Source organism: Paenirhodobacter populi (assembly GCF_004022215.1).
GTDB lineage: Bacteria > Pseudomonadota > Alphaproteobacteria > Rhodobacterales > Rhodobacteraceae > Rhodobacter > Rhodobacter populi.
Genome location: NZ_SAUZ01000022.1, coordinates 1 through 57671 on the forward strand (window position 1 = coordinate 1; position 57671 = coordinate 57671).

Below are 57671 nucleotides of genomic sequence, written 5' to 3' on the forward strand. Positions count from 1 at the left end.
TGTCATGGGCCGGGTCCTGCCCCAGCACCTTGGCCAGCGCCGGACGCCGCAGGTCGAAGTCGAAGACCATCGTGCGATAGGCCGGCATCCGGCTGAAGGCGAGCGACAGGTTCGCAAGCGTCGTCGTCTTGCCCGCCTGCGGCCGGGTCGAGGTGATGGCGATGCGCCGGATGCTGCGCCGCTTTGCCTCGTCGCGCAGGCGGGTGCGCAGGATGTCGTAATAGGTCGAACTCGGCCCGGTGTTGTAGGCCACCACGCGGTTGCGCCCGAGCACCGCGGGATCGAGCGTCATCTCGGGGATCGCCGACCAGCTGCTGGCATGTTCGGCATGGATGACGGCCGGGGCCTGCGGGTCGGCACCGGCGGTGGCCGGAACGCGGTGCGCAAGCCGACTGGCGCGGGCCTTTTCGATGGCGATCTGCAGCTTTTCCATGGCAGGCTCCGCTTAGAGATTGAGACCGATCCGACCCGCAACCTTGCGGGCAAGTTCGTCGAAAGGCATGTAATAGGTGTGGATGCCCCACAAAAGCAGCGGCACCACCACCCCGATCAGCAGCGACAGCAGCACCCGGCGCTGCCATACGGCGCGGATCTCGGCCTCGCTGCGCATCAGCGGGATGGTCACCATCGGCGTGATTCCAAGACCGCTGATCAGATCCTTGGACCGCTGGATCTTGCCCGACAGCAGATCGAGCACCAGAAGAACCCCCATCGCGACGGCAAGTCCCGCGAGGATGCCGAGCGCCACCAGTTGCTTGCGGTTCGGCTTGATCGGGGCCGAAGGCTCCGAGGCGCGCTCGACCACGCTGACCCGCTGGCCGCGCGACAGCGTTTCGATCCGTTCCCCGGTCGAGGCCCGCGACAGGCTGTCCGCCGCCCGGTTGTACTGGTTCTGGATGTTTTCGTAGTCGCGTTGCAGGGACTCGAGCGCCACCGCATTGCCCGGCGTGCGGTCGACCCGGGCCTGCACCTCGGTGATCTGGTCCTGCAGCCGGGTGCGGTCCTCGGCCAGCTGCGCGAGCTTTGCATCGATGTCGGCGGTCTGGACATCCAGAAGCGCCTTGCCCGGGTCCTGTGCCTCGGTCGGGTTCTGCTGACCGCTCGAGGCCGCGAAGGAGGCTTCGAGCTGCTCGATGCGGCGCTTGAGCGTGGTGACGCGCGGGCTGTCCGGGGAATAGATGCTTTCGACCTCGGCAAGCTGGTTGCGCAATTGCTGGATGCGCTGTTCCTGCGGGCTGAGCTGGGCCCCCGTGCCCGTCACCCGGCCCGTCAGTTCATAGGCCTGCTGAAGGCGCTGCTTCTGTTCCTCAAGGCTGGCCCGGTCGCGGTCGTTCTGCGTCACCCGGTCCTGCATGCTGATCAGCAGGTCGCGGTGATACTGCAGGCTGTCGGGCAGGGAATCGGCGTTCTGGTTCTTGAAGGCGATGATCTTGGCGCCCTGCTCGCTGAGCGCGGTGCTGAGGCGGTCGACCTCCTGCTGGAAGAATTCCTGGGTCTGGCCGGCGCGCTGGCTGCGATACTGGGCATCCTCGTTCAGGATGAAGGTCAGATAGGCGTCGAGCACCCGCACCGTCATCGCCGGATACTGGGAATCGAAGCCGACGGTCATCAGCGTCGCCTGCCCCCGCCCGGAGGTGGACCGGATCGTCGTCGCCGCCCGCATCGCCTGCACGATCTGGTCGCCCGACATGCTGGACTGGTCGCGGAACGGCCGCAGCCGGGTGGCGATGTCGAGCAGGTTGTCGCGCGTCATCAGCCGGGTCTGGAACATCTGGAGCTGTTCCTCGGCCGGGGTGTCGACGGTGGACTGCGCCAGATTGCCCGGGATCTGCGAGCTTTCGACCACGAGCCGCATCTGCGCGCGATAGACCGGAGGCAGGCTGATCGCCAGCAGGACCGACACCGCCACGATGGGCACGAAGATCAGCAGGAACAACGGCAACCGCCGCCAGAACAGGGTCAGGTAAAAGCGGATTTCCGAGATCATGCGCTGGCTCCGGTGGTAATGTCGCCAAAGAAGACGCCGTCATCCAGCACGGATTGCACCTCTTTGGGTGTCACCACGCGCTGTTCGCCGCTCCAGGCATAGATCATGGCGAAATCGGCAAGCTGGTTGACCAGCCGCGGGACCCCGCCGGTATGTTCGAAGATCAGATCCACCGCTTCGGGTTGGATCTCGTCCCCGGTGCCGCCCACCGCCTGCAGGCGGTGGCGGATGTAGTTGCGCACCCGTTCGAGGTCGAGCCGTTCCAGATGGAAGCTCGCCGCCACGCGCTGCGCGAGCTGACGCATGTTTGGCGCGCGCACGATGTCGCGCAATTCGGGCTGGCCTACGAGGATCAACTGGATCAGTTCGTCCTTGTTCGAGTTGATGTTGGTCAGCATGCGCACCTCTTCGAGCCCTTCCGAGGAGAGGTTCTGCGCCTCGTCGATCACAAGAACGACACGTCGTCCTTCTGCATATTCCTTGAGCAGAAAATCCTGGAAACGCTGAAAAAGCCGGACGTAATCCTCATCCTTGCCGGCCTCGATGCCGAAGGCGTTGAGGATCCAGCGCAGCAGTTCGCCCCGCCCGCCCTGGGCGTTCGAGATCAGTCCGACGGTCAGGTCTTCGTCGATATCCTTCAGCAGAGCTTGCACAAGGGTGGTCTTGCCCGCGCCGATCTCGCCCGAGATCAGGGTCACGGGGGCGCGGGACATCAGCCCGAAGCGCAGCACCGTGATCGCCCGGCTGTGCTGCGGCGACCAGTAGATCATCGACGGATCGGGCAGCAGGTTGAAGGGGCGCTCCTGCAATCCGAAGAATTCCGCATAGAGCCCCTCAGTCGTCATGTTCCATCCAAAACCATTTCCGGACGGGTGGGGACCGTCCTGTCCGCGAGGCCATTGCCGGACAGCTCCTGTCGCGGGACAGAGTGTCGCGTGAGCGCAATTAACAATTTGCGCCCCTGCAATTCAATGTCTTTTCCGGGTTAACTGTCGAGGTTGTGAGAACCGTCGCGCGATGGGGGGATTTCCGCCCACCGCGGGACATGGTGCAAGAGGCCCCCGGTTCGGGACATTTTCCCGGACCCGTCACGGGGTGTCCTCGATAAGTTGCCGCAACGTCGGGGCCAGGAACTTCGCGCCCGCCTCGGTCAGGTGGCCGCCATCGATCGTGACGATCGACCCGTCGTCGGTGAAAAGCCGGCAGGCGGTGTGATCGCCCTGGCAGAAGGGGTCGAGCAGCTCCGTCAGATAGGGGGCGGGCACCACGCGGCGCATATGTTCGTTGATATCGACGAAATAGGGATCGGCCGGCTGCCGGTAGCCGGGACGTTCGTCGATCGGGATATCCAGCGCATCGCTGAGACTGGTGTTGCCGAAATGCTTGGGCCCGAAAACCCGCACCTTCACGCCATAGGTCTTTTCCAGGTTCACGATGGTTTCGGGCAGCAGATCCACCACCCAGTCGAACCAGCGCGCGTCGAGCCAGACCTCGTCCGCCTGTTCGAGGATGGCCTGCATCTGCGGATTGTCGAGCCGGCCCATCACCCGGCAGCGTTCCTCCCTGAGGGCGGAGATATACTGGCTCAGGTCACGATTCACGAAGAGGTTGCCGCATTCGGCATTGATGCGCTTGGTCGAGAACTGGTAGCGGTCGTCGAGCCCGGCCTCGAGCAGCATGTTGTAGAAGTCGCGGGCATGGCTGTCGCCCGCGATCACCACCTTGCGCCGGCCGGATGCGTCGAAGGGGCGGAACTGCGCGGCGTTGTAGCGGGTCTCGCTGTAGGCGGAGATCGTGCTGAACTGGCGCATGATCGCGATGTCGCGCGGATCGTAGCGGTTCTCGAAGCCGCGGTTCAGCACGATCACCGCGCCGATCGCCATGAAGGCCGCGCTGCCGAGCGCCGCGGCGGTGAAGATGCGCTTGCGGCTGATCGCGCGGTTGCGCCGGATCGGGGTTTCGACGAAACGGTAGCTGAGCCAGCTCATCAGGAAGACGAGCGGCAGGCTGGCGAGGGGTGCCGCATATCCCTCGTAGCCCATGTGGCGCAGCCAGGCGAAGATCGGCTGGTGCCACAGATAGAGCGAATAGCTGATCAGGCCGATGGCGACGAAGGCTTTCGTCGACAGCAGCCGGTGCACCAGATTGCCCTCGGCCCGCGACAGGATGATCATCGCGGTGCCCATCACCGGCACCAGCGCGGCGACGCCGGGGAAAACGGTGGAATTGCTGAAGGCGAGGATCGCATAGACGATCAGCGCCAGACCCAGCCCCGAAAGCGCCGTCCCCGCCGTTCCGGCAAAGCCCGGATTGCGCGCGAGGAACAGCGCGCAGAACGCTCCGGTCAGCAGTTCCCAGATCCGCGAGAAGGGCAGATAGAAGCCGGTCTCGAAATGCAGCCGCGTCAGATACCAGCTCGCCGCCAGCGAGATGAGGAAAAGCACCACCAGAACGGCGCGCAAAAGCCCCCTGCCCCGCGCCGCCAGAAAGGCGAGGAGCGGCGGGAAGAAGATGTAGAACTGTTCCTCGACCGCGAGGCTCCAGGTATGCACGAGCGGTTTCAGCTCGGCCGCCGCGCCGAAATAGCCCCGCTCGCTCCAGAACAGGAAGTTCGAGACGAAGGCCGGAACCGCGATCAGGCTCTTGCCATAGGCGGTAAGTTCGTTGGGCAGCAGCAGCAGGAAGGCCGGGGGAACGGTTGCCGCCATCATCACGAAAAGCGCGGGCAGCACGCGCCGGATCCGCCGTTCGTAGAAGCGCAGGATGGAGAAATCGTTCTTGCCGATTTCCCGCAGCAGGATCGAGGTGATCAGGTAACCCGAGATCACGAAGAAGATGTCGACGCCCACATAGCCGCCCTGAAAGACCGACAGGCCGGCGTGGAAGAGGATGACGGGAAGAATGGCGATGGTGCGCAGACCGTCGATCTCGGCACGGTATTTCAAGGTCGGTTCTCTTTTGCGGGCAGGACGGCGGGGAGGAATCGGAACGGCAGGCACCGGCCGGCCGTCAGGGGCCAGGGTGTCCGGTCCGCGAGGCGCGGTCTTGCGGCAATGCTCTCGCTCGGCACGGACGGGTCTCTACGATGCGGGTTGTTCCGGGATTGCGGAAGGCGACGAGGGGGAGGCGCCGCCTCGCGCCAGACTGCCCCAAGCCCGGGCGAACCGCAATGCCCGCCGTGCCGCATCCGGCCGGAATGCCGGTCGGCGTTGCGGATGGTACCAGCGCGCGCTGCCCCAGCGGGCTGGAAAGGATCTTGCGGCAAAGTCCCCGCCATTCCCTCCGGACGGGCGTTCGACACGGGTCCTGCGGCCGGTTTCCCGCCCGTCCGGCCCCGTTCGCTTCCCCCGGCCGATTTCACAGTGCAGGAGCCCCCCATGTCCGGACCGACGCAGATCACCTTCACCCTCAGGACGCCCAATGGGGATCCCCTTATGGGCGGAAAGATCGCCTTCGCCCTGTCCGGCTTCGACCTCGACGAAGCCGTGGTGATCCCCGAAACCATCGAGGCGCAGATCGCCGCGGACGGGACCGGCACGGTCGTCCTGTGGCCGAATGTCGCGGGGCTGCGCGATACGTCCTACAGGATCACCATCACCACCGCGGGCGGATCGCGCATCGAACTGGGCGCGATCAGCGTGCCCGAAAGCGATGCGGCGGTGGCGATGCATACGCTGGTGCCGGTCGGAACCCTGGGCGGGCTGAAGACCATCGTGCTGACCCAGGCGGAATATGACGGGCTCGACGTCCGGGATGGCCAGACGCTCTACCTGATCCGGGCGGAGGTCTGAACCATGGGTCTGAGGGACTACACGCGCATCTATCTGGGCGGGCAGGAGATCGGCACGGCCTATCGCGGGGCGGTGCAGATCCTGGGCGGTGCGCCCACCGTGCCGGGGCAGATCCCCGACGCGGCCTGGGCGGCGCTGACCGGGACCGCGCCGGGCGAGGTGATCGTCACCCTGTCGGCGCAGCCCGCGTCGGGCGGCACGCCGGTCACCGGTTTCGTGTACCGTATCGACGACGGAGAGGTCCGGCCGCTGGGGCCGGGTCTGGGCCTGCATGGGCTGAGCGGGCTGGCGCCCGGGGCGGAGATCTCGATCCGGATCGCGGCGGTCAACGGCGTCGGTCAGGGACCGTGGAGCGCGGCGAAAACGGTAACGGTGAAGGCCGAGACCATCGCCCCGCCGGTCGCGCTCACCGATCCCGCCGTCACCGGCGCGCTGAGCCAGGGCGCGACGCTCACCGCCTCGGAAGGGGTGTGGAGCGGGTCGCCCGCGCTGACGGTGCAATGGCTGCGGAACGGCGTGGCGATCGCCGGAGCGACCGGGGCGAGCCATGTCCTGACGGCGGCCGACAGCGGCGCGATGCTGTCGGTGATGGTGACCGCGACCAATGCGGGCGGCACGGTGGCCGCGCTGTCGCCCGCCGTGGGGCCGGTCGAGGCTGCGGTGACCTACGAATTCGAGACCGACATCGTCATTCTGGCCTATGGCCAGTCGAACGAGCAGGCGCAGAACAATTCGGGCGGCCAGCCCTATCTGTCCGGCGATCAGGACAGCACCGGGCGCATCTGCCGGTGGGATGCCACGAGCGGCGCCGCCGTCGCGACCGGACAGCCGATGACGGGATGGCCGCAGTTCACCCAGATGGGGCCCGCGCGGTCCTACAGGCTGGCGCAGGAACTGCTCGCGCGGCAAAACCCCGAGAAGAAGATCATCATCGTCAACTGCGCGGTCGCGGGGGCGCGGCTCTCTGGTGCGACGCTCGGGGTTGGCGGGACGCATTACAACACCATGATTTCGCGGATGACGGCCTGTCTTGCGGCATATCCCGAAGCGCAGGTGTTCATGTCCTTCACGCAGGGCGAGGCCGATGGCGTTGCCGGAGTGTCCGAGGCCACCTACACGACCGCTGTCACGAATGTCGTCAACAACATCAAGGCACTGTCGCCCAATGCCGCGCAGATGCGGTCCTTCATTCACCAGATGGTGCCCGAACGCCTGTTCGGCCCCACTGCCGACCAGCCGACCTGGCTGGCCCAAGACCTGTCGCACAAGAAATTCGCGCTCTCGATCCCGGACACGATCTTTGTGGGCGCGAGCTTCGGCACCCAGATCGCGGGGGACCTTTCGCATTTCACCGCCGCGGGGCATCGCAATGCGGGCAACCGCGCGGCCGCGTGGCTGACCCGCATCGCGATGTGGCAGACCAGCGTTCCGGCCGTGCCCGCCGCACCCGTGGTGGTGTCGGACGACACGATCCGCATCACGGTCAGCGATCCGCAACCGCCGGCCTATGTGATCGAATATCGGGCGGCAGGTTCGAGCGCTGCCTGGACCGAACAGATCGCGTTCCCCGAGATCTGGATCGACGCGCCCGGAACCTTCGACGTGACGGTTGCGGGCAGCGGCAACCGCGAGGTGCGGCTGAAGGCGCGGTCCCGCGCCGGCACCAGCGCGGCGGGCGCCAGTGTCACCGTGGCCGAAGTGCCCGCGGACGGGGGCTGGTCGATCACCGCAGGCGATGCCTCGGCGGTGATCACGTCCGCGCCCGCGTCCCCCACCACCCCGGTCATCGCCTCGGTGGGCGACACGACCGCAACCATTGCAGCCTGAGGAACAGAACGAATGGCAAAATATCTCACGATCCCGGTTGCGGATGGCGACAGTCTTGCGAACGCGAAAATCCACAACAGCGAGGCGCTGAGCGGGCTGACCAATGGCACCAGCTATCAGTGCTTCAGGCTGTCCGAGGCAAGCACCGCCTTTACTCCGGCGTCCGCGGGCACTGACTGGTGGACGACGGGCGCGCTGGTTGACATCGACTATGAGAACGACCGGGCCTATGTGAACGGCACGGCCTATGCCTCGGTCGCGGCGGCGCGCACGGCAGGGGCGATCGTCGTGAACGGCGCCGGTGTTGATACCGTGCCCATCACGCCCGGCGCGTCATATTCGATGGCGTTCACCGGCAACGTCATCAGCGCCTCTGCCACCCAATGCGCCGTGGGGGTCGATGATGGCACTGCCGCAAACTGGGCTTTCCTTGGTGCAACCAATTCGCGGGGTCCCTCGGCCGGCTCTTTCGTGGCTGGGTCCACCGTCATCAACGCCTACTCGTCGTCGCTTGCTAACGGGACGGCAATCCGGTCTGTGATGCGCCTCAAGGCTTCCGGTTATTTCGGGCAGACCAACGGCGCGGCCTTCGGCAGCGGTGGTGCGATGTCCGGGGCCACGATTCCTGCCGTGACGGCCTTTGTCATCAAGAACCGGAGCGACGGTGCCCGCCCATGGGCCGGCACGCTGCGCCGCGTGTGCCTCGTGAACGCCGATCTTGATGATGCGGCGGTGGCCGCCCTGCTGGCGGGGTGATTCAGAGGATCGTGCCGGCTCAGACGGTCATTGCGCGGTGCGAGAATGGCGCACGCCCCTTTGCCCGCACGACCCGGCGCATCATTCCCGTCCATGCCGGCACCGGCGGGGCCGGGCGGGCCGCCTTGTCGGCCTGAATGGACTTCAGGCAGTTTCCCCTCCCCCCGCGATGCGGAATGCCTCGCGGGTGCTTTTCTTTGCCGATACCGGTTGATAGGTTGCGGCGACCAGCGGGCTCCCTCCCCCCGGATACCCATCAGGAATACGCATGTCTTCCCACCGACAGAACCGGCCCTCCATGACCGAGCATGAATATGCCATGGCCATGGCGGACAGCGGGATACCCACTTTCGATCCAGACTTCAGGGGCAGAGATGTTGCGATCCCGCGTTGAACACGCCTTGTCGGCGGTAAAAGGCGACGGCGTGAAGGCGAAGGCGCTGCGCTCGACCTTCTGGTCCGTGGTCGGCGTATTCGGCCAGAACGGCATCCGGCTGCTGTCGAACATCGTGCTCACGCGGCTGCTGTTCCCCGAGGCCTTCGGCCTGATGGCGCTGGTGCAGGTCTTCATCGTGGCGTTGCAGACCTTTTCCGACATCGGCATCCAGACCTCGATCATGCAAAGCAAGCGCGGCGATGATCCGAATTTCCTGAACACCGCCTGGACATTGCAGATCATCCGCGGCTTCGGGCTGTGGCTCGGGGCCTGTGCGCTCGCCTGGCCCGCCGCGCAGATCTACGGCCAGCCCGAACTGCTGCTGCTGCTGCCCGCCACCGCCCTGTCGATCATCGGGCTGGGCTTCCGCCCGACCCGCGCGGTGCAGGTCAACCGCAATCTCATGCTTGGACGGTTGACGCTGATCCAGCTGGCGGCGCAGTTCATCATGCTGGTCCTGACGACCGTTCTGGCCTGGTGGTGGCATTCGGTCTGGGCGCTGGCCGTGGCCCAGGTTCTCGGCACGGTGATCGGCAACGTGATGATCCGCGCCTTCCTGCCCGGCAGGCCCAATCGTCTGCAAATGGAACGCGAAAGCCTGCGCGAGATCATCGGCTTCGGCAGCTTCATCTTTCTGTCGACCATCGCCACCTTCCTGATCTCGATGGGCGACCGGGCGATTCTGGGCGCATATATCGATGTCACGTCCTTCGGGATCTACACCGTCGCCCTGACCTTCGGCACGTTGCCCGCGCTCGTCGTGCAGGCGATCGGCTCCAAGGTCCTGTTCCCGCTCTACCGGATCAAATCCCCGATGGAGAGCGACGAGACCCGGCGCAAGGTCTTCCGCGCCGCCCGGACGGTGTCCGCTCTGGGGATCGGCATCGCGGTGGTGCTCGCCTTCACCGGGGACTGGCTGATCAGGCTGCTTTACGACAGCCGCTATGCGCTGGCCGGCCCGATGCTGGTTCTGTTCGCGCTCGGCTCCATCCCCTCGAACGTCCTGATCGGTTCGCAATCCGTACTGCTGTCGCATGGCGACAGCAGACGACATTTCTACCTGACTTTGGCACAGGCTGTCGTGCAGACCGCCCTGCTCTTTGTCCTGATCCATTTCTATGGCGTCGTCGGCGCCATCCTGTCGCCGGGACTCACGCTGCTGCTGACCTATCCACTGCGGGCACGACTGATCGCGCGGTACCGTGGCTGGGATCCCCTGCATGATGCCCTGGGGCTGGGGTTGGGCTTCGCGCTGACCGGCCTGGCCTGCGCGCTGCACTGGCAGGAGATCGGGAAACTCTTCTAGGCCGAGGTTGCATCGGCCCTTGAACAAGCGGCATTCCAGCGCCGCAACAAGATTGTCGGATCAGCCCTGTTCCCGTCCCCGCCGCGTCCGCACGAAGCCAAGGAAGGCCGCATCGCGCGACCTGAGCCGGGGGCGGCCCGTCGCCGCCCACCAGGCTTTCCATTCGGCTTCGAGCGCATAGACATCGGCGCCCGGAAAGATCGTGCGCGCCGCCGCGAAGGTCTCGGGCGCAAGCGGTCCCGGCCCCTCGCCCACGTTTTCGATCACCCGATCGCGCAAGCTGAACCGGATCAGGTCGCCCGGCTCCTCGGCGATATCGTAATCGGGCAGCGACTGCGCCGCGATCATCTCGCGCAGCATGGCGCGGAACACCCGGCGCGGCGAGGCCGAGCCGGATTTCTTCAGCAGCGTATCGACCGAGATGCGCCAGCTTTCCTGCCGCCCGCAATGCTTGCGGGCGAGCTCATAGATCCGCCGCTCCAGCGGTTTGCGCAGCCGGAAGTAATCGCGCGACAGCGTCAGCACCGATTTCGACAGCACCGCCCTGAACAGCCATTCCGACAGCGTGACGGCGACCGAGACCATCCGCCCGCCCCGCGTCCTGCGCTCGATCTCCCAGCTCTCGATCAGGCCGAAGCCCGAGGTGACCTCGACATCGCCGGTGACGATATTCGTCCGGATGCGGGTGCCCGCCAGCCGCTCGAAGGCCTCGACCAGCCGGCGGTAGGCATCGCCCGAGGTTTCCCGGTTCGTCGCCGTCAGCAGGTCATGCGCCTTCAGCACGATCCGGCGGCTGACCGCGCGCCCGGCATTCAGCGCCGCCATCAGCTGGCTGATGCAATAGATCAGGATGTCCTTGTCGTGGATCGTGGCCAGCCCCTTGACCGAGGGCGTCACCTCGATCCCGGCGCCGTTGTGTTCATAGCGCAGGATCCGGCGGTCGGGCCGGGTCGAGAGCGAAAAGATCGGATGCTCCATCGTCGCGATGTCGTCCTTGGGGATCGCATCGAAGATGTCGCACAGGAAAAATCCCTGGCCCGAAGCGGGCATCCGCCCGCCCCCCGCGGCCGCAAGGGTGCCTGTCATATGTCACTGCCCGCCCGATTTTTATCGTGGTTTCATTGACGCCCAGCCTAAGCGGAGCCCCGGCTCCGGTCCAGCCTTTCCATCGGGGGATCAGAGTCACCCGAGCGGGGGATCAGAGTCGCCCGGACGTGGTTTCAGAGTCGCATCGGTTTCCCGGCATGCGGCTTTCCGGTTGTCTTTCAATGGATTGGCGGAAAGCCGAAAATCCCGTAACACTATAAATAACTCAAATCTAACAGGACGATTTTTTCCGCATCCCGCGCCACCGCCCTGCCGGAACGCCGCGAAATGCAATGAAAACAACCCCGTTGACGATGTTCCGATTCGCCCTGAGACGTTTTTTCTTCCACATGCCGTCTTTTGTGGTATCTTTCTAAAAAAGCAGAACATGAGGCGGAAAATGGCACATGAAGCGGTCGAGCTGCCGCCCTATTTCAACATCGATCCCGATCAGGCGCTGCGCGAGCTGGACGGACCGGTGACGACGCAGGGCTTCGAGAAAATTGCCCAGGCCTGCGCGCGCGGGCGCGACGATCTGGCCTCGCGGGGCATGAACGAGACCGGCCACAAGGAACTGCGGCTGTTCTCGACCTGGGAAATCACCCGCTATCTGATCCCGGTGGCGCAGCCGCATTTCCGCCGCGTGCTGCGCGCCAATCCCGACCTGCCGCAGGGCCGTTCGGAAAGCGAGGCGGGGGCGCGCTGGTTCACCTTGGACGAGGTGCTGCGGCTGCGCGCGCATTTCGCCGCCGAGGGTGCGCGGAACAAGGAATACCGCCCCTACCGTCCCGCCGGGCTGCCCGCCAAGCTGGTGGCGGTGGCGAATTTCAAGGGCGGCGTCGGCAAGACCTCGACCGCCGCGCATCTGGCGATGTCGGCGGCGCTCGACGGTTACCGGGTGCTGGTGATCGACCTCGACAGCCAGGGCTCGATGACCTCGATCTTCGGCGGCCGGGTGAAGGATGAATGGGAAACGGTCTTCCCCCTGCTCGCCCGCCATTACGCCGCTTATCAGCAAAAGGCGAACCAGGGCCGGCTCGACCGGGGCGAGGCGCCGGTGCCGCTCGACGAAACCCTGACCGAGGCGCTGGAGATCCGCGCGGGCGACGTGATCCAGAAGACCCACTGGCCCAACATCGACCTGATCGGGGCGCAGCTGAACCTCTACTGGTCCGAGTTCCAGATCCCCGTGTGGCGGATGCAGGCGCGCGGCTGGAAGCTGTGGGACGCGCTGACCGATACGCTGGCTGCGGACGGGGTGCTGGACCAGTATGACGTGATCGTCCTCGATACGCCCCCTGCCCTCGGTTACCTGACCATCAACGGGCTCGCGGCGGCGGATATCCTGCTGGTGCCGCTTGGCGCCTCGTTCCTCGAATTCGATTCCACGGGGCGGTTCTTCGACATGCTGCATTCGACCTTCCGCTCGATCGAGGAGGGCGAGAACATGGCCGCCCGCGCGCTTGGCCGCGATCTGATGGCCTTCCAGTGGGATGCGGTGCGCGCCGTGGTGACGCGGTTCGACGCGACGCAGCAGGGCGAGCTTGCGGCGCTGATGCAGGCCTACCTCGGCCGGACGCTGTCGCCGCACCGGCAGGATTTCACCGCGCTGATCGGTCAGGCGGGCGAGCAGGTGAACGGCATCTACGAGGCCGATTACCGCGACTTCAACCGCGAGACCTATGTGCGCGGCCGCCAGACCTTCGATGCGACCTATGCCGCCTTCAAGCGGCTTTTGCTGGGCAGCTGGCGGCGCGACGAACTGGCCGCGCAGGCCGCCCAATAGGAGGGAATGACATGGCCCGACGTCGGCTGACGCCCCCGAACCCTGCCCCTCTGACCGAGGAAAAAGACACGATTCCCGCCGGGATAGAGACGAAATCCATGTTCCCGATGGGCGTCGCGCGCACCGTTTCCCGCCCGCCGATCGCGCAGGTGGCGGGCGAGGCCTCGGCGCTTTCGGCGCTTGAGGATCTGACCGCCGAGATGGCCCGCGCCCGCGCCGAGGGGCGGATCGTGCAGCGGATCGCGCTCGATGACATCGCGGTCGACCATCTGATGCGCGACCGGATGACGGTCGACGGCGAGGAGATGGAGGGGCTTGTCGCCTCGATCCGGGCCCGCGGCCAGCAGGTGCCGGTCGAGGTGCTGGACCGCGGCGAAGGGGCCGTGCCGCGCTACGGGCTGATCTCGGGCTGGCGGCGGGTGTTCGCCTTGCGCGAGACCGGGGCGGAAACGGCGCTGGCCATCCTGCGCGCCCCCGCCACGGCGGCCGAGGCCTATGTGGCCATGGTCGAGGAAAACGAGATCCGCGCCGACATTTCCTTTTACGAACGCGCGCGAGTGGTGGTGAAGGCGCTGGAGCAGGGCGTCTATCCGGACCCGAAATCGGCGTTGCAGGGGCTTTTCGGAAATGTTTCGCGTGCGAAACGTTCGAAGATCAAAAGCTTCATGACAATCGTTTCCGCGCTGGACGGGGCGCTGCGTTTTCCGGCGGCGATCAGCGAGAAGGCCGGGCTCGATCTGGTGCGCCGGATCGAGGCGGAGCCGGATCTGACCGCCCGCCTGACCGCCCGCCTGACCGAGGAGGCGCCGCACACGCCCGGCGCGGAACTGGCGATCCTCGCGGCGCGCCCGGAACCGGCGACCCCTGCCCCGGCGCGGATCGAGGCCGAGGCGCATTACGACCCCGCGACCCGCACGATCCGGATTTCCGGCGCGGGCGTGGACGAGGCGCTGCTGGCCGCGCTGCGTCGTTGGCTCGCGGCGCGGTAGGGTGCGGGGGCTGGCCTTGCGCGGCGGTTTATGCCACGTTGCTGCCGTCTTCCCTCCGGACTTCAAGGACACTTCATGCGCGATCAGAATATCGTGGCCGCCCTGCGCCTCATGCGACGCTTCATCAAGGTTGACCCCAAGAAAATCGTGATCCTGCCGCCATCGAGCGGTGGCAGCCTGGGCGATCAGGCGATGCTGGATTCCACCGCTGCCTCGATCAGCCGCTTCGGCGATGTCGTGCTCGTGGCCGTGCCGGAACCGAATACCACCTTGCGGACCAAACTGACCTATGCGCCCCTGAACGGCGGCTCAAAGCTCGACAAGCTCCGCGCGGTGAAGGAAATCCTGTCGGCGGGCACCATCCTTTTCCTCGGGGCCGATGTGATCGACGGCGCCTATGGGGGCGATTGCCGCCGGTTGGGCGTGTTCGACCTGTTCGTGCGGGCCGGACTGCGCGGTGCCTGTCTGGGCTTTTCCGTTTCGGCCAAACCGGGGGCGCGGGCGGTCGAGCGGCTGCTGAACCTGCCGCCGGTGCCGATGCATGTGCGCGACCGGCTTTCGCTCGAACGGTTCGACAAGCTGACCGGGCGCAAGGGCATTCTGGTGGCGGATACCGCCTTCCAGCTGCGCCCCGAGGTCACCACGCCGGTGATGGGGCAGGCGATCGACTGGGCGCGCGCGCAGCGTGCCGAGGGGCGCAAGGTGCTGGTGGTCAATCTGGGCGGCTGGACGCTTGAACGGATGAAGGGCGACGGGGTCGCGGCGGTGAACACCTGTCTTGAACGCTGGCTCGGCGCCAGCCCGGACCGGGCGGTGCTGCTGCTGCCGCATGACTTCAAGCCCGCGCCGGTGGGCGACATCGAGCCGCTGCGCCGTCTGAACGGGATGCTGGCGCCGCAATTCCCCGACCGGGTGCATTTCGTCGAGCCGCCCTTCAACACCTGGGACGTCAAGGCGCTGGCGGGCGAGATCGACTTTTCCATGACCGGGCGGATGCATTTCTCGATCGCCTGCCTCGGCATGGGCACGCCGACGATCGGCATCGTCTATCAGGGCAAGTTCGAGGGGCTGATGGACCATTTCGGTCTCGACAACATGCTGATCACGCCGGACGAGGCCTCGGATCCCGATGTGCTTCTGGCGCGGCTGAACGAGACCGAGGCGCAGCTGCCCGAATTGCGCGAGCGGATCGCGGGGAAGCTGCCGACGGTCAAGGAACTGTCGTGGAAGAACTTCGCCTGGCTGGAACAGGGCCGCACCTGATCACGGTGGCCGGCTGATATGCCTGTCCTGATATGCCTGTCCTGATATGATCGTGTTCGCCCCGGATTTGCTTTCCGGGACGAAGGCGGGCATCCTGCCCCCCGGGTCATTTTCGGGGCCGGATCCTGCAACCGGGCTCCGGAGTGGGACCACCTGGACCGGATCGAACAATCAGGGATTGCAGAATGATGAATATTCGCCGCTTCGTCGGAGCTTGTCTGGCGGGGCTGATCGCCGCGCAGGGCGCTACCGAAGCCAGCGCGCAGGATGCGCAGTTCACGGTGCAGACCCAGGTGGTGAATCCGGATCTGCCTGCCTTCACCGCGACGCTGGGGGGGCTTGGCAACGGGGCCGAGTTCATGCGCGGCGGCGGCGGGTTCGAACCCACGGTGTTCCGCAACAGGCTGACGGCGGCGGCGGATGCGCCGAATACGATCATTGCGGACAGGCAGCAGATCTCGAATTACGACAGCTGGCCCGAAGGCGCTTTCGACGGTGCGGATATCGAGGTGTTGCGGATCGTCAATGGCGTCATGCAGACGGTGCGCCGCGACCGGGTGGCGCAGGGCGGCTACCATGCCAGCGGGTGGAACATGGCGACGCCTTCCGGTCGGATGATTCCGGCGGGAACGACCCGATGGAATTTTTCCTGGGACACGTTCAACCGGATGGATGCCCCCTATTATTACACGGTGCGCGCGGTCGATGCCTCGGGCAATCTTTCGCAGCCCGCCGCAGCGGTTTCCATCACGCCACCCGGCAAGCCGGGCAATGTCGCGGAAAAGGCGACGTTCCAGAAGGTGAAGCTGTCCGGGGGGACGGCATCGCTGCCCGCACCGCAGAATCTGTCCGTGCGATTGGCGGTATCCAGGACAGCGATGCTGAGCTGGGACCCGGTTCCGGGCGCGGCGGGCTATGTGGTCTATCGCTCGGATCTGCCGCCGGAACGGCATCGCGGTTATTCGATCGATCTTGAAGGGACGGGCGAGCCGATCCGCAAGGGGGACATGATCCTGCTGCGCAAGACATTCACCACGCCGACGCGCGCCGAGATCTCGACGAACCGGGTCTGGGGCGCGGCGACACCGACATCCACTTTCGGCATATCGTTCCTGCCGGGCCTTGCCGGGGATCCGGGCCTGCCTGATTTCCGGCTGGTGCCGCACGATCCAGATACGCCGGTGCCCGATCCGGGGGAGACCTATCTGCAGGTCGATCTGAAGAATGGCGGGGATATCCAGCTGGGGAAATTCAATTTCGCCGGTCCCGCCAACGGTTATTACCCGACGCTGAAGCCGGACGAGACCTATCGTTTCGAGATCTGGCTGCGCGGCCAGGGCAGGATCACCGGCCGGTTCGGCGCGGGCGGGGTCTACAAGTCGATACCGGGATTGCCGGTCGAATTCCGGGTCGGGCCGGAATGGCAGAAATATGTCGTCGATTTCCGCGTGCCGCCGGCGCCGCCCGAAAGCCGGAGCGTGGGGAAGATGGGGATCCGGCTGTTCGGTCACGGACAGGTCGATGTCGACAACCTGCGCATCTATCAGCTGGGAACGGATTTCATGGACATCCGGCCCGAGGACCGCGCGGCGCTGATGGACTCGGGGATGTCGGCGCTGCGGACGCATATGTTCATCAAGACCAAGTTCAGCTCCTACGATCTGTCGCAACTGACGGCTCCGGCGGGGGTTGCGCCGCGGTCGGGCGGGCACAGCCTGCCGCAGATGCTGGGGATCACGCGATCGCTCGGCATGGATCCCTGGGTGCAGGTCGAGCCGCATTTCAGCGCCGAGGAATGGCTCGGCCTTGTCGAATATCTGGCGGCGCCCTTCGATCCGGCAAAGGACGATCCGAAGGCGCTGCCCTGGGCGGCGCGGCGTGCGGCCCAGGGCCATTCCGCCCCCTGGACCGAGGATTTCAACAAGATCTGGTTCGAGATCGGAAACGAGACATGGAACCGGCTTTTTGCGCCCTGGACTTTCCAGCCGATGGCGGATGCGGGACGGCTCAACTGGACGAAATACACCGCGGGGGAGGTTTACGGCCTGTATCAGGAACATGTCCTGTCGATCATGCGCCAGAGCCCCTGGTGGGACCGGCTGGAACCGAAGCTTGAGCCGGTGATCGGCGGCTGGGGGATCAACGATTATGGTGTGGATGCGCTGAAACGGTCTCCCGGCAGCCGGGTTCTGACCAATGCCGCCTATATCGGCGGCTGGGATTCCGGCGAGGGGGCGGTGCAGCAGACGCCGGAGGGATATGCCTCGGTCATGGCCTATGCGCCGCAGGTGATGGCGGCTGCGGCAAAGCGCTATCACGATGCGGTGGCCAAGGCCGCGCCCGACCGCGACGTGATCCTGGGCACCTATGAATCCGGTCCGGGATATGAGCTGAACGGCCTCAACGGCGCCAAGGTCACGCCCGAGGCCGCGCTGGCGCAGGAAAAGGTGATGAAGGGCGCCGGGGCAGGGGCGGCGACGCTCGACAGTTTCCTGATCCGGGCGATGGCGGGGGACCGGATCCAGAATTTCTTCACCTACGGGCGGGGGGACAAGTTCCGTTCGCATGCACGGCTGGATGAGGGCGGGCAGCCCTATCCGTCCTGGGCATGGCTTGCGCTGTTCAACCATCTGGGGGCAGGGGGCGATCTGCTCGCGGTCGAGACGGAGGCTGTGCCGAAGCGTGACCTGCCCGCGATTTCCCGGCGCAAGGAGATACCCGATGCGCCGATGGCGGCGGTCTATGCCTCGCGCAAGGGCGACCGGCTGACGGTGGTGGTGGTCTCGCGCGCGGTGCCGGACGTGCCGCCGGGGACGGACGGGCACATGTCCGTTGCAGTGGATCTGCCGATCGTCGGTGCGAAGAGCCTGACCCGCTACCACGAAAGCGGCGATTACCGGGCCGAGAACTTCACCGGCCCCGGCACCGAGATCGTTTCGGATACGCTGCCGGTGCCGTCCGATCCGGGGCGGCTGGAGATCCCGGACCTGGCCCCGGCCTCGGCCGAGGTCTATGTGTTCGAAGGAGCCGAATTCCCCGGCTGAGCGGGTGGGCGGCGCCCGGATTTCTGATGTATGCGTGCCCCGGGCGAGCGGATGCGTTCGTTCTGGGCACGCTTTGCGCCCTGTTTGATACTGGCCTCCGCCGATGGGACGCTGGCCTGTTCGAGCCGCCCCCACATCATGCCCGCCATCAGCCACAGGAGCGGCAAAAGCGACGAATTCGGGATCAGGTCGATCAGATTCGCGCACAGGACGATGGTGATGCCCCCCTCGATGGCGCCGAATTCATAGCGCCTGTAGCGCAGCGCGGTGAAGATGACCGGCAGGCACAGCAGGCCGAAGATCCCCAAGTATCCGATCCAGCCCTTTTCCCCGATGATGATGATCCAGCTGCCATCGGGGATGCTGTCCCGTTTCCCGGTCTCGGCGTCGAAGGTCAGCTGGCGCCCCCAGCCGCCCCAGCCGGAAACGGGTTTCAGGTTCGCCCGTCCGAGGAGCACATCTTCCTGCTCCAGCCGGAAGCCGAGCGAACCCGCGCGTGCCGGGTTGAAGGAATAGACCGCCGTGACAACCCTGTCGGCCGGGATCAGCCCGCTGCCGCGGGCCAGCGGATAAACCAGCACCATCGCCGCAATGACCAGGCCGAGCAGGAACTGCAGCCGGACAGGGAAGAACAGGACGACCGGCAGCAGGCCGAAAGCGATCATCGTGGCGCCCAGATTGCGCGAGACGGCCAGGCAGAAGGTGATCCACAGCGCCATGGCGAGCCACATCCACCGCTTGCCGCCGACATTGTTCCGCGCCAGCGCCGCCGCCGCCAGCGCCGCCATCGCGAGGAAGATCCCCACCCGCAACCCGTGGGCGAGGAAGACGATCGGGCGATAGCCGTCCCGCAGGTGCTGCATCCAGTCATGGGCGAAGAAGCCGTAGAGCATGATGTTCAGCTTCGGGCTGATCCGCGTTTCCAGCAACACGAGACACGCATAGACGGCACCGGACCAGGCCAGGACTTTCAGCATCTCGACCTGCGCCTCGCGCGAGCGCAGATAGTGCCGCCCTATGAAAAGGGGCAGGAGCATGACGAGCAGCGCTTTCCACAGCATGCCGACGTCGTAAGCGCTGAGACCCGGCACAATGCGCGCGGCGAAATAGAGCGGATCGCGATTGGTCAGCCAGCCCACGACCGAGTTGAGCATCAGAACACCGACGGCCAGCGGGATGATCAGGGCGATGCGCGAACCGTGGCGCCGGGCCATGGCCCGGCGACCGCCCGGACGGCCGTGTGCGGGCGCAGGACGGCCGTCGCCCTGTCCGGCCGTGGCCTGTCCGGCGGCGAGGGCGGCACGCCGGGCCTCCCTCGCCGCCTTCTCGGCCTCGCGGCGGTGCAGCAGCCATATTGCCGTCAGGGCGCAGAAGGCGGGCAGGGTATGTTTGTTGATCGCCGGCAGAGCCGGCAGACTGAAACCGACCCGCTCCGGGATGAACAGGTATCCCAGCACGATCGTCGCGATCAGGGCCGTTTCCGGGCGCAGCTTGCGAAACAGCACCCAGGTGACCAGTGGCCATGAATAAAGCACGATCTGGGCAAGAGCATACATCCGGTTCGTCCGAAGCTGGCCCCGGGGGGCGGTCGCAGTTGGCCCCGGGGGGCGGCTCCCCCAGAAATTTCACGATCGGCCGGTTTTTGCGAGCCTAAAAACGGCTTCGTGAAACCGATGTCGAAACAGTGCTGGTATAAATCTTTCATGCAGGTTTCTTATGCTATCGCTTTGTGCGATATGGCTCTTGCCGACGGAAGCGGCGCAGCGGCCGGGCAAGGGATTCTGGAGGATTGACTTGAGGAAGATCATTCTGGCGATCATCGCCGTGCTGGTCGTCGGCGGGGGTGTCCTGCTGGCAACGGCGGACAGCAAGGGACAGAAGGCGGTCAAGGCTTTCGCTTCCGCACAGGCTTTCGTCGAAAAAGGGGATACGCCGCGCGCGCTGATCGAGCTGCGCAACGCCTTGCGGAACGATCCCGACATGCGCGAGGCGCGGCTGATGTTCGCGGATCTGCTGTTTCAGTCCGGGCGTCGGGCGGATGCCTTCGGCCAGTATCGCCAGCTCTATCTGAAGAACCCCGAGGATATCGACGCGGCCCGCAAGCTCGCGCTGATCGCCTTTGACGGCATGGCCTGGGACGATGCGCGGGAATATGGCGATGCGGTCCTGGCCAAGGACCCCGATGACGCGGAAATCCAGGCGGTCGTCGCCGGGCTCGATTACCGCGACGCGGTCAACGCCAAGGACGAAGACGCGATCGCCCGGGCCGTCGAGACCGAAAAATCCCTGCTGGCACAGAATCCCGGCCTGCTTCAGGCGCGCCGCCTGGTGATTGCCGATGCGATCCGCTCCGGCGACACGGACCGCGCGCTGGCGCTGACCGACGAGGGGCTGGCCGGCCATCCGGACGACCGGGATCTGAACAACACGCGGCTTTTCGTGCTCGAGAAGCTCGGGCGGATGGGCGAGCTGGAACAGCAGCTTCTGGCGATGGTGGCGCGCTATCCGGATGACGAGGAACTCGGCCGCACGCTGGTGCGGTTCTACGTCAAGGAAGGGCGGATCGACGACGCGGAAAAGATCCTGCGCGCGACGATCGACCCGGACAGCGACAGGATCGAGCCGCGGATGGTGCTGATGCGCTTTCTCGCCGAGGTGCGCTCGCCCGAGGCGATGCGCGACGAATTGACGAAGATCCTGGCCGAGGATCCGTTGCCCAGGGATGTGGCGGCCGATCCGGTGGCGTTCCGCGCGCTCAAGGCGCAGGCGGATTTCACCCTGGGCGGGCGCGATCAGGGGATGGCCGAGCTTGAGGGGCTGATCAAGGGCGCCGAACCCTCGGCCGAGATCGACGGGGTGAAGGTGCAGCTTGCCCGGATGCGGCAGGCGACGGGCAATTCCGTCGGTGCCCGCGCGCTGGTCGAGGAGGTTCTGGCCCGCGATCCGAGCCAGGTCGACGCGATGAAGCTCAAGGCGAACTGGCTGGTCGAGGAGGACAAGACCGAGGCGGCGATCACGCTGCTGCGCGATGCGCTGTCCGACCGGCCGAACGATGCGCAGATCATGATGCTGCTGTCGCGGGCCTATGAACGCGAGGGGCGGCCGGAACTGATGGCGGACATGATGTCGCGGGCGGTGGATGTGTCGAACCAGGCGCCGGGGGAATCGCTGACCTATGCGCGCTGGCTGTTCCAGCAGGGGCAATATGCCTCGGCCGAGACCATCCTTGTCAACGCGCTGCGCCGGCAGCCGGTGAACCTGCCGCTGCTGGAGACGCTCGGCCGGACCCATGTGGCGATGAAGGACTGGGCGCGGGCGCAGCAGGATGTCGATGCGATCGAATCGCGCTTCGACACCGATCAGGCCCGCAAGGTCGCGCAGGAACTGCGGGCGCAGGTCCTGTCGGGGCAGGGGCGCAACGACGAATTGTCGCAGCTTCTGGACCAGATGTCGCGCGATCCGGACAGCGAGCTGGCGGCGCGGCTGGCGATGATCCGCACCACGGTGTCGGGCGGGCGGCTGGACCAGGCGCTGAGCGAGGCGCAGGCGCTGGCCGCGGACAAGCCCGATGCGCCGGCGGCGGCGCTGCTGGTGGCGCAGATCCGGCTGGCGCAGGGCGATACCGCGGGGGCGATGGATGGGGTTCGCGCCATTCTGGCCGCGCATGGGGATTTCCTGCCCGGCTGGCTGGCGCTGCAGGCCATGCAGACACGGGCCGGCGCGTTCGACGACGCGCTGGCGACCGTGAATGCGGGGCTGGAAAAGCTGCCGGATAATCGCAGCCTGGTGCTGAGCAAGGCCTTCCTGCTTGAAAAGAAGGGCGACATCGACGGCGCCATCGCGATCTACGAGGCGGGTTATGCCGCCAATTCGGACGATCTTCTGGTGGCGAACAATCTGGCCAGCCTGCTCGCCTCGACGCGGGATGATCAGGAAAGCCTCGATCGCGCCTGGACGGTGGCGCGGCGTCTGAACGGCACGCAGGTTCCGGCCTTCCTGGATACCTATGGCTGGATCTCCTTCCGGCGGGGGGATACGGCGGGCGCGCTTTCGGCGCTGGAAAAGGCGGCCAAGGGGTTGCCCGACGATCCGGCGGTGGCCTATCACCTTGGCCGGGCCTATGCCGCGCAGGGCAGGAAAGAGGCCGCGGCCGAGGAATATGACCGTGCCGACGCCCTGCTGTCGAAAGGCGCGGTCGGCTATCCGAACCTGGCGCAGGATCTGGTGCGGGCGCGGGCGCAGATCAACTGAGCCCGCCGGAGGTGTGACTTTCTGTGCGGGTGGCGCGTAAAAAAGCCGCCCGTGCCGGAAAACGGGTTTTGACCGGGGCATGTCTTCCTGTAGGCTGCCCAAAAACCAATAAGGCAGAACGAGGCATGTCCAGAATCAAGTCCCTTATCATCGCGGTCGCGATGCTTCTTGCGCCGCAGCTGGCCACCGCTTACGTGATCACGCCCGGCGACACGCTGCAGGTCGATGTGCTCGAGGATCCGAGCCTCAGCCGCGCCGTTCTGGTGCTGCCCGACGGATCGGTCAACTTCCCCGGCGCCGGTTCGATCAGCGTCGGCGGGAAAAGCCCCGTCGCGGCGCAGGATCTGATCGCCAACCGGCTGGCCTCGGAATTCGCGGCCAAGCCGTCCGTCTATGTCAGCGTCGCGGGTCTGTCGCCCAGCTCGCAGAAAGACCTGCTGGAAAAGCCCAAGAACATCTACATCATGGGCGAAATCAACAAGCCGGGCATCGTCGAGGCCGAACAGGGGATCACCCTGCTGCAGGCGATCGCGCAGGCCGGCGGCTTCACCCGCTTCGCGGCGACCAAGCGGGTCGAGCTGCACCGCCCCGACCTGCGGGCCGGGACCGAGCGGGTCTTCATCTTCGACTACCGCACCGGGAAGGGCATTTCCGGCGCCACCCCCTTGCTCAAGGGAGACGTGATCGTCATTCCCGAACGCCGCCTGTTCGAATGAGGGCGGTCTCGTGGGGAAACAGATGAGACCTGTCCGGTGGCGGCGGGCCGCGGTCTGCGGTCTCGTCGCGGCCGGGATATCGGGTACACAGGGTCTGGCGCAGGATCAGGCCGGGGGAACGCACAGCACGATCAGCACCTCCATCGGGGTGGAGGCGGGGCGCAACCTCGACCTCGATCCCGGCGCGAAGGACAAGAGCGCCCGGCTCTACGGAACGCTTGGCTACGCCTATGAGATGCGCACGCGCGTGACGCAGCTGTCCTTCAGCGCGAGCATCCGGCCGCAGACCGATGACGACAACGGCGACGGGCTGTTTCCGCAGGCGTCGTTGCGGTGGTCCCATGAAACGGCGCGGATGCGGTTCTCTTTCAATGCCAGCCATGTCGAAGCGAAGGTCACCGACCAGAGCATCGCCTATGACGAGACGACCGGCCAGATCCTGAACTACGACACTTCGGGCACGCGTATCTCGAACCGGTTCGGCGCGGCGGTCGAGGGCGGGATCGACATGCCGCTTGGCTATACGATCCGGGTCGACCGCAGCGAAGTCGACTATCGTGACACATCGGAAGGCAGCAACAACAATCCGAGCACATCAACGGGTTTGCAGGCTGCCTTGCGGGCCGATGTCTCGTCGATGACACAGCTCAACCTGACGCTGGATCATCGTTACTATGAAACGGAAGGCGATAGATCCCTGCGCAATCGCACGACCGACCTGGCGTCGATCGGATTGCAGCAGCGCATCGATGCGCTGACCTCGTTCAACGGCTCGATCGGCAAGGAATGGATCGATACCAAGCGTATCGACGTGCCGGACAAAAGCCTGAACGGGCTGATCTTTAGCCTGGGGGTGGAGAGGCTGGATACGCTCGGCTCCTATCGGGTCGACTTCGCCCAGTCCCAGACCGAAAACGGCAATCGGCAGTCCTTTACCGTGGGGCGCGACCGCGAAACGATGTTCGGCAGGTTCTCCGGTGGTGTCGGCGCAAGCCGGGGCGAGGAGGGCGATACCGACTGGATTGGCAATCTGGCTTACAGGACGGAATTGCCGCGCGATACGCTGAGCGCCAACATGAGCCGGTCCGTCACGACTGACAATGACGGGGATGATGTCGTCGTGACCCGGGTTTCGGCCGGACTTGGCCACAAGCTGAGCGAGGTGAACGGGCTCAACTTCGGCCTCACGGCGTCGATCACGGAATATGCGACCTATGACAAGAACCGTCTGGATGCGACGATCTCTTACGAGCATATGCTGGTCAAGGATGTGAGCCTGGAGGCGGGGGTGAAACTCGGGATTGCCAAGACCACTGATCAGGAACAGGCGCGTTCGCAATCCGTGTTCCTCAGCCTGTCGCGGAGTTTCGATTTCCTGCACTGAAATCGCATGGCGGCCATGGCCGTGATGCGCAAGGGGTTCTGGATGCGCCTGCCGTCGTTGCCTGTCGTTCTGATCGTGCTGGCGGCGGCCTGCATCCTGCCCGAAGCGGCCATCCACCTGTTCCCCTATCCGGATCTGGTGCGCGGGCGGCTGATCCAGAATTTCGCCTTCTGGCCGGGACTGGTGAAGGGGTGGCATGCGAATTACCCGGGTCAGGCGGAACTGATGTTCCTGAGCTATGGCTTTCTGCATGCCGGGGTCACGCATCTGCTGTTCAACATGATCACGCTGATTTCGCTTGGCAGGCCGCTGGCCGAGGAACTGGGGCAGGGGAAATTCCTGCTGCTGTATCTGCTGGCGCAGCTTGGCGGGGGGGCGGGATATGCGTTGCTGACGACGCAGACCGCGCCGATGGTGGGGGCCTCGGGGGCGCTGTTCGGGCTGGCGGGGGCGCTTTTGTGGACCCGTCTGCGCGAGGGATTGCGGGATCTGACCCCGGTCGAGGCGCTGCGCGACATCGCCTGGCCGGTGGCGCTGCTGATCGGCATGAATGTGGTGATGTATGTCGCGCTGGACGGGCGGCTGGCCTGGGAAACGCATCTTGGCGGATTTCTGGCGGGGGCGGCGGCGATGGCCGTATTGTGGCGCCGCCCCGACGACGCCTCCGCGTGAAGGGCCGTTCCGGCGGCGCGGGCGGTCACATTTTCGCAAATGCAGAAATTTACCACGGCTTCGCTTTGTCTGGCGGTTAAACTGGGCTAATAGATCATGAATGCCTCCCCAGCCGGAAACCGTCATGTCCGATACCAGTCTGCCTCTTTCGCGCGCCTCGATGCTTGGCCGGGTCGCGGGACCGTTCTGGTTGCTGATCGCGACCGCGGCGGCGCTCATCTATTTCCATGAAGGGTTCAATGCGCTTCTGGCGGCCTGGTCGACGCCCGAATACAGCCACGGCCCGGTCATTCCGCTGCTCTCGGCCTTCATGTTCCTGCAGGAGCTGAAATACGCGCCGATCCGCACCGGCCCGGTCAACCGCTGGCCGGGGATCGCGCTGCTGGTGTTTGCGATGGCGCTCGGCGCGCTTGGCAAGTTTTCCCAGATCGACGACGTGGTCGCCTATGCGATCATCCTCTGGGTGGGGTCGATGCTGCTGATTTCCTTCGGCTGGAACCAGGGCAGGCTTTTCTGGGTGCCGGTGCTGCATCTGGTCTACATGCTGCCGCTGCCGGGGGTGGTCTATTACAAGCTCTCGACCTTCCTGCAGGGCGTGTCGTCCGAACTCGGCGTCTGGTTCCTGCATCTGCTGAACGTGCCGGTCTTCCTTGACGGCAATATCATCGACCTCGGCGTGCTGAAGATGCATGTGGCCGAGGCCTGTTCGGGGCTGCGCTACCTGTTCCCGATCATGTCGTTTTCCTACGTGTTTTCGGTGCTCTACCGGGGGCCGTGGTGGCACAAGGCGGTGCTGCTGCTGGCCGCCGCGCCGATCACCGTGCTGATGAATTCGGTGCGGATCGCGATCGCCGGCTGGCTGGTGCAATATCTGGGTGAAAGCCACCTTGAGGGGTTCCAGCATTTCTTCGAGGGCTGGGTGATCTTCATGGCCTCGGTCATCCTCCTGTTCGGCCTCGCCTGGGTGATGCTGAAGCTGCAGGACAGCACCATGTCCCTGCCCGAGGCGCTGAACCTCGATTTTTCGGGGCTCTGGCCGCAGTTCAAGCGGCTCGGTCTGGTCGAGCCGTCGAAGGGCATGATCGGCGCGGCGCTGATCCTGCTCGCCGCCGCCGCCGCTTGGGAACTGCGCCCGGTGCCGGAGCCGGTCGCGATCAACCGCGAGCCTTTCGCGCTGTATCCCCGGACGCTGGGTGAATGGCAGTCGCGGCCGATGGAACGGCTGAGCGATGCGGTGTCGCGGACGCTCGGCGCCGACGATTATTACGGTGCGAGCTTTTCCCGCAGCCCGAACGAACCCTCGGTCGAGTTCTTCTCGGCCTTCTACAAGGACCAGACCAAGGGCGGCACCCATTCGCCCGAGATCTGCCTGCCGAGCGCGGGCTGGGAAATCGCCCGTCTGGACCGGGTCGATGTGGGTCCCGAGCTGGGGCTGGGCGAACCCTACCGCCTGAACCGCGCGATCATCCAGAAGGGCGAGGCCAAGATGCTGGTCTACTACTGGTTCGAGCAGCACGGCCGCCATGTTGCCTGGGATTTCGAGGCGAAGCTGATGCTGCTGTGGGACGGCTTCACCATCCAGCGCACCGATGGCGCGCTGGTGCGCCTGACCACGGTGATCCTGCCCGGCGAGAACGAGGATCATGCCGAGGCGCGGTTGCAGGACATGTTCCTGAAGACCATCGCGGTGTTGCCGCAGTTCGTGCCGGGACGGTGAGGGATGCCTCAGAGGGACATCAGTATCTGCCCCAGCTGTGATCCCCAGGACTGCGACCGGTTATAGAACCGGTCGCACACCGCCCGCGCATTGAGCAGCAGGTCCTGATAGGCACGGTTGTCGGACAGGAGATTCTCCAAAGCCCTGTGCAAGGCGGAGACGTCGTCGGCCTCGAATGCGACGCATCCCTTTCCCAGAATATCCGCGACGGGGACAACCGTGCTCAACAGGGTCGGCAATCCATGCGCGGCAGCCTCGACGCCGACCATTGCCAGACCTTCGTTGAAAGCGGTCGTTGTCGGACAGATGATGAGATCCGACTGCGCGATCTGGCGGTGCACTCCCTCGGCGTCGAGCTTTCCGGGAAACCGGATGTCCGGGAGCGGATTCTGATCGATGCGGCGTTGCAGTTCTGCATCCGCCGACCCGGTCCCCGCAAAGGTCAGCGTCAGGTCGGGAAATTTTGGTTTCAGGGATGAGAAGACGTCAAGCAGCATGAAAATGCCCTTGTTCGCTTCGATCCGCCCCAGATACAGGAGATTGCGGGCCTTTTGCCGCTCTTCTGTCGGATAGTGGTTCAGAAGCTGTGGGCATTGCACCAGACCGGTAATGCGCCCCCCGGTCACCTCGCGGATCTGGCGCATGCATTCCTCGGAGGTGCATACGGCCGCATCGAGCGCCCTGGCATGACGTTCGAGGAGAGCCAGCCGGGCGCGGGCCTTGAGCCCTGTCGGCTTGCGCCCCATCGGCCAGAAGCTGTTGTGGGCCGTCAGGATCAGTTTGCGATCAGCCCGCACCCGGGGCCAGCCGCGAGGCAGCATGTCGCTGGACGCGAGGACGACATGCGGCTGGAAACGGTCGAGTTCCCGGCACATCGCATCGATGTAGGCGTTTTCATTCCGGTGATAGCTGATCCGTCCCTGACCGCGTTGCCGCGCGACGTGGACAAAGCGGAGCCATGGTTCCGTTTCGCCGGATGCGGTCGTATGCACCACCGGCGAGATGATCTCGACCTGAGCGCCGAGACGATACATCAGTTCATAGAACATCGCCGAATAGCTGATGACCGGAACACGGGGATCCTGCACGCCGGTTTGCCAGTGCCGGTATGTCCCCAGAACATCTCCCGGCCCCGGCAGGTAGGATACTTTCAGCGGAATCTCTGGGGAAATACCAAGCGCTTCATGAACGCGATTGCGTGCATCTGCCGGCAGAGTCAGAACATCGGTGCGCTTTGTTTCGTTCACTTCGTTCATATGTTGCACGACTCCGGCAAAGGCTATGGGGATGATTATCCCTTTTCTTTCAGATAGATCGCAAAGATCCGAGGCCCGTCGATCAGGTAGCGTTTCCACAGCCGGCCGGGCTGGCTGAGCAGACGGTAGAGCCATTCGGTGCTGGTCTTGCGGAATATCTCGGGTGCGCGTTTCTGCTGGCCGGTGAGGAAGTCGATGCTGGCGCCGGCGCAGATCGCGGTGCCGCGGGCGTGGCCGCGCGCCTTCAGGTCGCGGGCGAAGATCTCCTGCTTCGGGAAGGAGATGCACAGCAATGTCAGATCGGCCTGCACGGCCTCGGTCGCCTGCAGGGTGCGTTCCCACTCCGGGCTGCCGGGTTTCATGAAGGGGGCCTCGACCAGATGCAGGTCGTGGCCGGGGAATTTTTCCCGCAGCAGGCGGAAGCGTTCGGCATCGGGGCCGACCACGGCGATTTTCAGCGATCCTGAGCGCGGATCCTGCATCAGGTCGCGCACGAGATCGGCGCCCGGATAGCAGCCGAGTTCGAGCCCCCGCATCCGGCCGAGCTTTTCGAGGATGCGGCTGTCGCACATCTTCCAGTCGGCCGCGTCATAGACGGGGGCGAGATCGGGCTGTTTCGACAACTGCACCACATGGTCGACATTCGGCGTGACCAGATAGCGAAAACCGGTGGCGGGAGGCGGGGCCAGAAGTCTGTCGCGCCAGTGGGAAGGGGACGCGACGGTGAAATCCAGCGCGAGGAATTCGACGGTATCCGGCAAGGCAACCTCTGCTTGTCCGTAGTGTTCGCCGCATCATGTCACAGCCGCGCGGGCGGGTCGAGATGCCGCTTCCCTCGCGGCAGCTGCGTCCGGGGATGCGGAAACCGGTGCCGCAATAGCGTTTACGATTGATTAACCAATGCGGACATAGGGTTAACCGAAATGATCGATGTTTTCGGGTTTCGGGGGCAGGGGACATGAGCGGGCTGCATTGCGGCATTCCTTGCGAGGCGGCATGAAAAGCTTCGCCACCATAGAATCCCTGCGCGGCTGGATGGCCTGGTGGGTTGTCGTCACCCATGCGCTGCAACTTCTGGGCGCGGGGGCGGGGCATGGCCCCATCGACCTGCTGCCGCGGCCGCTGCTGAATCTGGCGATGTCGGGGGATGCGGGGGTGATGGTCTTCATCATCGTCAGCGGATTCGTCATCACCCATCTGCTGATCTCCCGGCGCGAAAGCTATCCGGACTATCTGCTGCGCCGGTTTCTGCGGATCGCGCCGGTCTATTTCGTCTGCCTGCTGATCGCGGTGCTGGTGATGGATCTGGCGCGGCTGGCCTATGCGGAAAGCCCCCTGCCGCTGCACCAATCCATGCGGATCGACCGTTTCGCGGCGGAAGAGGCGCATTTCACGACCCATCTGTTGCTGCATCTGAGCCTGTTGCACAGCGTCCTGCCCGACAGCTGGCTGCCCTATGCGGGCTCGGCGCTGCTGGCCCCGGCCTGGAGCCTGTCGCTCGAATGGCAGTTCTACCTGATTGCGCCGGTGCTGATCGCGGCGGCGATGCGGTCGCGGTGGACGGTTCTGGCGCTGGCGGCGGGGCTGGTGGTGGCGAAGGCGGGGCTGCATCTGTCGGTTCTGCACTGGCGCTACGAGGGGTTCTTTTTCCTTGCGGGCGATCTGTTCCTGATCGGCATCCTGTGCCGGCTGGCGCTGGAACGGATCCGCGCGGGGCAATCGGGGATGGGGCATCTGCTGCTGGCCGCGGTGCTGATGGCGCAGACCGACCTCAAGGCGGCGCTGATCTGGGCCCTGTTCTTCGCGCTGACGCTGCGCGAGGCGGGGTTCCTGCCGTCCGGCCCGCGATGGGTGGCGGCGGCGCATCGGATGCTGGCGCTGAACCCGGTGACGGGGGCGCTCGGCCGCTGGTCCTATTCGACCTATCTGATCCACATCCCGCTGTTTTCGCTGCTGGTCGGGCCCTATGTCGCGCAGGTGGGTGCGGCGGGCGTGTCGCAGATGGCGGTGGCGGGCATCCTGCTGGCCGGGATGCCGCTTTTGGTGGCGGTGTCGGCGCTGCTTTACCGCTTTGTCGAGCTGCCGCCGATCCGTCTGGGCAAATGGCTGATCGCCGCGCGTGGGCGGCGGGCGCCTGCCGCAGGTGTCGTTCCGGCGGAATAGGTCAGCGCTTCAGCTTCTTTTCCGCCGCCGAGATCAGCCGCAGGAACTTGTGCCAGGCCTCCATCTCGATCCGGTAGGGCGCGATCGTGCCGAGCCGTTTCGACAGCCGCAGGCTGGCGAAGCTGCGTCGCCGCACCACCCGGCGTATCCGGTAGGTCAGGCGGCGGAAGGCGCTGAGATCGTTCGAGGGCGTCACCCGCTTGCGCGGATGCCAGACCCCCGCGGCATCGTCGAGCCAGAGCCGGTAGGCCAGCCCCTCGCGCCGGTCGCGCAGCCCGCCCGCCTGCGATTTCGCGATGTCGTCGGCGGTCAGCGGATCGACCTGCACGGCCCCGCGCGCCGCGCCATCGGCGATCATCTGTTCGACCAGCGCGCTGCGCACGACGAAGACATTGGTGCCCTGATCGTCATTCGCATATTGCGGCAGCCAGGCATCGCCGAGCGCGACATCCGCCGTTTCACCCAGCACGTCGTCGCAGTAATCGCAGGCCTTGGCGCGCAGGAAGCCGCCGTCCCAGCTGCGCCCGGCCATTTCGGACATCGGCTTGACGATCTCGGTGTCGCGGTCGCGCGGCTTCACGGCAAAACCGTATTTCGTGGCATGCCGGCCGGGCAGCTTGCGGCGGAAATCCTCGGCGGCGATGTCGTCCGGGCGCACGCCCGCCTGCCAGGCGAGGCTTTCACCGAAGCCCGCGGCCTTCATATGTCCGCAGACCAGCGAAACGGCGAGCCGCATCTGCTGTTTCAGCGCCGGGTCCTGCAGCGCGATGTTGCGCGCCGCCTTGATGTAGCAGGGCACGCCGACAAGCGCGAAGCGCAGCCCCGATGCCACCACCTCGCGCAGGGCCTGATCGAAGGAGACGGAATAGTAGCGCGTCTTCGCACCCTTTTCGATCTCGTCCACCGAGCGGGAAATGGCATAGCGGAACAGGCCGCCGGTTTCGGGGGGCGTCGCATGGACATGGACGACGGCCTCTATATGGCCAAGGCGCATCGCCTCGGCCAGGATCCAGCTGGTGATGCCGCCCGAGCTGCTGTTCGCGCGAAATGCCGGGTCCGCCACATGGCCCGCCCAGGCAGAACGGAACCGCCCGATGCGGATGTCCTGGTGCGGCGCGTCGGGGAACAGGGCGTTCGCATGGGCATCCTCGTCCGGAGCCTCCGCCGAAAAGGGGCAGACCTGACCCGGCATCTGCGCGAGCGCCCCGGGATCGGTGATCACCGGCGCCATCATCCCGTCTGCGTTGCGCTCCATCCGGATGGCCTGCGGGGCGCGGAAGGCGCAGGCGCCGCAACCGATGCAACAGCCGTTCTTCAGAAGCGGGGCGATATCCTGGGCGAGGGAGGAGGGCATGTCATACCTTATGCTGCGGCGGCCGGGTCCGGGCCGGGACGTGCGGGCGAGTATATGGCCTGTTCAGTTCGGGGCAACCGCATCCATGAACAGGATACAATGCCCATCTTTCAACGTGTTGCCGCCTGCACCGCGGGAATCGACAGGAAGACCTGCGCCAGGTCCCGGTTCACGGCCGCAGTGAAATGCCCGTCCGGCACATAGGCGCGGGCATCCGTGGGCAGGGCGGTATCCTCGGTCGCGAGATAGGGGATCGCCCCGGCCTCGAGCGTCGGGCGCAGCAGGTCGCGCAGCGAGGGCACATCCGTCCCCTGCGACTGGATCAGCATGATGACCGGGATCTGCCCGTCCTCGCGGGTGATGCGGGCGACGTCCTCGACCATGCGGCGCAGCACCTCGGCCCAGGGCAGGGGGCCGTCCTCGGGATGGGCGACGATTTCGGCCTCGCGCGCGTCGATGGCATTCTTCGCCACGGCGCGGCGCACCAGCCGCGCGAAGGGCGAGGCGTCGAGCGCGGGCAGGGCAAAGGCCCCGGGCGTCCACAGCAGGTCCTGTGCCTGCATCTGCGCGGCGAAGGCCGCGGATTTCGCCGGATCGAGGAAATCCGCGAAGGAGCGGACTTCCGGGTCGATGCGTTCCAGCCCGCCCCCGGCATCGGGGCGGAAGATCGGATAGGTGAAGGGCGCGGGCTGTTCGAAGGCCCAGACCCGGTTCGAGAACGAGCCGAGCGCCGGCACGCTTTTCGACAGGATGCCGAACAGCACGACATCGCCGGGGCGCCGGTTCGCCCGGTCGTCAAGAAAGGCGGCATAGACGAAATTCGGCGAGGCACCGGGACCGGCGATGGTCGAGGCGCGCAACGCCGGTTCGGCCGCCTGCGCCGCCGCGACCATCTGGTTGCTGAAGGACATGCCGTAATTGCGCACGACGGGGCCGGTATCCGGGGGCTCGGCGATGAAGCGGTCATGCGCGGTGGCGATCGCCTCGGGCAGCCAGGCGACGTTCAGCAGGTTGCCCGAGACGTTCGGGTTGGCCTCCCATTGCGCGAGCTTGCCGGGGACGGAGCGGCCGTAGTCGAAGAAGCTCCGCAGCGATCCCGGCGCCTTCGTCAGCGCGGCCGCGACCAGCACATCCAGCACGACAAGCGCCGCGAGGGTTGCCAGAACGATCTTTATCTGTCGCATCATCGGCCGGCCCCTCAGAATTTCGCGTAGATGAAGGCCGAAGAGGCGGTATTCGCCCCGAAGGCCAGCAGGTAGATCATCGCGGCCCAGATGAAGGCGCGCACCGGCAGCGGCCAGCGCATGTAGAACCGCTGGTCGTTCGCCCGCTCGGCGCCAAGATCCCACAGGAACAGGAACAGCACGCCGCACATCGCGGGCAGCGCCGGGGGCGAGATCAGCCCCGCCGAGTGCAGCGGCTGGGTGAAGATCTTCGCCGTGAACCCGGCGATCTGGGGGAATGAGGTGGCGCGGAACAGCAGCCAGCCATAGGCCGTCACCTGGAAGAACAGCGCGATCACCACGATATGTTTCACAAGGCCCGCGATGCCGCCGCCGATCGGCTGGCCGGGCTTGCGCCCCCTGAGGCCGAGCCAGCGCTGGATCACCTGCACCGCCCCCTGAAAGGCGCCCCAGGCGACATAGTTCCAGGCCGCGCCGTGCCACAGCCCGCCAAGCAGCATGGTGACCATCAGGTTGCGGTCGGTTGCCGCCGGGCCGCCGCGGCTGCCGCCGAGCGGGATGTAAAGATAGTCGCGCAGCCAGGTCGACAGGCTGATATGCCAGCGGCGCCAGAATTCCTGCGGGCTGGTGGCGAAATAGGGTTGCAGGAAGTTGTATTTCAGATCGAACCCCAGCATCCGCGCCACGCCCCGGGCGATGTCGGTATAGCCCGAGAAATCGCAGTAGATCTGGATCGCGAAGAGCCAGGTGGCGAAGATCACATCCGCCCCGCCCACGACCGAAGGGTCGGGCGCGTCGAAGACCGCCGAGACGCTGGGGGCGAGGGCGTCGGCGATGACCATCTTCTTGATCAGCCCGAGCAGGCACAGCACCGCACCGCGGCCGATGTCGTCCCACAGGATCGGGCGCGGCGCGCGGATCTGCGGCAATAGGTCGCCCGCGCGCTGGATCGGGCCGGCGACGATGGTCGGGAAGAAGGCGGCGAACAGGGCGAAGGCGCCGAAATCACGCTCGGCCGGCAGGGCGCGGCGGTAGACGTCGATCGTGTAGCCCACCGTCTGGAAGGTGTAGAAAGAGATGCCGAGCGGCAGAAGCAGCCGGATCGCCCAGTCGTCCGCGGTGGGCAGGCCGGCGATCGTCATCAGCGCGGCGAAGGAATCCACGAAGAAATCCAGGTATTTGAACAGCCCGAGCAGGCCGATGCTGAACACCAGCGACAGCACCAGCCAGCGCCGCCGCGCGGGGCCTTCGCTGGATTCGATCCGCAGCGCGATGAGCCAGACCACCACCGTCGACAGGATCAGCAGGCCGAGGAACCGCCAGTCCCAGGCCCCGTAGAACAGCCAGCTTGCGCCAAGCAGCATCAGGCTGCGCGCGCGCCCTCCGAGCAGGCGGGGCAGGGCGACGGCCAGACCGAGAACGGGCAGGAAGAACGCCCAGAAACCGAGTTGCGTGAAAAGCATGAATGTCCCTCAGCCGGTATCCGGTCGCGGCGGATGTGTTTTGTTGCCATGCAAACCAGAAATGCCGCAAGGCAGCAAGGCGCCATTTCGATGTGGGGCGCCGCCGGGAAGCGGGATCTTGGGCAAGACGGCTGTGTCCGGGGGGCGCCGCAATAGTGCCGCAAAAGTCGGCAATTCTCCCAAAAGGATGGCATATGCGCAAACCCATGCCGACGGCGAGGTATACGCATGCATGATACGGAATATGTCGTGCAAGGATGTCAGAGCCGATTCGGGAAAGATGGTCAGGATATCGCGATGCCGGGTGCCGCGACGCGGAAGAACCAGATTGAATGGATCAATTCGATCAAGGGCGCCTGCATGGTCCTTGTCGTTTTCCTGCATGTCTCGCTTTGGGCGGATACGGCCTTCGGCCCCTCGACATGGAAGTCGGTCAGCCTGTTTCTCATCCCGTTCCGGATCCCGGTCTTTTTCGTGGTCTCGGGCATTCTGGCCGCGGGTTCGGTCATGCACAACCGTCCGAAGGCCATGCGCCGGGCGCTGAACATCTATTTCGTCTATCTGGTCTGGACGACGGTGGTCACGCTCCGGCTGCATGCCACGCCCGACCCGTCGGATGATCCGAACCTGATCGCCTATTTCACCAATGCCCTTGTGCCGGGGCATTACTGGTATCTCTGGGCGCTGCCGGTCTATTATGGGGCAAGCATGATCATGCGGCGGATCCACGGGAACATGTGGCTGTGGCTGCCGGTGGCCTTCGGGCTGTATGTCTTCGCCGCGCCGCTTGCGGATTTCATGGCCGGCGTCTTCTCGCAGCCCGCGGAAGTGCCGTATTGGGCCAAGACGATCTCCTGTTTCTGGTGGTTCTTTCTGGGGCTGTGCGCTGCGGGATCGCTGGTCGCCTTCGGTGGCGGCACGATCGGGCGCCCGGCGCTGCAATGGCTGAACCGGCCCCCGGGCCGGGCCGCCCTTGCGCTTTTCGCCGTGGCGGGGATCGCCGTGCTGTCGGTCTATCGGGTGGATCTGGCGGGGATGCGCGAGATGGCGGTCACCTTCTGCTATATCGCGATCGCCTTCACGGCTTTCCCCGCGCTGGCGGGCACCGGACCCGAAAGGGTTCTGGCGATGATCGGGCGGAACACCCTGCCGGTGTATATCTTCCACAAGCTCATCCTGATCGTGATCATGGCAGCGGAGAGCCGTATCCGCCTGCCGGCCACGGTTTCCTCCATACCTGTCGATGTGATCGTGACCGTGCTTGCCGTGGCGCTGATCGTCCTGTCGATCGGGATAGGGAGGCTGGTCAAGGCCTCGCCTTTCGCCTTTCTGCTCAACGGGATATTTCAGCCGCGCGGCAGTTCGTCCAAGACCGTATCGGCCTAGCGGCCTCTTTCGTGGCGGCTTTCGGGGTTTGTGATCCGAGGCCGCGCGGAGGCCCGCGGCAATCGGCGCCCCTTTTCCGTTATCCGGCCTTTCTGCAGCATCAGCGGCACCGAAACCGGATGGGCCGCAAAGCGAACGATGCCGGGCCAGAACCGGAACCCTGACGGATCGCCAGCCGCACTCCGGCATTTGTCCGGGGGGTCCTGTTCCGGGGAACCCATCGCGCAATACCGGGTGATGGGCTGGGAACAGGCCGGATGTGGCTGGCTCCGGAGGCGGCATCTGCCTGTCCGCCTGTCGGGCCGGATGATATGGCCTCTGCGGCTGAGATTCGGGTTGACCGATTGCCCCCGGGCATGGTCGACTTGTTCACGTATTTGACCCCCCACATTGATCAGCAGGCATGCAGACCCAGGCTGAAGACAGCGACCTCATAGAATTGATCTATGCCTCGTTGCTTGGCGAAAGCAGCTGGCAGGATTTCCTCGACCGCCTGACGCGGATGGCGCCGGGGTGCTGGTCGGTCCTTCACGCCAATGACCTTGCGAATGGCGAAGCCAGCGTGGGGTTGGTCAGCGGCCGCAGCGTCGGGGACGTCGCCGATTATGCGACCTATTACCACCACATCAGCCCCTGGGTGAAATATTGCCAGGCGGACCCGACCGGCGCAGCGAATGTGGTCGAAAGGAACGTGCCGGGCCATATGCTCGAACGGTCGGAATTCTACACGGATTTCCTGCGCCCGATCGAGACGCGCTCAGCGATCGGGATCGGCGTGGACCGCGAGGGGGAACGTTCGCTCATCGTTTCGCTGATGACGCCGAGGGCGGTCGAGGACGAATTGCTGCCGCTGGCGCAGCGGCTCAACCGCATCGCGCCGCATCTGATGCGGGCCGGGGAATTCTACCGCCGCACCAGTTTCGCCGCGCAGACCACCGAGCTGGGGGCCACCTTCTTCGACGCGCTGCACATGGGCATGGTGGTGGTGGGCAACGGCCGGCGGATCCGGACCTGTTCCGATCTGGCGCGGCGCATGTTCGGGCGCGATGTCGGGCTCGACCCGGCCGGGCGGCTGCGGCTGTCCGACCCGATGGCGCAATCCCTGCTGAGCGCCATGCTGACGCGCCGCTACGACGGGCCGGCGCATCAGCGCCTGATGGTGGGCGACATGCTCGTGACCCTGATCCGCATGGAAGGGGAGCGGGAGCGCAGCATCTTCGAGGGACCCGGCGTCTGCCTGACCATGGAGCCGATGACCGGCGCGGGGCGGTTCTTCGATCTCGATCAGTTCTCCCGCTCCTACGGCCTGACCGGGTCCGAGATCCGTGCCCTCACCGGCCTGATCGCCGGCAAGTCGATCGCGGACATCGCGCGCGAGGCCGGACGTTCCCGCGAAACGATCCGCACGCAGGTGAAGAGCCTCTATTCCAAGACCGGCGCCCGCGGCGAGGCGGATCTGCTGCGGCTGGTATCCGGAATGACCTGCTGAACGGTCGTTGTCGCCGGGATCATGGCCCCTCGCCGAGGCTTTCCCGCCCCGGTCCTTTCGGGCCGCATTGGCGCGCGACAGCAAGGCCCCCTCTCCGTGAAAGACCCTGGCCGCCCGGTCATGCAGGCCGGCTTCGGCGATCCCCGCTGCGGGGCAAAGGGCCTGTGCGGAACGTCCGGGATGCGCGCGCGGCAGCCCGGACGCAAGGCTCCGCTGCGCCCGACCGCCCGGCATCCCGCCCAGAACGCGGGACAAGGGCCGAAATGCGATCCCTTTTTTCATCTTTTCACCCCCCGGGGTGAATGCAGGCTGGACGGGCCCCGATAAGTTGAAACTCCCTCACCAGATTCACCGGAGATTTCAGCATGAAGAAGATTGCCGCAGCCATTGCCCTGACCTGCCTGCCTGCGCTTCCCTCCGTGGCGGCCCTGTCCATCGCCTTCCTGCCGGTTCAGGCGGCGCAAGCGGCGACGATCCAGGCTTCTCTATCTGCCACTACCGGCCTCGTGGAACACGCGACCCAAGAGATTGTTCGCATTCCCATTCATACAACAACCGACAGCCATCTGAGCATATCCGAACAAAGATATGCCACAGGAGCATGGGGATCCGGGTCGTTTTCGGCGAACATGTCCGCCAATACCACGACGGGCGAAATCAAGGCCGATCTTCGCCTCGACCGGACCGGAGCGCCGGGCGACGTGTCGCCGGGACCTGCTATCTCGGCAGGGCTTTCCATCGCAGAACAGTTCCTGCTGACGGGAACGGGCACTTTCACCGTCTATGCCCTGATCGATGCCTCATGGTCGTTCACCCATTCAGGCGCGTTCATATTTGAACTTCTCACCTATCGTACCGAGAACCACTACGATCAGGGACGTGATGATTTCATCTTCGATATCAACGGAACACCGGAGAGCGTCGCTTCCGGAGCGTACGACGCGTTCAGCAAGTCCGGTTCCGTGACGGATCATCTGCTTGTGGCGAGCGTCGACATCAGGAACGCCGACAATGCATTGCAATCTTTCATCTTTTCATTCGTCGCAGGTTTGGGCACGATGTCCACGGCCGCGTTTCTGGACGCGTCCCATACGGCATCCTTCATGTTCGCGACCACCGGCGATCTCACGGCCACGCCGGTAACGCCCGGTTTTCTGAGCAATCCCGCGATCCTTGACCCTCTCCCGGCGGTGCCGCTTCCGGCCGGGGCGCCGCTCATCCTTTCCGGTCTCGTCGCGCTCTTCGGTCTGCGCCGGATGAAGCGCCGGGCCGCGTGAATGCCCTTTCCCGGTGATGACGGCCCGGTTCTGTTCGCGGGAACCTCCCCGCGCTCTGACCCCCGCCGCGTCGACCGGGAAAGGCGTGGGGCGGCGTCGGCATCTGTCTGGTGAGGTCCGGACGCCGACGCCGCATGCCCGCCCCGTCCGTCATCTGGCCGCGCGCCAGCCCATCGGCAGTGCCGCGGGATCGAACGACCGGAGATTGCTTCATTCCCGGCCTTCCCTCCGACCCAAGCGCCCGCCGCTTTCACTGCGGACAATCCGCGACAGACCGAAAGCCCCACCCCATCTGTTCATCGGGTGAGCCTTCGGGACCAGCCACCCCATATTTTGGTCCAACCAGATCAGCAGAGAGCCACGTCGCTTCAGCGCTTCATTTATAACTCTTCCTTCACAGCAGCGGATGCATCCCCGCCCGCAACCAGTCAGCGAACCGGGGCTCGTCAACCGCGCCGGATGCCAGATCTTCCATCATGCGCACCCCTTCCGCCGGCATCGGGCGGAAGCCAAGGCCATTGAGCCGCAGGAACGTCAGGGCGGTCACGAAGGCCGTGCGCTTGTTGCCATCGACGAAAGCATGCGCCTTCGACAGGTCGAGGGCATAGGCCGCCGCAACCGATGCGCTATCCGCTTCCGTATAGGCGGCAAGGTTCATCGGCCGGGCGCATCCCATCTCGAGCAGGGCCATGTCCCGCAAGCCCGGCGCCCCGCCGTGCCGGGAAATCTGCCGGTCATGGATGATGACGATCGCGCGAAGAGGAACCCAGACCGGGGGTGTCACGCCAGAGCCTGAAGCAGATCGCGGTTCCCGTCCATGACCACCTCCGCCGCGGCCAGGGCATCGGCCAGCGTGGGATCATGCGCCAGGACCTTCTTCCGTCGTCTCCGCGCACCACGAAGAGGGTGTCGCCTTCCTTCGCATCAAGGATGGTCAGCATTTCCGCCGTCAGGGTCATGACGGCGATGTTCCCCACCTTGCGGATTCTCGTCTCGATCATGCGGCCCCCCATGAATACATCCGCATATACGCACGAAGCGGCGGAACAATGCCGGAGAAAACCTCAGGACGGATCGTTGGCCCGGCCGGGATCGGGGGGCTGGCAGTCTCCCTGCCGCGCCAGCGGCAGGGAGGAGGGGCGCAGGGCTCTTACGAGCGGCGGCGGCGCAGGCCGCGCAGACCGGCCAGGACAACCAGCCCCGAACCAAGCAGCGGCAGCCCCGCCGGAAGCGGCACGGCGGGAAGTTCGGCCATCGTGAAGGAGGCGTTGTCGATATAGCCGTCGTTGTTCGTGCCGCCGCCGATCCGGGTCGAGGAAATCACGAATTGCAGCGTCATCGTGTCCGTCGGCACGAGGCCGGAAACCGACTGGTAATATTTGCCGCCGGCGGTGATTTCCGTATCCCACCAGCCATCGTAGAGGGTCGAGGACATCAGCGTCGAGCTGGTGATCCGGTCGCCTTCCCCATCAAGGAAGAACACCGAAAGCGTGCCGCGATCCTGCTGGCTGTGCCAGCCGAACAGATCCGCCGACAGGGTATAGCTGAGGCCGGTATCCCACAGGCTGGCCAGATCCGTATCCGTCAGCGTGTAGTTCTGATAGATCATGTGGAAAGCGCCGGCCCCGGGGAAGAAGTAGGACCCCGTGTCGATCACCGGATCGTTGCTGCGGATCTGGTAGTTGCCGATCCAGCCGGTGGTGAAGTCGTCGAAAGTGCCGTTGACGATGAGGTTTTCGGTGGCCGCCGCGGCGGGCATCGCGGCCATGCCGAAGGCCAGCATCGCAAGGCCGCAGGGCAGAATGGATTTCAGCATCTGTGTGCTCCAGTCAGGGTATGCAGGGTGAAGGGACGCCCGGGTTCAGGGCGCCCGGTTTCGTTGGAAGGCTCAGGCAGCCCGGGCGCGACGCCGGCGCAGCAGCGCCAATGCGCCAAGGCCGGTGCACAGCAGCGGCAGGGCCGCCGGAACCGGAACCGCAGGCAGCGAGTCTTCGGCCATCAGGAACATCTGCGCCGCAGCGAAGCTGGTCGTGGCGCCGATCGCCGCGTCGACGAGGTCGGGATTGTCGGTGATGAAACCGTCGAGACCCCAGTCGAGGAAGCTCGCCATCAGGGATTCCGCCGCCTCCAGATCCGACGGACGGAAGGTCCAGCCGTAGACGGACAGTCCCAGATCATGCGCCGCCTCGATGAACGCTTGCGACAGTGAACCGTAGCTGATCGCGACGGTATCGGTATACTGGGCCATGTTCTGCAGCGAGATCAGATTGCTCACCGTCCAGGCGTAGCCATTCCAGCTGGCATCGCCCAGTTGCGCGATGCCGAGATCCATGCCGAGTTCGTCTTCCAGAAGGGCGTAGTCGAAGACATTGCCGAAATCGAACGACTGGATCATCGCCTTGTCGGCGGTGGTGTAGCCTTTCTCCTTCAGGGTCTCCATCACCGCGCGGTTGGTGTCCGCGTTGAACCCGTATTTGCCTTCAATGAGAATGCCGTATTCGGTGCCATTCGCCGCGTTGTAGGTGCTGATCAGATCAAGCTGTTCCGCGAAGGTGGGAACCTCATAGGCCTTGTCGCCCGACAGCAGGAAATCGTAGCCGGTGTTGATCTTCGTATCGACCGTCAGCTGCTTGATTTCCGCCAGGGTGAAATCCGCGACATTGTAGCCGCCATTGCGGCGTTCATAGAGGTTTTCGATGTTGGTGGTGCGATCCAGGGTGCCATCGTGCATCACCACGAGCACGCCGTCCTTGGTCATCTGCACATCGTTTTCGACATAGGGCGCGGCCATGTCCAGCGCCATCTCGGTGCTGGCAAGGGTATTCTCCGAAACATAGGCAGAGGCGCCGCGATGCGCGATGACGATGGGCGCATCGCCCGTCAGCGTATTGAAGACCGCCGCATCCGCGGTGGAAAGGGTCCCGGCGGCCGCGGCAAGAGCCGCAGCGCAGAGAAGCGTCGATTTCTGCATGAGTTCGTCCCTGATATGCTTAATCCAGCGGAAAAATTTCCACTGAAGCGGCGACTACGGCAGGAATGTGACGCATAAGTGACTGTAATGTTGAACTTATTATAAGAAACCATGTCAGCCCGTCGCCGCCATGACCCCCTTCGGCAGAGAACCTGGATCAGGTCACCCTTGCGGCCGCGGAAGCAGAAGAGCGCGCCGCCATGCGGATCACGACGCAATCCCCGAACCTTCAGCACGAGGCTGTTCCTCCCGCACCGCACGTCCGCGATGCCACCCGCGATCCAGACCTTCACCCCGACGGGAAAGGCAATCATCGCGGCAACATGAAAAGGGAACAGTGCGGCGGCCGGGATCATCATGCGCCGCCCATTCGTTAGCGTGATCTGGATCCCGGCGTCGTCCGTCTGTCGCTCCGGTTGCCCCCCTTCCACCCCAGCCTCTGGACTGGCCATCACCAACGGAGTGAAGCCGGCCGGCGCATCTGAGGCGCCAGGCGTTCCACGGCGTCGTGCGGTAGCACGCAGGCTCAGGCTTCGTATCAGATTATCGGGATGATGCAGATCCCGACCTGCTTGCGAAAGAAATGACCGCGAGTTTCATCACCAATCTGAATCGAGGCAGCTGTTTCGATTCAGGAAAGTCATTGGACCTGCCCCATTCCGGGATGCGAGACTCTCACTATGCAACAGGACGATCACAGATCATTTCACCTTCTGCGGATAGATACCGGATGCAATATGCGCCGTTTCTATGCCGCATCGGTTCAGCCGACGCTGTTCGGTGGCATATCGGTGATCCGCAACTGGGGCCGGATCGGCTCGTCCGGCCGGATGCGGATCGAAACCTTTGATGAGGCCGATCAGGCCGATGACGCTCTCGACAAGCTGATCCGGACAAAGCGGCGGCGCGGCTATCGCTCTGCGGAAGCCATGGCGGGAGGGCGATCCGATGTCGAACCGTCCTCCTGAATTGACCCGGAAACCTCGTATCTGGAAACACACGGGCCTGTTGCCTGTGATCGGATCAAGGGCCTTCGGGTTCCCCGATCTGGCTCTGGTCCCAGATCGATCGCGATCCTGGTTGCTCGTCTGGGGAATTGGCATTTGACGAGACTCTGGCCGCAGACGGGATGCCTGCCTTGAAGCCGCAGCTGGTGACATGCAGTGCAACCCGGAGCGGAACGCACCGTGGCGATCATCCGGCTTGAATGCCTGTCAGGCGAAGTTTTCCGCAATTTTTTCGCCATCTGAGCATGGGATCTCACCCAATTGGGTGAAGCGCGGGGGATCGTCGCCGTCTACACTGAGGCCGTTACCACTCATCGTTACCAGGGGGGGGCATGATGAGGGTATCTGTTGTATCGGCCATTGCCCCGCCAGCGGGAACCATATCTTGCCGCGGCTGTCTTCGGTGGCCGGGACGGGACGTGTTTGCGAGGGCGTCGGCAGCTTCGAACCTGGTAACACAAGAAAGGTATCGGGCGCGAGGCGGCGTCGATACGTCGAAATCATCGCCTCGCCCCATGCGCCCACATGGCGGCAGGATCGGGCGGCGCTGTGGAACGGGGGGCGAGGCCCGGAAGCATTTGCAGGTTGCCCGCAAAATCCGGGCCCTGCCCGTCGAGCCGGATCATGTGCAGGGCGTCCAACTGGTATAGACGTTCTGTCTGCGCGAGATGAACGGGATCGCCCCCGAGCAAGTCGATCATCAGGTTTCTCTGCACGCCCGGAGCCTTGATCCGCGTCGGCGCCATACTGCCTCATGACGAAGCAGAAGTAGATCAGAGCCATCACCCACCGCATCGGGATGCGGATCAGTTCACGCAGGGAATGCGTGCTCGGCTTCCTCTGCCCGGGCAATATGCGTGGGCGGCACGGCAGGCTGGCTTCTCCGGAAGCCGTGAGGCGAAACGGGCTCGCGGGACGGATCTGTGACGGTCGTCTCAGCATCCGTGCACCACGACCGCGGACCGGGAATCACGCCGAAGCCGAATTTTCTCTCCAGCACAATTCATATTGTAGAATCTGCATATACGTATATCAAGCCGCACTATATACAACATACGCGGCTTATAACGCATTCTTCTGGCGATCCTCATTGCTTACGATAAGATGCCATTATCGTGAGTAAGAAGAATACCGACGGCATCGCGGATCCGATGCCTTGATGGAACGCAGGAAACCGCAACCCTGGCCCCTTCAAGCTCCGGAAACCCGGCACTGACGAACGGGTGCCGGCGAAGATCCCCTAATATGGCAATGCAGAATATGGCGGAGCCCCACTTGTGGGGGCCCCGGACTTCGATGCCGCGTCAGTCCGAGCCGAACAGGTCGCGGGTGAAGACCTTGTCCTTCACATCGGCCAGATCCCCGGTCATCCGGTTCGACAGGATCACGTCGCTTTCCGCCTTGAAGGCCGCCAGATCGCGCTCGACCCGACTGTTGTAGAAGTCGTCTTCCTGCAAGGCAGGCTCATAGACGATGACCTCGATACCCTTCGCCTTGATCCGCTTCATGATCCCCTGGATCGAGCTGTGGCGGAAGTTGTCCGAGCCCGCCTTCATCACCAGCCGGTAGACGCCGACGACCTTCGGGCGCCGCGCGATGATCTGCTCGGCGATGAAATCCTTGCGGGTGCGGTTCGCCTCGACCACGGCGCGGATCAGGTTCTGCGGCACGTTGTCGTAATTCGCCAGCAGCTGCTTGGTGTCCTTGGGCAGGCAGTAGCCGCCATAGCCGAAGGAGGGGTTGTTGTAATGCGTCCCGATGCGGGGATCGTAGCCCACGCCCTCGATGATCGCGCGGCTGTCGAGCCCGCTTGCCAGCGCATAGCTGTCGAGTTCGTTGAAATAGGCGACCCGCAGCGCAAGATAGGTATTGGCGAAAAGCTTGATCGCCTCGGCCTCGGCCGAACCGCAGAAGATGACGGGGATGTCTTCCTTGATCGCGCCGCCCTTCAGCAGATCGGCGAAGATCCGGGCGCGTTCCGATTTTTCGCCCACCACGATCCGCGAAGGATGCAGGTTGTCGTAGAGCGCCTTGCCCTCGCGCAGGAACTCGGGGCTGAAGATCACGTTGGAACAGCCCATTTCGGCGTTGATTTCAGCGGTATAGCCCACGGGAATCGTCGATTTGATCACGATCGTCGCCGAGGGCTGGATCCGGTTCACGTCGCGGATGACCGCCTCGACCGAGCGGGTGTCGAACTGGTTCGAGACCGGATCGTAATTCGTCGGCGTCGAGACGATGACGTAATCCGCGCCGCTATAGGCTTCCTCGGGCGAGGTGGTGGCGTGCAGGTTCAGATCGTGATGCGCCAGATAGTCCTCGACCTCGCGGTCGACGATCGGACTCTTGCGCGCGTTCACCAGGGCGACCCGCTCGGCCGAAAGGTCGAGGGCCACCACCTGGTTGTGCTGCGCGAGCAGGATCGCATTCGAAAGCCCAACATAGCCGATCCCGGCAACAGCGATTTTCATTCCGTCATCCTGATATTGCCTGCGCAAAGATGGGGTTGCGCCGGGTCATAGAAGCACAAAAAGAAACTGCCGCCCAGTGGGGGCGGCAGCTGATTTTCAGGGTTGCGCGAGGCTCAGGCCTTCTTCGCGCGACGCTTCGCGATGCCCAGACCGGCCAGAGCCGAGACGAGCAGGATGCCCGCGGCCGGAACCGGAACAGCCGGGACGTCCGGAACTTCGGTCGCAGTGAACATGTGGTTGACCAGAACCGGAGCCGTGCCGCCGGCCGCGTAGGTGTACTCGATGGTGAAGTCGCTCGAGGTGGTGAAGCCCAAAGCCGACAGGGTCGCGGTCGTGCCAGCGCCCGGAATCCACTCGCCGTACGTTTCGACCACACCGCCGTTGGCCACGGTGATGGTGATCAGCGAGATGTTGGAATAGGCGCCGTTCGCCGTGAAGGAGATATCGCTGATATTCCAGGTGGTGCCTTCAGCCACGTCATAGGTGTAGCTGGCGGTGGTGCTGGTGGCCAGCGTCGTGTAGGCGTAGTTGAAGCCTTCGTTGAGGTTCACGGTGGCGGCCTCAGCGGCGAGCGGGAGGGCCAGCGCCACGGTGGCTGCAGAAAGAACTGCTTTCATGTTCATGATAATCTAGCCTTTGGGAGCGGTTAGAGGGTTATACGTTCACACGCGATTTAACGCGCTCTTTACTATGTAGCACACGCATAGGAGGAGTTCAGCGTTAGTTTTCTCAACCGCAGCATTTTTTCTTAAAAGAGATCAATCTGTCGCAGTAGGGGTGCCGTTTTCTTGATCATCCGTGAGATTCCACCCACTCCGGACCCGTCCGGGGGCGAATCCCCTCTCTTTTGCACAGCCCTCCGCACCGCGGCAAGGCCAGACGACCCGCCTCCGGAAATGCAAACTGCCGCCCCGGTGGGGGGCGGCAGTCGAGTCGATCCGTTCTGGATTGTGCCGTCGAAGAACGGAAGAGCGTTCAGGCCTTCTTGTTGCGGCGCGCAGCGATGCCCAGACCGGCCAGAGCCGAGAGCAGCAGGACGCCTGCAGCCGGAACCGGAACCACGCTCGCGTTGAACGAATAGGTGCCGAGGGCGAACTGCGGCGGAGTGCCGTTCCCGAGGTAGTCAACAAAGATCGAGAACGAGTCGGAAACCGTGAAATCCGGAATCGACAGGGTGTTCGTGGTGCCGACGCCGATGTTTTCCCAAGCGTAGCTGATGCCGTCCACATAGACGGTCAGGAAGGCCGCGCCAGCAGCAGAGGCGAAATCGAAGTCGGTGATTTTCCAGGTCTTGCCTGCGGCAAACCAGGTTTCGGTGTAATCCGCGTTGTAATAGTAGAAGCCGTTTCCGCCTTCATTGATGGTCGCTGCGCCAGCAACGGCAGGAAGCAGCGCCACGGCAGTCGCCGCGAGATATGTTTTAATGCTCATTACCCAATCCTCACAATCCACGGGGGGAGGTCACATATACTGTTACTGCCTTGAAAATACCGGCTTAATCTTGACAAGCAAGCATCCAAAAGGCCTGCGTAACATGCCGATCACATGATCGGTAAAGATCTTTTAACAGATTACCAAATCGTTATCAATGGAGCAGTGAAAGCTTCGTTAGCACATTCGTGAGGCTTCACGGAAAGAAATCCCTCCCGCGGGGGCCCCCTTCCGGTCCCGGATTTCCGGGGCCGGGGAGAATCGATTCTGCGATGCGGTTCCGCCGCGCGGATCAGCCCTTGGCGCCCTGTCCGCGGGAATAGACGTCCTCGTAGCGGATGATGTCGTCCTCGCCCAGATAGGTGCCGGTCTGCACTTCGATCAGCACCATCGGCACCTTGCCCGGGTTTTCCATCCGGTGCACCGCGCCGAGCGGAATGTAGACGGACTGGTTTTCCGTCACCAGCTTCACCTCGTCGTCGATGGTGACGCGGGCCGTGCCCTCGACCACGATCCAGTGCTCGGAACGGTGGAAGTGGCTTTGCAGGCTCAGCGCGGCGCCCGGATGGACATGGATGCGCTTGACCTGGAAACGGTCGCCGATGACCAGGCTCTCGAACCAGCCCCAGGGGCGGTGATCCATCGGGAACTGCGTCGCCTGCGCGGCCTGCTTGGCCTTCAGCGCCTCGACCGCCTTCTTGACGTCCTGCGCGCGCGACATGTCGGCGATCAGGACGGCGTCGTTCATCGCCACGGCGATGATGTTGTCGAGCCCGATCCCCACGACCTCGAGATTCGCGCTGTCCGACCGCAGCAGCGTGTCGGTGCAGTCGATCGCCGTCGCCGCGCCCGACAGGCCGACGCCGTTGTCGTCCTGCGTGCCTTCGCGCCAGACGGCATCCCAGCCGCCCAGATCCGACCAGCCCGCCGCGAAGGGCACGACCGACAGGTTCGGGGCCTTTTCCATCACCGCATAGTCGATGGAGATGTCTTTCGCCTGCTCCCACGGGCCGGGGGCGAGTCGCAGGAAGCCCAGATCGGCCTGTGCTTCGTCCACCGCGGCCTTGACCGGGGCGCAGAGGTCCGGGGCATGGGCCTCGAAGGCCGCGACGATATCCTGCGCGCGGAACAGGAAGATGCCCGCGTTCCACAGGTAGCTGCCGTCGGCCAGCATCTCGGCCGCGCGGGCCGCGTCGGGTTTTTCCACGAACCGGGCCAGCTTCACCGGCGCGCCGGAGCCGTCGGGCTGCGCGGTCAGCTCCAGATAGCCATAGCCGGTTTCCGCCCGGTCGGGCTGGATCCCGAAAGTGACGAGATTGCCGGCGGCGACCGCGGCCAGCCCCTGGGTCACCGCGGCATGGAAGGCCGCCGCATCCGGGATCACGTGATCCGAGGGCGCGACCAGCATCACCGCCCCGGGGTCGGTCTTCAGCAGGTGCAGCGCCGCCGCCAGAACCGCGGGGCCGGTGTTGCGGCCCTCGGGCTCGATGATGACCGCGCCGGGGTCGATGCCAACCTCGGCCAGCTGTTCGGTGACGATGAAGCGGAAATCCGAATTGGTCAGCACCACCGGGGGCTGGAACGCCAGCCCGTTTTCACGTCCCGCCATGCGCAGCGCCGAAGCCTGGAACAGCGTCTGTTCGCCCACCAGACGGGTGAACTGCTTGGGATAGGACTTGCGCGAGAGCGGCCAGAGGCGGGTGCCGGACCCACCGGCGAGAATGACGGGAGTGATGGAGGATGTCATGGAACAACTGCTATGGATTGTTTACGGGAAGGACAACAGCAAAGGCGGGCTTTGTCCAGCCTCGACCTTGCTGCGGCGGCGGAAAACGGGTGCCTGTCCGCCGGGGAAGGCATCGGGTCATTGGAAGTACATCTGGTTGAGCCGCCGCATCCCGTAGCCGATCGCCGCCGCGAAAACCACCAGCGGCAGGGCCAGCGCCACAGGTCCCGGAAGCCCGGACAGAAGCAGCAGGTTCTTCAGCGGAATGACCAGTTCGTGCAGCGCGAAGACCGGCAGCGCCAGCCCCCCCAGCAGGATCAGCCCCCGCGCCAGCAGCTGCAGCGGCCCCGGCAGTTCCTGCCAGCGTTCCAGCGCCCGGACGGCGACCGCCAGCAGCAGCGTCGTGAACCCGGCATAGATCAGCGCGCCGAGCAGGCTGAACCACAGGGGATCCTCGCGGTTGATCAGCACCCCGGGGCCCTGGATCTCGATCAGCATCACCAGCCCGCATCCCAGCAGCAGCACCCCGCCCAAGGTGGCCTGCCGGACAAAGCGGCGGATGTCCGTCGCCTGCATCATCCAGCTGCCAAGCGCGACCCCCGCCAGCACCAGCGCCATCATCGGCAGGTAGCTGTATTTCGCCACGATCACCAGGCGCGCCCATTCCAGCGGGTTTTCCCAGTGGTCATGGCCGATCAGCCGCTCGGCCACCAGCCACAGCAGCCACAGCCCCGGGATCCCCACGGCGATCACCGGCAGGATGCGGCCATGCAGCAGGCGCAGCCACAGCGGCATGGTCGCCAGCGCCAGGAAATAGAAGCTGAGCACGTTGAAGAAGGCCTCGCCCCAACTCCGCCCTGTCAGCGGCAGGCCGTTGGCCGTTCTCAGGATCTGATAGATGAAGGCGATCGCCAGCATGGCCAGAAAGACGAACAGCAGCGAGAATTGCAGACGCCGCCGCACCGAAAAGCGGTTCTTCGGATAGCCGTCGAGCATGAAGCACGCGATGCCCAGCCCGAAGACGATCGCGAAGCCCGGCGTTCCCATGCGTGAAATGAAGGCCAGCGGGTCGTAATGCAGGCCCGGGACGGCACGCTCCCAGACCCCCGGCATCCAGTGCGACATCAGCACCGTGATCACCATGAAGCCGCGCGCGACATTGACGCCCCAGCTCTTGACGGTGCGGGAGGGAAGGCCGGCGCCCTCGGCAGCGGGGCTGGTTTCACCCTCCGCCTCCAGCATCCGGGCAATGTCGGCAAGGCTGCGCCCCTCGAGCGTCGCGCGCACAACGGGGCGGGGGAAATGCGATTCCATCGCCAGGCCGATCTGCATCGCGCCAAGGGAATCGCCGCCGACATCGTAAAAGCCGCTTTCCGGGTGCAGATCCGCCGGCCCGAGGACGCTGCGCCAGACTTCGGCGATGCGTTCCTGCGCGGGCGTGAGGCTGCTGTCCGCGGCCGCATCCGGGGTTCCGGACTGCGGCTGCGCGGGGGCCTCGGCGGTCCAGATCGCGCGCAGTTCCTTGCGCCGGATCTTGCCGGTTCCGGTGCGCGGCAGCTCTTCCACCGACAGCATGCGGATCTGCCCTGCGGCATGGATGCCGCGCGCCGCCAGCGCCTGCACCAGCGCCGCCTGCAACAGCCCCGCATGCGGCGCCGCCACCGTGTCATGCGCCAGCAGGATCGTTTCGCCGCGCAGCGGATCCTGCACGGAGCTGATGGCGAAATGCCCCGGCTCCAGCGTCACCAGCGCCGCCACCTCGGTTTCCATCGCCTCGGCCGAAAGCTTGATGCCCGACAGGTTGATCTGGTCGTCCAGCCGGCCGAGATAATAGAGCCAGCCGTCCCGCAATTCGCCCCGGTCGCGGGTGTGCAGCCAGCCGTCCGCATCGGCCAGCGGCACAAGCTCGCCCGCCGCCGACAGCATCCCCGTCGCCAGATGCGGACCGCGGATGCAGATCGCGCCCTCGTCGCCGATCCGTACCTCGGTCTGGCCCACCGGGCCGCCGACGCTTTCGAGAACGCCCTCATCCGCCTCGCTGATGACGAGGAAGGTCGAGCGCGAGGCCTCGGTCAGGCCGTAGTGCTGCACGATCCGCGCATTCGGGAACATCCGCCGCAGGGCGAGCTTTTCCTCTGCGGACATGTATTGGCTGCCGATCTCGATCCAGCGCACCCGGCTGCCCAGGTCGCCCAGGAATTCCGGCCGCGCCAGCAGGATGCGCCACATGCTGGGCACGGCGGAAATGGCATTGATCTCGCCCGCCGCCAGCATGTCGCGGATCTCGACCGGATCGAACCGTTCGGGCAGGAAGAAGGCGCCCCCCGCCCGCGCCACCACCCGCGCCCGGCCGAGGCCGAAGGAATAGGTCACCGGCACGCCGATATATTCCCGGATCTCGTCCGTGATCCGCATGACCGACAGCAGCCGGTCCTCGACATCGGCAAGCGCCCTGCGGCTGAGCACGATCGCCTTCGGCTTGCCCTCGGTCCCCGAGGAGAAGACGACCTGCGCGGCCTCGTCCTGTCCGCCCGCCGCGGGCGGCGCAAGGGCGGGCCGCATCCAGCCATGTCCCGCGCCCACCTCGATCTGGCGCTCCACCTGCAACGAGGGGTAATCCGCCGGATCCGTTCCCGGCCGGCAGATCGCGAAGGGGACCCCGTCCGCATACAACCTGAATATCTCTTCGAGGAATTCGAGCGAATTCCGCGCGTCCAGAACGGTGATCTTGAGGGAGTAAGCCATTCAGATATTCCGATTTTCCAAGGAAGGCCGCCGCAGGGAGGCTGGGGCCGGCGGCCCGTCGGGAGAGGCCCCGGAAGGCCATGAAACATGCGGCGCCTTGCCGGGCGGTCCCGGCGCGCGGCGGGGAGGATACCGTCTCCCCGCCGCCGTGGTCATTGCGGCTTTTCCCGCAGCAGGCCGGCCAGATAGCGGCCGTAATCGGTCTTGCCGAAGGTCTTGGCGTGTTTGGCCATCAGCTCGTCGTCGATCCAGCCCTGCGCCCAGGCGATTTCCTCGGGGCAGCCCGACTGCACGCCCTGCCGCAGCGTCAGCGTGCGCACGAAATTCCCGGCGTCGAGCAGGCTTGCATGCGTGCCGGTGTCGAGCCAGGCATAGCCGCGCCCCATCTGCTCGACGTTGAGGGTGCCGTCCTGCAGGTAGCTTTCGAGAAGGGTGACGATTTCCAGCTCGCCGCGCGGCGAGGGCTTCACCGCCTTCGCGCGGGCGGGGGCCTCGCCGTCGAGGAAATAGAGCCCGGTGACGGCGTAGTTCGAGGGCGGCACCTCGGGCTTTTCGATGATCTCGCGCACGGTGCCGTCGCGGTCGAAGGCGACGACGCCGTAGCGTTCGGGATCGGCGACGCGGTAGCCGAAGACGGTGCCGCCGGTTTCCTTGGCATCCGCCGCCTTCAGCATCTTGGGCAGGTCATGCCCGAAGAAGATGTTGTCGCCCAGAACCATCGCCGAAGGCGCACCGGCGAGGAAATCCTCGGCCAGCAGATAGGCCTGCGCAAGCCCGTCGGGCGTGGGCTGGACGATCCAGGTCAGGTCCATCCCCCACTGGCTGCCATCGCCCAGAAGCCGCTGGAACTGCGCCTGATCGGCGGGGGTGGTGATGATCGCCACCTCGCGGATGCCGGTCAGCATCAGCACGCTGAGCGGGTAGTAGATCATCGGCTTGTCGTAGATCGGCATCAGCTGTTTCGAGACCGCCATGGTCAGCGGATAAAGCCGCGTGCCCGAACCGCCCGCCAGAATGATGCCCTTGCGTTTCGTCATGCCTTGGCTCCCAGTTGCGTCAGGACATCGGCGAGTTCCGCCCGCCAGTCGGGCCGCTCGATGCCGAATACCTTGCGCGTCGTCGTGCAGTCGAGCCGCGAATTCGCCGGCCGTTTCGCCGGCGTCGGATAGGCCGAGGTCGGGATGTCCTCGACCACCGTATCCCGGCCGGCCTGGGCGAAGATCTCGCGGGCGAAATCGGCCCAGCTCGCATCCGGCGCGCCGGAGAAATGATAGGTGCCGCCCTTGGACGGATCGGCGGCAAGCTGCCGGGCGATGGCCAGACAGGCTTCGGCGATGGCGCGGGCGGGGGTCGGCCCGCCGATCTGGTCGGCCACCACGGTCAGCCTGTCGCGTGTCTCCGAGAGCCGCAGCATCGTCTTGACGAAATTCGCCCCATGCGCCGAAAACACCCACGACGTGCGCAGGATCGCATGGATGCCGCCCGCGTCGAGGACGCCCTGTTCCCCCGCAAGCTTGGACCGCCCGTAGGCGCCAAGCGGCGCCACCGGATGATCGGGCGCGAAAGGCGCGCTGCCGGTGCCGTCGAAGACGTAATCGGTCGAGATCTGCACGAAAGGCACGCCCAGTTCCGCCGCCGCCCGCGCCATGGCGGCGGGGGCCGCGCCGTTCACCACGGTCGCGGCCTCTTCCTCGGCCTCGGCCTTGTCCACCGCCGTCCATGCGGCGGCGTTGATGACGGCATCGGGGTGGATTTCACGGATCACCGCGGCGCAGGCCCCGGGATCGGTCAGATCGGCGCGATCGCGGCCAAGGAAGATCGCCCCCGGCTCCTGCGCGCGCAGTTCGGTGGCGACCTGACCGGTGGAGCCGAAAACGAGGATCGTCATGCCTTCGTCCCCAGCCGTTGGCCGACGCCCGCGCGGTCTTGCAGCGCGCGCCACCAGGGCTCGTTGTCGAGATACCATTGCACGGTCTTTTCCAGCCCCTCCTCGACCGTCACGGAGGGCTTCCAGCCGAGTTCGGCGCGGATCCGCGAGGGATCGATCGCATAGCGCGCGTCATGGCCGGGGCGGTCGGTGACGAAGGTGATCTGGTCGGCGTAGCTGCCCTGCGCCTTCGGGCGCTTGGCGTCGAGGATGCCGCACAGCGTCTTCACCAGTTCGAGGTTGGTGCGCTCGTTCTCGCCGCCGATGTTGTAGCTGCGCCCGACCTCGCCCTTCTGCACCACCAGAAGCAGCGCATCGGCGTGATCCTCGACGTAAAGCCAGTCGCGGATATTGGCGCCGTTGCCGTAGATGGGCAGCGGCTTGCCCGCGAGCGCGTTGAGGATGACGACCGGGATCAGCTTTTCCGGGAAGTGGAACGGCCCGTAGTTGTTCGAGCAGTTGGTCAGCACGACGGGCAGGCCATAGGTTTCATGCCAGGCGCGGACCAGGTGATCCGAGGATGCCTTCGACGCCGAATAGGGGCTGCGCGGATCGTAGGGCGTGTCCTCGGTGAATTTCACACTCGGATCGTCGGGCAGCGAACCGAAGACCTCGTCGGTCGAGATATGGTGAAAACGGAAAGCCTCCGGCTTGCCCCGCGCCGTCCAGTAGCGCCGCGCGGCCTCCAGCATGTTGAAGGTGCCGGTGATGTTGGTCTGGATGAAGTCGCCCGGCCCGTCGATCGAGCGGTCGACATGGGATTCCGCAGCCAGATGCATCACCGCATCGGGCCGGTGCTTGTCGAACACCGCGTCGAGCGCCGCGCGGTCGCGGATGTCGGCCTTTTCGAAGGCGTAATCCGGGCTGTCGGCCACCGAAGCGACGTTGTCGAGGCAGGCGGCATAGGTCAGCGCATCGAGATTGACCACCGAATGTCCCCGCGCGATCGCCAGACGGACGACGGCGGACCCGATGAAGCCGGCGCCGCCGGTGACGAGAAGTTTCATGGATCAGGCCTCGTAGGTGAAGGGGCTGTCGAAATCGGCGAAGGCCTGTGCTTTCGCATCCTTGTCGGAAATGACCGGGTCGATGTCATCCACCGGCCATGCGATCCCGCAGCTGTCCCATCTCACCGCGCCGTCGCATTCGGGCGCGTAATGATCGGTGCATTTGTAGACAAGCTCGCTGTCGGGTTCGAGCGTCATGAACCCGTGCAGGAAGCCCGCCGGGATCCAGAGCTGCCGGCCGTTGTCGAAGCTCAGTTCCTCGCCCACCCATTGCCCGTAGGTCGGGCTGCCCTTGCGCGCATCGACGGCGACGTCAAAGACCCGGCCGCGGCCGCAGCGCACCAGCTTGCCCTGCGCATGGGGGGGCGACTGGAAATGCAGGCCCCGCACGGTGCCCACCTCGCGCGACAGCGAATGGTTGTCCTGCACGAATTCCGGCAGGAACAGGCCTTCGGATTCGAGCTTCCGCTTGTTCCAGCTTTCCGAGAAGAAGCCGCGATGATCGCCGAAACGGGGCGGGGTGATGATGACAACGCCGGGGAGAGCGGTGCTTTCGATCATGGTATCTGTAATCCAATCTGCCGTGTCCGGTCCCGCACCTTCTGGATGCGTCGCTCCGGCCCGGGCAAGGTGATCAATTTCCATGCGAAAGGCAACCGCAGCCGGTGATTTATTCCGGTTTGTGGACGGGATTTTCCCTGCCGCCCATACGGCGGGCAAAGTCTCCCCGGCTTGTCAGAAACCGCCATCGGGGCTATGGCCCGACCGGACCCATCGGAGCGACCAGACATGTCCCGTTGCCTTCTGTTGACCGGTGTCGCCGGTTTCATCGGCTTCCATCTCGCGCGCCGCCTGCTGAACGACGGGTGGCGGGTCATCGGCCTCGACAGTCTGAACGATTACTACGATGTGGCGCTCAAGGAACGCCGCCGCGACATATTGGCGCGCGCGCCCGGGTTCCGGTTCATCCACGACAAGGTCGAGACGCCGGGGCTTCTGCGCGACCTGATGGCGGCGGAGCGCCCCGATACGGTGGTGCATATGGCGGCGCAGGCCGGGGTGCGCCATTCGATCGAAAGCCCCCGCGACTATGTCGAGGCGAACCTGATCGGCACCTATGAGCTGCTGGAGGCCGCCCGCGCGACGCCGCCCCGGCACATGCTGCTGGCCTCGACCTCCTCGGTCTATGGCGCGAACACCCGGATGCCCTATCGCGAGACGGACAAGGCCGACACGCAGATGTCCTTCTATGCCGCGACCAAAAAGGCGGTCGAGGCGATGTCGCATTCCTATGCCCATCTTTACGGCCTGCCCACGACGATGTTCCGCTTCTTCACCGTCTACGGTCCCTGGGGGCGGCCGGACATGGCCTTGTTCAAATTCACCCGCAACATCCTGCAGGGCGTGCCGATCGACGTCTACAACAACGGCGACATGCTGCGCGACTTCACCTATGTCGACGATCTGGTCGAGGCGATCGCGCGGCTGATCGGGGTGGCGCCGGTGCGCCCCGCCGGTCCCGAGGGGATCGCGCCCGGCGACAGCCTGTCGCCCGTCGCGCCCTGGCGGGTGGTGAACATCGGCAATGGCGCGCCGGTGCGGCTGATGGATTTCATCCGCGCGGTCGAGGCGGCGACGGGGCGCAGCGCGGTGCTGAACATGCTGCCGATGCAGGCGGGCGACGTGCCCGCGACCTGGGCGGACGGCACGCTGCTGAACCGGCTGACCGGCTATCACCCGCAGACCGGCATTTCCGAGGGGGTCGGGCATTTCGTCACATGGTATCGCGATTACTACGATATCTGATCTGATGCGGGCTCGGGGCGGTGCCTTTCCGGCGGGCGTCCGGCGCATTTCGCGGCAAAATCCGGCGCGGAAGGCGCTGATGGCTTGCAAGCCGCCCCGCCATTGGCCATTCACTGGAAACGCCATTCACTGGAAACAATTGTCGGAAGGCGAAAGTCCCCCATGACCGAAAGCAAGCCCCCCATCGCCTATCTGACCGGGGAATATCCGAAGGTCTCGCATACCTTCATCCAGCGCGAGATCGAGGCCCTGCGCACCGCCGGCTGGCCGGTCCTGCCCTGCACCATCCGCCGCGCCGCCGCGAAGGACGTGGTGGGCGCGGCGCAGAAGGAAGAGGAAAAGCGCACCTTCGCGGTGATCGCGGCGGCGAAGAAGCCCGCGACGCTGTTGGGCGCGCAGATCTGGGCGCTGAAGACGGGGCGGTGGGGGCGCACGCTGAAGCTCGCCTGGAAGACCCGGCCGCCGGGGCTCAAGGCCGGGCTGTGGCAGATGTTCTACTTTCTCGAGGCCGCCGTGCTGGCGCGGCATCTGGCAGCGCAGGGGGTGAGGCACATCCACAATCATTTCGCGGATTCGAGCGGCTCGGTCACCATGCTGACCGCCGAACTGGCGGGCATCCCGTTTTCCATGACGATGCACGGCCCGGCGCTGTTCTACGAACCGCGCTGGTGGCGGCTCGACGAAAAGACCGCACGAGCGGCCTTTGTCAGCTGCATCAGCCATTTCTGCCGCTCGCAGGCGATGTATTTTTCAAAGCCCGACTATTGGGACAAGCTGAAGATCGTGCATTGCGGCGTCGATCCGGCGCGCTACGGCCGGGCCGACATCCCGCGCGGCAAGCGGCTGATCTTCGTCGGGCGGCTGGCCGCGGTGAAGGGGCTGCCGATCCTGGTCGAGGCCTTTGCCCGGCTGCGCGAACGCCACCCGGACGCGCATCTGTCGATCGTCGGCGACGGGCCGGAACGGAAACCGGCCGAGGCGCGGGTCGCGGGGCTCGGCATCGGCGATGCGGTCACCTTCCACGGCTATCAAAGCTCGGACGAGGTGTCGGAGCTGCTCGCGCGGTCGGATGTGATGGTGCTGCCCTCCTTCGCCGAGGGGGTGCCCGTCGTGCTGATGGAGGCGATGGCCTCGGGCCTGCCGGTCGTCGCCTCGCGCGTGGCGGGGGTGCAGGAACTGGTGGATGACGGTGTGTCCGGCTATGCGGTGCCGCCCGGCGATGTCGACAGCCTCGTCGCGCGGCTGGACACGCTGCTGGCCGATCCGGATCTGTGCGCGCGGATGGGGGCTGCCGGGCGCGCGAAGGTCGCGGCCGAATTCGACCAGGCCGCCGAGGCGCGCTGGCTGGAGCGGATCCTTTCGGGGAGCCTCGCCGGCAAATTGCCGGACGGGCTGCGACCATGACGGCGCGGCGGGAACATCTGCGCTGGCCGGATATGGCCAAGGGGCTGGGGATTATCCTCGTGGTCTTCGGCCATTCCTGGCGGGGTCTGGAAATGGCCGGGCTCCTGCCCGACGGAGTGCTGTTCCGGGCGGTGGACGATGCGATCTATGCCTTTCACATGCCGCTCTTCTTCTTCCTGTCGGGGTGGTTCTTTCCCGGATCCCTGGCGCGGCTCGGTCCGGGGGAACATGCGCGGCGGATCTTCTGGCGGCTGTTCTATCCGATGTGTGTCTGGACCTATGTGTTCCTGGCGATGAAACTGCTGGCCGGGGATGGGGCGAACAACGCGGTCGGGCCGGCGGCGTTGCTGACCTGGCCGGTGCCGGGACAGCTGCATCTGTGGTTCCTCTGGGCACTGATCCTGATCCAGGGCGTCGCGGTGCTGCTGCGCCCGATGGCCCTGCGCGGGATCATGCCGTTCTTCGCGATCATGACCGGATTGAGCGCGGCGCTCTGGCTGTCGGCGCTGGTACCCCCCGGATCGGCATGGACGGCGGGGGCGATCCGCTCGGCCCCCTTCTTCTTCCTCGGCGGGCTGTGGCATCTGCTGGGC

47 protein-coding genes and 1 pseudogene (1 of these 48 running past the window's edge) are annotated in these 57671 nt (G+C 65.2%); 21 read left to right on the top strand and 27 right to left on the bottom strand.

The window, feature by feature from the left end:
* The 4 genes and pseudogenes from D2T30_RS17240 to D2T30_RS17255 form a co-directional block, all read right to left on the bottom strand.
* Positions 1-433 (bottom strand): annotated as a pseudogene (locus D2T30_RS17240) (CpsD/CapB family tyrosine-protein kinase); the annotation flags it as partial.
* 12 nt (positions 434-445) lie between these two features.
* Positions 446-1987 (bottom strand): GumC family protein, encoded by a 1542-nt coding sequence (locus tag D2T30_RS17245; RefSeq protein WP_128209899.1) that lies wholly within the window; start codon positions 1985-1987, stop codon positions 446-448.
* On the bottom strand, positions 1984-2832 hold the full coding sequence (locus D2T30_RS17250) for an ExeA family protein (RefSeq protein WP_128209900.1): 849 nt from the start codon (positions 2830-2832) through the stop codon (positions 1984-1986). The genes D2T30_RS17245 and D2T30_RS17250 overlap by 4 nt, the downstream gene beginning before the upstream one ends.
* A gap of 243 nt (positions 2833-3075) precedes the next feature.
* The gene (locus tag D2T30_RS17255) at positions 3076-4932 is read right to left on the bottom strand and encodes an acyltransferase family protein (RefSeq protein ID WP_164884336.1); all 1857 of its coding nucleotides are present in this window, start codon (positions 4930-4932) and stop codon (positions 3076-3078) included.
* 432 nt (positions 4933-5364) lie between these two features.
* On the opposite strand from D2T30_RS17255, the gene D2T30_RS17260 reads away from it, so the two are divergent.
* From D2T30_RS17260 to D2T30_RS17275, 4 genes are all read left to right on the top strand, one after another.
* Positions 5365-5778, top strand: a complete 414-nt coding sequence (locus D2T30_RS17260) for a phage upper tail fiber protein (RefSeq protein WP_128209902.1) — start codon at positions 5365-5367, stop codon at positions 5776-5778.
* A gap of 3 nt (positions 5779-5781) precedes the next feature.
* The gene (locus D2T30_RS17265) at positions 5782-7605 is read left to right on the top strand and encodes a sialate O-acetylesterase (protein ID WP_128209903.1); all 1824 of its coding nucleotides are present in this window, start codon (positions 5782-5784) and stop codon (positions 7603-7605) included.
* A gap of 12 nt (positions 7606-7617) precedes the next feature.
* The gene (locus D2T30_RS17270; RefSeq protein WP_128209904.1) at positions 7618-8361 is read left to right on the top strand and encodes a hypothetical protein; all 744 of its coding nucleotides are present in this window, start codon (positions 7618-7620) and stop codon (positions 8359-8361) included.
* 374 nt (positions 8362-8735) lie between these two features.
* The gene (locus tag D2T30_RS17275) at positions 8736-10103 is read left to right on the top strand and encodes an oligosaccharide flippase family protein (RefSeq protein ID WP_164884337.1); all 1368 of its coding nucleotides are present in this window, start codon (positions 8736-8738) and stop codon (positions 10101-10103) included.
* 60 nt (positions 10104-10163) lie between these two features.
* On the opposite strand, the gene D2T30_RS17280 is transcribed toward D2T30_RS17275, so the two are convergent.
* Positions 10164-11189, bottom strand: coding sequence for a replication initiator protein A (locus D2T30_RS17280; protein WP_128209906.1), 1026 nt, complete (start codon positions 11187-11189; stop codon positions 10164-10166).
* A gap of 400 nt (positions 11190-11589) precedes the next feature.
* Here D2T30_RS17280 and D2T30_RS17285 point away from each other — a divergent pair, with 400 nt between their 5' ends.
* The 4 genes from D2T30_RS17285 to D2T30_RS17300 all read left to right on the top strand — a co-directional run bounded on the left by D2T30_RS17285 (position 11590) and on the right by D2T30_RS17300 (position 18271).
* On the top strand, positions 11590-12975 hold the full coding sequence (locus D2T30_RS17285) for an AAA family ATPase (RefSeq protein WP_164884338.1): 1386 nt from the start codon (positions 11590-11592) through the stop codon (positions 12973-12975).
* An 11-nt stretch (positions 12976-12986) separates the two neighbouring features.
* Positions 12987-13964 (top strand): ParB/RepB/Spo0J family partition protein, encoded by a 978-nt coding sequence (locus D2T30_RS17290; protein WP_128209908.1) that lies wholly within the window; start codon positions 12987-12989, stop codon positions 13962-13964.
* 75 nt (positions 13965-14039) lie between these two features.
* Positions 14040-15227: a polysaccharide pyruvyl transferase family protein gene (locus tag D2T30_RS17295; protein WP_164884339.1), complete on the top strand. Its 1188-nt coding sequence runs from the start codon at positions 14040-14042 to the stop codon at positions 15225-15227.
* 185 nt (positions 15228-15412) lie between these two features.
* Positions 15413-18271 carry a hypothetical protein gene (locus tag D2T30_RS17300; RefSeq protein ID WP_128209910.1) on the top strand — a complete coding sequence of 953 codons (2859 nt, stop codon included), beginning with the start codon at positions 15413-15415 and terminating at the stop codon, positions 18269-18271.
* Here the strand turns inward: D2T30_RS17300 and D2T30_RS17305 are convergent.
* Positions 18238-19827, bottom strand: a complete 1590-nt coding sequence (locus tag D2T30_RS17305) for a hypothetical protein (protein WP_128209911.1) — start codon at positions 19825-19827, stop codon at positions 18238-18240. The two genes, D2T30_RS17300 and D2T30_RS17305, sit on opposite strands and share 34 nt — an antisense overlap.
* A 238-nt stretch (positions 19828-20065) precedes the next feature.
* Between D2T30_RS17305 and D2T30_RS17310 the strand changes: the two genes are divergently transcribed.
* The 5 genes from D2T30_RS17310 (at position 20066) to xrtD (ending at position 27011) form a co-directional block, all read left to right on the top strand.
* The gene (locus tag D2T30_RS17310) at positions 20066-22522 is read left to right on the top strand and encodes a tetratricopeptide repeat protein (protein ID WP_164884340.1); all 2457 of its coding nucleotides are present in this window, start codon (positions 20066-20068) and stop codon (positions 22520-22522) included.
* Between the two features lie 125 nt (positions 22523-22647).
* Positions 22648-23238 carry a polysaccharide biosynthesis/export family protein gene (locus D2T30_RS17315; RefSeq protein ID WP_128209913.1) on the top strand — a complete coding sequence of 197 codons (591 nt, stop codon included), beginning with the start codon at positions 22648-22650 and terminating at the stop codon, positions 23236-23238.
* A gap of 22 nt (positions 23239-23260) precedes the next feature.
* The gene (locus D2T30_RS17320) at positions 23261-24622 is read left to right on the top strand and encodes a hypothetical protein (protein ID WP_128209914.1); all 1362 of its coding nucleotides are present in this window, start codon (positions 23261-23263) and stop codon (positions 24620-24622) included.
* A gap of 6 nt (positions 24623-24628) precedes the next feature.
* On the top strand, positions 24629-25294 hold the full coding sequence (locus D2T30_RS17325) for a rhomboid family intramembrane serine protease (protein ID WP_241651320.1): 666 nt from the start codon (positions 24629-24631) through the stop codon (positions 25292-25294).
* Between the two features lie 124 nt (positions 25295-25418).
* A complete protein-coding gene (gene xrtD / locus D2T30_RS17330) occupies positions 25419-27011 on the top strand; it encodes a VPLPA-CTERM-specific exosortase XrtD (RefSeq protein WP_128209915.1) in 1593 nt (530 codons plus the stop codon).
* An 8-nt stretch (positions 27012-27019) separates the two neighbouring features.
* Here the strand turns inward: xrtD and D2T30_RS17335 are convergent, their stop codons facing one another.
* Together D2T30_RS17335 and D2T30_RS17340 are read right to left on the bottom strand one after the other, a co-directional pair.
* Positions 27020-28267 (bottom strand): glycosyltransferase family 4 protein, encoded by a 1248-nt coding sequence (locus D2T30_RS17335; RefSeq protein WP_164884341.1) that lies wholly within the window; start codon positions 28265-28267, stop codon positions 27020-27022.
* Positions 28268-28302: 35 nt separating this feature from the next.
* Entirely contained in the window at positions 28303-29028 is a 726-nt protein-coding gene (locus D2T30_RS17340; RefSeq protein WP_128209917.1) for a WecB/TagA/CpsF family glycosyltransferase, read from the bottom strand.
* Between the two features lie 235 nt (positions 29029-29263).
* On the opposite strand from D2T30_RS17340, the gene D2T30_RS17345 reads away from it, so the two are divergent.
* A complete protein-coding gene (locus D2T30_RS17345; protein WP_164884342.1) occupies positions 29264-30430 on the top strand; it encodes an acyltransferase family protein in 1167 nt (388 codons plus the stop codon).
* Between the two features lies 1 nt (position 30431).
* Here D2T30_RS17345 and D2T30_RS17350 read toward each other — a convergent pair whose 3' ends face one another.
* The 4 genes from D2T30_RS17350 to D2T30_RS23160 all read right to left on the bottom strand — a co-directional run bounded on the left by D2T30_RS17350 (position 30432) and on the right by D2T30_RS23160 (position 34815).
* Entirely contained in the window at positions 30432-31685 is a 1254-nt protein-coding gene (locus D2T30_RS17350) for a Coenzyme F420 hydrogenase/dehydrogenase, beta subunit C-terminal domain (protein ID WP_164884343.1), read from the bottom strand.
* Between the two features lie 209 nt (positions 31686-31894).
* Entirely contained in the window at positions 31895-32971 is a 1077-nt protein-coding gene (locus D2T30_RS17355) for a hypothetical protein (RefSeq protein ID WP_128209920.1), read from the bottom strand.
* Positions 32972-32982: 11 nt separating this feature from the next.
* Positions 32983-34431, bottom strand: coding sequence for an MBOAT family O-acyltransferase (locus D2T30_RS17360; RefSeq protein ID WP_128209921.1), 1449 nt, complete (start codon positions 34429-34431; stop codon positions 32983-32985).
* Positions 34432-34440: 9 nt separating this feature from the next.
* Positions 34441-34815, bottom strand: coding sequence for a hypothetical protein (locus D2T30_RS23160; RefSeq protein WP_164884344.1), 375 nt, complete (start codon positions 34813-34815; stop codon positions 34441-34443).
* Here D2T30_RS23160 and D2T30_RS17365 point away from each other — a divergent pair.
* The 3 genes from D2T30_RS17365 (at position 34792) to D2T30_RS17375 (ending at position 38583) form a co-directional block, all read left to right on the top strand.
* Positions 34792-35817 carry an acyltransferase family protein gene (locus tag D2T30_RS17365; RefSeq protein WP_164884345.1) on the top strand — a complete coding sequence of 342 codons (1026 nt, stop codon included), beginning with the start codon at positions 34792-34794 and terminating at the stop codon, positions 35815-35817. The genes D2T30_RS23160 and D2T30_RS17365 overlap by 24 nt on opposite strands.
* Before the next feature lie 403 nt (positions 35818-36220).
* A complete protein-coding gene (locus D2T30_RS17370) occupies positions 36221-37306 on the top strand; it encodes a helix-turn-helix transcriptional regulator (RefSeq protein WP_128209923.1) in 1086 nt (361 codons plus the stop codon).
* Positions 37307-37671: 365 nt separating this feature from the next.
* On the top strand, positions 37672-38583 hold the full coding sequence (locus D2T30_RS17375; protein WP_128209924.1) for a VPLPA-CTERM sorting domain-containing protein: 912 nt from the start codon (positions 37672-37674) through the stop codon (positions 38581-38583).
* 394 nt (positions 38584-38977) lie between these two features.
* Here D2T30_RS17375 and D2T30_RS17385 read toward each other — a convergent pair whose 3' ends face one another.
* The 5 genes from D2T30_RS17385 to tnpB all read right to left on the bottom strand — a co-directional run bounded on the left by D2T30_RS17385 (position 38978) and on the right by tnpB (position 42006).
* Positions 38978-39367 carry a type II toxin-antitoxin system death-on-curing family toxin gene (locus D2T30_RS17385; protein WP_128209926.1) on the bottom strand — a complete coding sequence of 130 codons (390 nt, stop codon included), beginning with the start codon at positions 39365-39367 and terminating at the stop codon, positions 38978-38980.
* Positions 39318-39584 carry an AbrB/MazE/SpoVT family DNA-binding domain-containing protein gene (locus D2T30_RS17390; protein ID WP_241651322.1) on the bottom strand — a complete coding sequence of 89 codons (267 nt, stop codon included), beginning with the start codon at positions 39582-39584 and terminating at the stop codon, positions 39318-39320. Before D2T30_RS17390 ends, D2T30_RS17385 begins: the two co-directional genes overlap by 50 nt.
* 149 nt (positions 39585-39733) lie before the next feature.
* On the bottom strand, positions 39734-40399 hold the full coding sequence (locus D2T30_RS17395) for a VPLPA-CTERM sorting domain-containing protein (protein WP_128209927.1): 666 nt from the start codon (positions 40397-40399) through the stop codon (positions 39734-39736).
* Positions 40400-40471: 72 nt separating this feature from the next.
* Positions 40472-41554 (bottom strand): glycerophosphodiester phosphodiesterase family protein, encoded by a 1083-nt coding sequence (locus D2T30_RS17400; RefSeq protein ID WP_128209954.1) that lies wholly within the window; start codon positions 41552-41554, stop codon positions 40472-40474.
* Positions 41464-42006: an IS66 family insertion sequence element accessory protein TnpB gene (tnpB, locus tag D2T30_RS24150; protein WP_394343118.1), complete on the bottom strand. Its 543-nt coding sequence runs from the start codon at positions 42004-42006 to the stop codon at positions 41464-41466. The genes D2T30_RS17400 and tnpB overlap by 91 nt, the downstream gene beginning before the upstream one ends.
* Positions 42007-42234: 228 nt before the next feature.
* Here tnpB and D2T30_RS17410 point away from each other — a divergent pair, with 228 nt between their 5' ends.
* A complete protein-coding gene (locus tag D2T30_RS17410; protein WP_128209929.1) occupies positions 42235-42522 on the top strand; it encodes a WGR domain-containing protein in 288 nt (95 codons plus the stop codon).
* A gap of 539 nt (positions 42523-43061) precedes the next feature.
* Here D2T30_RS17410 and D2T30_RS17415 read toward each other — a convergent pair.
* From D2T30_RS17415 to rfbC, 10 genes are all read right to left on the bottom strand, one after another.
* Complete coding sequence (locus D2T30_RS17415) at positions 43062-43307, bottom strand: hypothetical protein (protein WP_128209930.1); 246 nt, start codon at positions 43305-43307, stop codon at positions 43062-43064.
* A gap of 558 nt (positions 43308-43865) precedes the next feature.
* Positions 43866-45032 carry a nucleotide sugar dehydrogenase gene (locus D2T30_RS17420; protein ID WP_128209931.1) on the bottom strand — a complete coding sequence of 389 codons (1167 nt, stop codon included), beginning with the start codon at positions 45030-45032 and terminating at the stop codon, positions 43866-43868.
* A 113-nt stretch (positions 45033-45145) separates the two neighbouring features.
* Positions 45146-45655 carry a VPLPA-CTERM sorting domain-containing protein gene (locus D2T30_RS17425; protein ID WP_128209932.1) on the bottom strand — a complete coding sequence of 170 codons (510 nt, stop codon included), beginning with the start codon at positions 45653-45655 and terminating at the stop codon, positions 45146-45148.
* A 352-nt stretch (positions 45656-46007) separates the two neighbouring features.
* Complete coding sequence (locus tag D2T30_RS17430; protein WP_128209933.1) at positions 46008-46463, bottom strand: VPLPA-CTERM sorting domain-containing protein; 456 nt, start codon at positions 46461-46463, stop codon at positions 46008-46010.
* A 292-nt stretch (positions 46464-46755) separates the two neighbouring features.
* Positions 46756-48210, bottom strand: coding sequence for a mannose-1-phosphate guanylyltransferase/mannose-6-phosphate isomerase (locus D2T30_RS17435; protein WP_128209934.1), 1455 nt, complete (start codon positions 48208-48210; stop codon positions 46756-46758).
* 117 nt (positions 48211-48327) lie between these two features.
* The gene (locus D2T30_RS17440) at positions 48328-50934 is read right to left on the bottom strand and encodes an AMP-binding protein (protein ID WP_128209935.1); all 2607 of its coding nucleotides are present in this window, start codon (positions 50932-50934) and stop codon (positions 48328-48330) included.
* 152 nt (positions 50935-51086) lie between these two features.
* Positions 51087-51971: a glucose-1-phosphate thymidylyltransferase RfbA gene (rfbA, locus tag D2T30_RS17445; RefSeq protein WP_128209936.1), complete on the bottom strand. Its 885-nt coding sequence runs from the start codon at positions 51969-51971 to the stop codon at positions 51087-51089.
* The gene (gene rfbD / locus D2T30_RS17450; RefSeq protein ID WP_128209937.1) at positions 51968-52822 is read right to left on the bottom strand and encodes a dTDP-4-dehydrorhamnose reductase; all 855 of its coding nucleotides are present in this window, start codon (positions 52820-52822) and stop codon (positions 51968-51970) included. The genes rfbA and rfbD overlap by 4 nt, the downstream gene beginning before the upstream one ends.
* Entirely contained in the window at positions 52819-53868 is a 1050-nt protein-coding gene (gene rfbB, locus D2T30_RS17455) for a dTDP-glucose 4,6-dehydratase (RefSeq protein ID WP_128209938.1), read from the bottom strand. The genes rfbD and rfbB overlap by 4 nt, the downstream gene beginning before the upstream one ends.
* Positions 53869-53871: 3 nt before the next feature.
* Positions 53872-54429 carry a dTDP-4-dehydrorhamnose 3,5-epimerase gene (rfbC, locus tag D2T30_RS17460; RefSeq protein WP_128209939.1) on the bottom strand — a complete coding sequence of 186 codons (558 nt, stop codon included), beginning with the start codon at positions 54427-54429 and terminating at the stop codon, positions 53872-53874.
* 228 nt (positions 54430-54657) lie between these two features.
* Here rfbC and D2T30_RS17465 point away from each other — a divergent pair, with 228 nt between their 5' ends.
* From D2T30_RS17465 to D2T30_RS17475, 3 genes are all read left to right on the top strand, one after another.
* On the top strand, positions 54658-55674 hold the full coding sequence (locus tag D2T30_RS17465) for an NAD-dependent epimerase/dehydratase family protein (protein WP_128209940.1): 1017 nt from the start codon (positions 54658-54660) through the stop codon (positions 55672-55674).
* A 162-nt stretch (positions 55675-55836) separates the two neighbouring features.
* A complete protein-coding gene (locus tag D2T30_RS17470; protein WP_128209941.1) occupies positions 55837-57078 on the top strand; it encodes a glycosyltransferase in 1242 nt (413 codons plus the stop codon).
* A protein-coding gene (locus D2T30_RS17475) for an acyltransferase family protein (protein WP_128209942.1) crosses the window boundary here: on the top strand, positions 57075-57671 show its 5' portion. 447 nt of this gene lie beyond the right edge of the window; 597 of the gene's 1044 nt are visible here — the first part of the coding sequence; its start codon is at positions 57075-57077; its stop codon lies off the right edge, out of view. Before D2T30_RS17470 ends, D2T30_RS17475 begins: the two co-directional genes overlap by 4 nt.

Coding starts and splice junctions, on each gene's coding strand:
- D2T30_RS17245 (WP_128209899.1), bottom strand. CDS start 1,987: ATGATCTCGGAAATCCGCTTTTACCTGACCCTGTTCTGGCGGCGGTTG.
- D2T30_RS17250 (WP_128209900.1), bottom strand. CDS start 2,832: ATGACGACTGAGGGGCTCTATGCGGAATTCTTCGGATTGCAGGAGCGC.
- D2T30_RS17260 (WP_128209902.1), top strand. CDS start 5,365: ATGTCCGGACCGACGCAGATCACCTTCACCCTCAGGACGCCCAATGGG.
- D2T30_RS17265 (WP_128209903.1), top strand. CDS start 5,782: ATGGGTCTGAGGGACTACACGCGCATCTATCTGGGCGGGCAGGAGATC.
- D2T30_RS17270 (WP_128209904.1), top strand. CDS start 7,618: ATGGCAAAATATCTCACGATCCCGGTTGCGGATGGCGACAGTCTTGCG.
- D2T30_RS17275 (WP_164884337.1), top strand. CDS start 8,736: ATGTTGCGATCCCGCGTTGAACACGCCTTGTCGGCGGTAAAAGGCGAC.
- D2T30_RS17280 (WP_128209906.1), bottom strand. CDS start 11,189: ATGACAGGCACCCTTGCGGCCGCGGGGGGCGGGCGGATGCCCGCTTCG.
- D2T30_RS17285 (WP_164884338.1), top strand. CDS start 11,590: ATGGCACATGAAGCGGTCGAGCTGCCGCCCTATTTCAACATCGATCCC.
- D2T30_RS17290 (WP_128209908.1), top strand. CDS start 12,987: ATGGCCCGACGTCGGCTGACGCCCCCGAACCCTGCCCCTCTGACCGAG.
- D2T30_RS17295 (WP_164884339.1), top strand. CDS start 14,040: ATGCGCGATCAGAATATCGTGGCCGCCCTGCGCCTCATGCGACGCTTC.
- D2T30_RS17300 (WP_128209910.1), top strand. CDS start 15,413: ATGATGAATATTCGCCGCTTCGTCGGAGCTTGTCTGGCGGGGCTGATC.
- D2T30_RS17305 (WP_128209911.1), bottom strand. CDS start 19,827: ATGTATGCTCTTGCCCAGATCGTGCTTTATTCATGGCCACTGGTCACC.
- D2T30_RS17315 (WP_128209913.1), top strand. CDS start 22,648: ATGTCCAGAATCAAGTCCCTTATCATCGCGGTCGCGATGCTTCTTGCG.
- D2T30_RS17320 (WP_128209914.1), top strand. CDS start 23,261: ATGAGACCTGTCCGGTGGCGGCGGGCCGCGGTCTGCGGTCTCGTCGCG.
- D2T30_RS17325 (WP_241651320.1), top strand. CDS start 24,629: ATGGCGGCCATGGCCGTGATGCGCAAGGGGTTCTGGATGCGCCTGCCG.
- xrtD (WP_128209915.1), top strand. CDS start 25,419: ATGTCCGATACCAGTCTGCCTCTTTCGCGCGCCTCGATGCTTGGCCGG.
- D2T30_RS17335 (WP_164884341.1), bottom strand. CDS start 28,267: ATGAACGAAGTGAACGAAACAAAGCGCACCGATGTTCTGACTCTGCCG.
- D2T30_RS17345 (WP_164884342.1), top strand. CDS start 29,264: ATGAAAAGCTTCGCCACCATAGAATCCCTGCGCGGCTGGATGGCCTGG.
- D2T30_RS17350 (WP_164884343.1), bottom strand. CDS start 31,685: ATGGAGCGCAACGCAGACGGGATGATGGCGCCGGTGATCACCGATCCC.
- D2T30_RS17355 (WP_128209920.1), bottom strand. CDS start 32,971: ATGATGCGACAGATAAAGATCGTTCTGGCAACCCTCGCGGCGCTTGTC.
- D2T30_RS17360 (WP_128209921.1), bottom strand. CDS start 34,431: ATGCTTTTCACGCAACTCGGTTTCTGGGCGTTCTTCCTGCCCGTTCTC.
- D2T30_RS17365 (WP_164884345.1), top strand. CDS start 34,792: ATGGTCCTTGTCGTTTTCCTGCATGTCTCGCTTTGGGCGGATACGGCC.
- D2T30_RS23160 (WP_164884344.1), bottom strand. CDS start 34,815: ATGCAGGAAAACGACAAGGACCATGCAGGCGCCCTTGATCGAATTGAT.
- D2T30_RS17370 (WP_128209923.1), top strand. CDS start 36,221: ATGCAGACCCAGGCTGAAGACAGCGACCTCATAGAATTGATCTATGCC.
- D2T30_RS17375 (WP_128209924.1), top strand. CDS start 37,672: ATGAAGAAGATTGCCGCAGCCATTGCCCTGACCTGCCTGCCTGCGCTT.
- D2T30_RS17390 (WP_241651322.1), bottom strand. CDS start 39,584: ATGATCGAGACGAGAATCCGCAAGGTGGGGAACATCGCCGTCATGACC.
- D2T30_RS17395 (WP_128209927.1), bottom strand. CDS start 40,399: ATGCTGAAATCCATTCTGCCCTGCGGCCTTGCGATGCTGGCCTTCGGC.
- D2T30_RS17400 (WP_128209954.1), bottom strand. CDS start 41,554: ATGCAGAAATCGACGCTTCTCTGCGCTGCGGCTCTTGCCGCGGCCGCC.
- tnpB (WP_394343118.1), bottom strand. CDS start 42,006: ATGGCCAGTCCAGAGGCTGGGGTGGAAGGGGGGCAACCGGAGCGACAG.
- D2T30_RS17410 (WP_128209929.1), top strand. CDS start 42,235: ATGCAACAGGACGATCACAGATCATTTCACCTTCTGCGGATAGATACC.
- D2T30_RS17415 (WP_128209930.1), bottom strand. CDS start 43,307: ATGGCGCCGACGCGGATCAAGGCTCCGGGCGTGCAGAGAAACCTGATG.
- D2T30_RS17420 (WP_128209931.1), bottom strand. CDS start 45,032: ATGAAAATCGCTGTTGCCGGGATCGGCTATGTTGGGCTTTCGAATGCG.
- D2T30_RS17425 (WP_128209932.1), bottom strand. CDS start 45,655: ATGAACATGAAAGCAGTTCTTTCTGCAGCCACCGTGGCGCTGGCCCTC.
- D2T30_RS17430 (WP_128209933.1), bottom strand. CDS start 46,463: ATGAGCATTAAAACATATCTCGCGGCGACTGCCGTGGCGCTGCTTCCT.
- D2T30_RS17435 (WP_128209934.1), bottom strand. CDS start 48,210: ATGACATCCTCCATCACTCCCGTCATTCTCGCCGGTGGGTCCGGCACC.
- D2T30_RS17440 (WP_128209935.1), bottom strand. CDS start 50,934: ATGGCTTACTCCCTCAAGATCACCGTTCTGGACGCGCGGAATTCGCTC.
- rfbA (WP_128209936.1), bottom strand. CDS start 51,971: ATGACGAAACGCAAGGGCATCATTCTGGCGGGCGGTTCGGGCACGCGG.
- rfbD (WP_128209937.1), bottom strand. CDS start 52,822: ATGACGATCCTCGTTTTCGGCTCCACCGGTCAGGTCGCCACCGAACTG.
- rfbB (WP_128209938.1), bottom strand. CDS start 53,868: ATGAAACTTCTCGTCACCGGCGGCGCCGGCTTCATCGGGTCCGCCGTC.
- rfbC (WP_128209939.1), bottom strand. CDS start 54,429: ATGATCGAAAGCACCGCTCTCCCCGGCGTTGTCATCATCACCCCGCCC.
- D2T30_RS17465 (WP_128209940.1), top strand. CDS start 54,658: ATGTCCCGTTGCCTTCTGTTGACCGGTGTCGCCGGTTTCATCGGCTTC.
- D2T30_RS17470 (WP_128209941.1), top strand. CDS start 55,837: ATGACCGAAAGCAAGCCCCCCATCGCCTATCTGACCGGGGAATATCCG.